At 62.3% G+C, this 56,904-nt stretch carries 54 protein-coding genes (2 of these 54 running past the window's edge); 39 read left to right on the top strand and 15 right to left on the bottom strand.

Features of this window, described 5'->3' with window-relative positions; translation table 11 throughout:
* The 3 genes from ACT6QG_RS09635 to ACT6QG_RS09625 form a co-directional block, all read right to left on the bottom strand.
* Positions 1–713, bottom strand: the 5' portion of a protein-coding gene (locus ACT6QG_RS09635; protein ID WP_444977329.1) for a M16 family metallopeptidase. Its footprint begins 553 nt before the window's first position; only the first 713 of its 1,266 coding nucleotides appear in the window; the start codon lies at positions 711–713; the stop codon falls past the left edge of the window.
* Between the two features lie 13 nt (positions 714–726).
* Positions 727–2,139 (bottom strand): threonine synthase, encoded by a 1,413-nt coding sequence (gene thrC, locus ACT6QG_RS09630; RefSeq protein WP_444977328.1) that lies wholly within the window; start codon positions 2,137–2,139, stop codon positions 727–729.
* A gap of 139 nt (positions 2,140–2,278) precedes the next feature.
* Positions 2,279–3,010 carry a cytochrome c biogenesis CcdA family protein gene (locus ACT6QG_RS09625; RefSeq protein WP_444977327.1) on the bottom strand — a complete coding sequence of 244 codons (732 nt, stop codon included), beginning with the start codon at positions 3,008–3,010 and terminating at the stop codon, positions 2,279–2,281.
* 246 nt (positions 3,011–3,256) lie between these two features.
* Here ACT6QG_RS09625 and ACT6QG_RS09620 point away from each other — a divergent pair, with 246 nt between their 5' ends.
* From ACT6QG_RS09620 to ACT6QG_RS09565, 12 genes are all read left to right on the top strand, one after another.
* Entirely contained in the window at positions 3,257–4,270 is a 1,014-nt protein-coding gene (locus tag ACT6QG_RS09620; RefSeq protein ID WP_444977326.1) for a P1 family peptidase, read from the top strand.
* Between the two features lie 142 nt (positions 4,271–4,412).
* On the top strand, positions 4,413–4,970 hold the full coding sequence (locus ACT6QG_RS09615; protein ID WP_444977325.1) for a hypothetical protein: 558 nt from the start codon (positions 4,413–4,415) through the stop codon (positions 4,968–4,970).
* Positions 4,971–5,183: 213 nt separating this feature from the next.
* Positions 5,184–6,893 carry a carbamoyltransferase C-terminal domain-containing protein gene (locus ACT6QG_RS09610; RefSeq protein ID WP_444977324.1) on the top strand — a complete coding sequence of 570 codons (1,710 nt, stop codon included), beginning with the start codon at positions 5,184–5,186 and terminating at the stop codon, positions 6,891–6,893.
* 251 nt (positions 6,894–7,144) lie between these two features.
* Positions 7,145–7,642 (top strand): invasion associated locus B family protein, encoded by a 498-nt coding sequence (locus tag ACT6QG_RS09605; protein WP_444977323.1) that lies wholly within the window; start codon positions 7,145–7,147, stop codon positions 7,640–7,642.
* 501 nt (positions 7,643–8,143) lie between these two features.
* The gene (locus tag ACT6QG_RS09600) at positions 8,144–9,373 is read left to right on the top strand and encodes a DUF937 domain-containing protein (RefSeq protein WP_444977322.1); all 1,230 of its coding nucleotides are present in this window, start codon (positions 8,144–8,146) and stop codon (positions 9,371–9,373) included.
* 187 nt (positions 9,374–9,560) lie between these two features.
* A complete protein-coding gene (locus ACT6QG_RS09595) occupies positions 9,561–10,589 on the top strand; it encodes a cysteine synthase A (RefSeq protein ID WP_493240034.1) in 1,029 nt (342 codons plus the stop codon).
* A gap of 39 nt (positions 10,590–10,628) precedes the next feature.
* Complete coding sequence (sseA, locus tag ACT6QG_RS09590) at positions 10,629–11,468, top strand: 3-mercaptopyruvate sulfurtransferase (protein WP_444977321.1); 840 nt, start codon at positions 10,629–10,631, stop codon at positions 11,466–11,468.
* Between the two features lie 115 nt (positions 11,469–11,583).
* Positions 11,584–12,861, top strand: coding sequence for a cytochrome P450 (locus tag ACT6QG_RS09585; protein WP_444977320.1), 1,278 nt, complete (start codon positions 11,584–11,586; stop codon positions 12,859–12,861).
* A 117-nt stretch (positions 12,862–12,978) separates the two neighbouring features.
* Entirely contained in the window at positions 12,979–13,884 is a 906-nt protein-coding gene (gene rfbD, locus ACT6QG_RS09580; protein ID WP_444977319.1) for a dTDP-4-dehydrorhamnose reductase, read from the top strand.
* Between the two features lie 148 nt (positions 13,885–14,032).
* Entirely contained in the window at positions 14,033–14,809 is a 777-nt protein-coding gene (locus tag ACT6QG_RS09575) for a ferredoxin--NADP reductase (protein WP_444977318.1), read from the top strand.
* Positions 14,810–15,003: 194 nt separating this feature from the next.
* The gene (locus ACT6QG_RS09570) at positions 15,004–15,912 is read left to right on the top strand and encodes an amino acid ABC transporter substrate-binding protein (RefSeq protein ID WP_444977317.1); all 909 of its coding nucleotides are present in this window, start codon (positions 15,004–15,006) and stop codon (positions 15,910–15,912) included.
* Between the two features lie 29 nt (positions 15,913–15,941).
* The gene (locus ACT6QG_RS09565) at positions 15,942–16,925 is read left to right on the top strand and encodes a zinc transporter ZntB (RefSeq protein ID WP_444977316.1); all 984 of its coding nucleotides are present in this window, start codon (positions 15,942–15,944) and stop codon (positions 16,923–16,925) included.
* Between the two features lie 75 nt (positions 16,926–17,000).
* Here ACT6QG_RS09565 and ACT6QG_RS09560 read toward each other — a convergent pair whose 3' ends face one another.
* A complete protein-coding gene (locus ACT6QG_RS09560) occupies positions 17,001–17,597 on the bottom strand; it encodes a superoxide dismutase (RefSeq protein ID WP_444977315.1) in 597 nt (198 codons plus the stop codon).
* A 233-nt stretch (positions 17,598–17,830) separates the two neighbouring features.
* Between ACT6QG_RS09560 and ACT6QG_RS09555 the strand changes: the two genes are divergently transcribed.
* The 5 genes from ACT6QG_RS09555 (at position 17,831) to ACT6QG_RS09535 (ending at position 21,444) form a co-directional block, all read left to right on the top strand.
* On the top strand, positions 17,831–18,601 hold the full coding sequence (locus tag ACT6QG_RS09555) for a hypothetical protein (protein ID WP_444977314.1): 771 nt from the start codon (positions 17,831–17,833) through the stop codon (positions 18,599–18,601).
* A 372-nt stretch (positions 18,602–18,973) separates the two neighbouring features.
* Positions 18,974–20,389: a tyrosine-type recombinase/integrase gene (locus ACT6QG_RS09550; protein ID WP_279718432.1), complete on the top strand. Its 1,416-nt coding sequence runs from the start codon at positions 18,974–18,976 to the stop codon at positions 20,387–20,389.
* On the top strand, positions 20,382–20,684 hold the full coding sequence (locus ACT6QG_RS09545; RefSeq protein WP_183753958.1) for a helix-turn-helix domain-containing protein: 303 nt from the start codon (positions 20,382–20,384) through the stop codon (positions 20,682–20,684). Before ACT6QG_RS09550 ends, ACT6QG_RS09545 begins: the two co-directional genes overlap by 8 nt.
* Before the next feature lie 12 nt (positions 20,685–20,696).
* Positions 20,697–21,065 (top strand): type II toxin-antitoxin system RelE/ParE family toxin, encoded by a 369-nt coding sequence (locus ACT6QG_RS09540; protein WP_444977313.1) that lies wholly within the window; start codon positions 20,697–20,699, stop codon positions 21,063–21,065.
* 22 nt (positions 21,066–21,087) lie between these two features.
* The gene (locus ACT6QG_RS09535) at positions 21,088–21,444 is read left to right on the top strand and encodes an XRE family transcriptional regulator (RefSeq protein ID WP_444977312.1); all 357 of its coding nucleotides are present in this window, start codon (positions 21,088–21,090) and stop codon (positions 21,442–21,444) included.
* A gap of 28 nt (positions 21,445–21,472) precedes the next feature.
* Here the strand turns inward: ACT6QG_RS09535 and ACT6QG_RS09530 are convergent, their stop codons facing one another.
* Both ACT6QG_RS09530 and ACT6QG_RS09525 read right to left on the bottom strand, forming a co-directional pair.
* Positions 21,473–23,299 carry a UvrD-helicase domain-containing protein gene (locus ACT6QG_RS09530; RefSeq protein WP_183753964.1) on the bottom strand — a complete coding sequence of 609 codons (1,827 nt, stop codon included), beginning with the start codon at positions 23,297–23,299 and terminating at the stop codon, positions 21,473–21,475.
* A gap of 12 nt (positions 23,300–23,311) precedes the next feature.
* Positions 23,312–25,156 (bottom strand): ATP-dependent nuclease, encoded by a 1,845-nt coding sequence (locus ACT6QG_RS09525; RefSeq protein WP_444977311.1) that lies wholly within the window; start codon positions 25,154–25,156, stop codon positions 23,312–23,314.
* 503 nt (positions 25,157–25,659) lie between these two features.
* Here ACT6QG_RS09525 and ACT6QG_RS09520 point away from each other — a divergent pair.
* The 16 genes from ACT6QG_RS09520 to ACT6QG_RS09445 all read left to right on the top strand — a co-directional run bounded on the left by ACT6QG_RS09520 (position 25,660) and on the right by ACT6QG_RS09445 (position 40,032).
* A complete protein-coding gene (locus ACT6QG_RS09520; protein ID WP_444977310.1) occupies positions 25,660–26,622 on the top strand; it encodes an ArdC family protein in 963 nt (320 codons plus the stop codon).
* The gene (locus ACT6QG_RS09515) at positions 26,619–26,990 is read left to right on the top strand and encodes a DUF2958 domain-containing protein (RefSeq protein ID WP_183755041.1); all 372 of its coding nucleotides are present in this window, start codon (positions 26,619–26,621) and stop codon (positions 26,988–26,990) included. The genes ACT6QG_RS09520 and ACT6QG_RS09515 overlap by 4 nt, the downstream gene beginning before the upstream one ends.
* Positions 26,990–27,730 carry a hypothetical protein gene (locus ACT6QG_RS09510; protein WP_183755039.1) on the top strand — a complete coding sequence of 247 codons (741 nt, stop codon included), beginning with the start codon at positions 26,990–26,992 and terminating at the stop codon, positions 27,728–27,730. Before ACT6QG_RS09515 ends, ACT6QG_RS09510 begins: the two co-directional genes overlap by 1 nt.
* Positions 27,727–28,158, top strand: a complete 432-nt coding sequence (locus tag ACT6QG_RS09505; protein ID WP_183755037.1) for a hypothetical protein — start codon at positions 27,727–27,729, stop codon at positions 28,156–28,158. Before ACT6QG_RS09510 ends, ACT6QG_RS09505 begins: the two co-directional genes overlap by 4 nt.
* Entirely contained in the window at positions 28,145–28,486 is a 342-nt protein-coding gene (locus ACT6QG_RS09500; RefSeq protein ID WP_183755035.1) for a hypothetical protein, read from the top strand. Before ACT6QG_RS09505 ends, ACT6QG_RS09500 begins: the two co-directional genes overlap by 14 nt.
* A gap of 104 nt (positions 28,487–28,590) precedes the next feature.
* Complete coding sequence (locus ACT6QG_RS09495; protein ID WP_444977309.1) at positions 28,591–30,750, top strand: ParB/RepB/Spo0J family partition protein; 2,160 nt, start codon at positions 28,591–28,593, stop codon at positions 30,748–30,750.
* Positions 30,751–30,862: 112 nt separating this feature from the next.
* A complete protein-coding gene (locus ACT6QG_RS09490) occupies positions 30,863–31,294 on the top strand; it encodes a CopG family transcriptional regulator (RefSeq protein ID WP_444977308.1) in 432 nt (143 codons plus the stop codon).
* Positions 31,295–31,485: 191 nt separating this feature from the next.
* Positions 31,486–32,490: a P-type conjugative transfer ATPase TrbB gene (gene trbB / locus ACT6QG_RS09485; RefSeq protein WP_183754230.1), complete on the top strand. Its 1,005-nt coding sequence runs from the start codon at positions 31,486–31,488 to the stop codon at positions 32,488–32,490.
* Positions 32,491–32,678: 188 nt separating this feature from the next.
* A complete protein-coding gene (locus ACT6QG_RS09480; RefSeq protein ID WP_246375047.1) occupies positions 32,679–32,951 on the top strand; it encodes a TrbC/VirB2 family type IV secretion system protein in 273 nt (90 codons plus the stop codon).
* Positions 32,948–33,229 (top strand): VirB3 family type IV secretion system protein, encoded by a 282-nt coding sequence (locus ACT6QG_RS09475; protein WP_183754278.1) that lies wholly within the window; start codon positions 32,948–32,950, stop codon positions 33,227–33,229. The genes ACT6QG_RS09480 and ACT6QG_RS09475 overlap by 4 nt, the downstream gene beginning before the upstream one ends.
* A gap of 10 nt (positions 33,230–33,239) precedes the next feature.
* A complete protein-coding gene (trbE, locus tag ACT6QG_RS09470) occupies positions 33,240–35,690 on the top strand; it encodes a conjugal transfer protein TrbE (RefSeq protein ID WP_183754228.1) in 2,451 nt (816 codons plus the stop codon).
* A gap of 3 nt (positions 35,691–35,693) precedes the next feature.
* Positions 35,694–36,458 (top strand): P-type conjugative transfer protein TrbJ, encoded by a 765-nt coding sequence (gene trbJ, locus ACT6QG_RS09465; protein WP_183754226.1) that lies wholly within the window; start codon positions 35,694–35,696, stop codon positions 36,456–36,458.
* A 21-nt stretch (positions 36,459–36,479) separates the two neighbouring features.
* Entirely contained in the window at positions 36,480–36,767 is a 288-nt protein-coding gene (trbK-alt, locus tag ACT6QG_RS09460) for a putative entry exclusion protein TrbK-alt (protein ID WP_183754224.1), read from the top strand.
* A 6-nt stretch (positions 36,768–36,773) separates the two neighbouring features.
* Entirely contained in the window at positions 36,774–38,150 is a 1,377-nt protein-coding gene (gene trbL / locus ACT6QG_RS09455) for a P-type conjugative transfer protein TrbL (protein ID WP_183754222.1), read from the top strand.
* Positions 38,147–38,836, top strand: coding sequence for a conjugal transfer protein TrbF (gene trbF, locus ACT6QG_RS09450; RefSeq protein ID WP_183754220.1), 690 nt, complete (start codon positions 38,147–38,149; stop codon positions 38,834–38,836). Before trbL ends, trbF begins: the two co-directional genes overlap by 4 nt.
* Positions 38,833–40,032, top strand: coding sequence for a TrbG/VirB9 family P-type conjugative transfer protein (locus ACT6QG_RS09445; protein ID WP_444977307.1), 1,200 nt, complete (start codon positions 38,833–38,835; stop codon positions 40,030–40,032). Before trbF ends, ACT6QG_RS09445 begins: the two co-directional genes overlap by 4 nt.
* A 580-nt stretch (positions 40,033–40,612) precedes the next feature.
* Here ACT6QG_RS09445 and ACT6QG_RS09440 read toward each other — a convergent pair.
* The 3 genes from ACT6QG_RS09440 to ACT6QG_RS09430 are packed head-to-tail and all read right to left on the bottom strand — an operon-like array spanning position 40,613 to position 43,487.
* On the bottom strand, positions 40,613–40,795 hold the full coding sequence (locus ACT6QG_RS09440) for a hypothetical protein (RefSeq protein WP_183754208.1): 183 nt from the start codon (positions 40,793–40,795) through the stop codon (positions 40,613–40,615).
* Positions 40,796–40,806: 11 nt separating this feature from the next.
* The gene (locus ACT6QG_RS09435; RefSeq protein WP_211694087.1) at positions 40,807–42,393 is read right to left on the bottom strand and encodes a DHA2 family efflux MFS transporter permease subunit; all 1,587 of its coding nucleotides are present in this window, start codon (positions 42,391–42,393) and stop codon (positions 40,807–40,809) included.
* The gene (locus ACT6QG_RS09430) at positions 42,390–43,487 is read right to left on the bottom strand and encodes an HlyD family secretion protein (protein ID WP_183754206.1); all 1,098 of its coding nucleotides are present in this window, start codon (positions 43,485–43,487) and stop codon (positions 42,390–42,392) included. Before ACT6QG_RS09430 ends, ACT6QG_RS09435 begins: the two co-directional genes overlap by 4 nt.
* Before the next feature lie 90 nt (positions 43,488–43,577).
* Between ACT6QG_RS09430 and ACT6QG_RS09425 the strand changes: the two genes are divergently transcribed.
* Together ACT6QG_RS09425 and ACT6QG_RS09420 are read left to right on the top strand one after the other, a co-directional pair.
* Complete coding sequence (locus ACT6QG_RS09425; RefSeq protein ID WP_183754204.1) at positions 43,578–44,225, top strand: TetR/AcrR family transcriptional regulator; 648 nt, start codon at positions 43,578–43,580, stop codon at positions 44,223–44,225.
* Between the two features lie 126 nt (positions 44,226–44,351).
* Positions 44,352–44,999, top strand: coding sequence for a TetR/AcrR family transcriptional regulator (locus ACT6QG_RS09420; RefSeq protein WP_183754202.1), 648 nt, complete (start codon positions 44,352–44,354; stop codon positions 44,997–44,999).
* Between the two features lie 25 nt (positions 45,000–45,024).
* Here ACT6QG_RS09420 and ACT6QG_RS09415 read toward each other — a convergent pair whose 3' ends face one another.
* Both ACT6QG_RS09415 and ACT6QG_RS09410 read right to left on the bottom strand, forming a co-directional pair.
* Positions 45,025–46,149, bottom strand: coding sequence for a LysR family transcriptional regulator (locus tag ACT6QG_RS09415; protein WP_210281726.1), 1,125 nt, complete (start codon positions 46,147–46,149; stop codon positions 45,025–45,027).
* Between the two features lie 43 nt (positions 46,150–46,192).
* Positions 46,193–46,840 carry a TetR/AcrR family transcriptional regulator gene (locus tag ACT6QG_RS09410; RefSeq protein ID WP_211694092.1) on the bottom strand — a complete coding sequence of 216 codons (648 nt, stop codon included), beginning with the start codon at positions 46,838–46,840 and terminating at the stop codon, positions 46,193–46,195.
* A 95-nt stretch (positions 46,841–46,935) separates the two neighbouring features.
* On the opposite strand from ACT6QG_RS09410, the gene ACT6QG_RS09405 reads away from it, so the two are divergent.
* From ACT6QG_RS09405 to ACT6QG_RS09395, 3 genes are all read left to right on the top strand, one after another.
* Entirely contained in the window at positions 46,936–47,982 is a 1,047-nt protein-coding gene (locus tag ACT6QG_RS09405) for an HlyD family secretion protein (RefSeq protein ID WP_424945365.1), read from the top strand.
* On the top strand, positions 47,979–49,592 hold the full coding sequence (locus tag ACT6QG_RS09400) for a DHA2 family efflux MFS transporter permease subunit (RefSeq protein ID WP_210281724.1): 1,614 nt from the start codon (positions 47,979–47,981) through the stop codon (positions 49,590–49,592). Before ACT6QG_RS09405 ends, ACT6QG_RS09400 begins: the two co-directional genes overlap by 4 nt.
* 82 nt (positions 49,593–49,674) lie before the next feature.
* Entirely contained in the window at positions 49,675–50,901 is a 1,227-nt protein-coding gene (locus ACT6QG_RS09395; RefSeq protein WP_183754198.1) for an adenylate/guanylate cyclase domain-containing protein, read from the top strand.
* Positions 50,902–51,731: 830 nt separating this feature from the next.
* Here ACT6QG_RS09395 and ACT6QG_RS09390 read toward each other — a convergent pair.
* Positions 51,732–52,142 (bottom strand): HesB/IscA family protein, encoded by a 411-nt coding sequence (locus ACT6QG_RS09390; RefSeq protein WP_444977306.1) that lies wholly within the window; start codon positions 52,140–52,142, stop codon positions 51,732–51,734.
* 514 nt (positions 52,143–52,656) lie between these two features.
* Between ACT6QG_RS09390 and ACT6QG_RS09385 the strand changes: the two genes are divergently transcribed.
* Positions 52,657–56,004 carry a sensor domain-containing protein gene (locus ACT6QG_RS09385; protein ID WP_444977305.1) on the top strand — a complete coding sequence of 1,116 codons (3,348 nt, stop codon included), beginning with the start codon at positions 52,657–52,659 and terminating at the stop codon, positions 56,002–56,004.
* Positions 56,005–56,147: 143 nt separating this feature from the next.
* Here ACT6QG_RS09385 and ACT6QG_RS09380 read toward each other — a convergent pair whose 3' ends face one another.
* The 3 genes in view from ACT6QG_RS09380 to ACT6QG_RS09370 are tightly spaced (at most 46 nt apart) and all read right to left on the bottom strand, a layout consistent with a single transcriptional unit that may run on beyond the window.
* Positions 56,148–56,519: an SUF system Fe-S cluster assembly protein gene (locus tag ACT6QG_RS09380; protein ID WP_444977304.1), complete on the bottom strand. Its 372-nt coding sequence runs from the start codon at positions 56,517–56,519 to the stop codon at positions 56,148–56,150.
* Positions 56,516–56,668 carry a hypothetical protein gene (locus ACT6QG_RS09375; RefSeq protein ID WP_444977303.1) on the bottom strand — a complete coding sequence of 51 codons (153 nt, stop codon included), beginning with the start codon at positions 56,666–56,668 and terminating at the stop codon, positions 56,516–56,518. The genes ACT6QG_RS09380 and ACT6QG_RS09375 overlap by 4 nt, the downstream gene beginning before the upstream one ends.
* A 46-nt stretch (positions 56,669–56,714) precedes the next feature.
* On the bottom strand, positions 56,715–56,904 hold the 3' portion of the coding sequence (locus tag ACT6QG_RS09370) for a cysteine desulfurase family protein (protein ID WP_444977302.1). 1,004 nt of this gene lie beyond the right edge of the window; the window shows 190 of its 1,194 coding nt (coding positions 1,005–1,194); its start codon lies beyond the right edge, outside the window; it ends in the stop codon at positions 56,715–56,717.

Genomic DNA, 56,904 nt, shown 5'->3' with positions numbered 1-56,904 from the left:
ACATGCACCTGTTCCAGATCCCGCGCCTCAAGCCGCACCCCGCCCTCATAGCGGGCCTGCGGCAGCTTCGGCTTGGCTTCCGGCGAAATGGATTTCAGCCGGGCGGAGGCCTCTTCCAGAAAGCTGTCATGATCCACCGCCCCGGCAGCGGCGACCACCATATCCGGCCCGCGATAGGTGCGCGCCATATAGGCGGCCAGCGGATCACGTCCGAAACCACGCACCGTCTGCGGGGTGCCGAGAATGGAGCGGCCAATGGCCTGCCCCGCATAGGCCTGCTCCTGAAACAGATCGAACACCAGATCGTCCGGGGTATCCAGCACCGAGCCGATCTCCTGCACGATCACATTCTTCTCCCGCTCCAACTCCTCGGGGGCGAAGGCCGGTTCGGTGAGAATGTCGCTCAGAATGTCGAGGCCGAGCGTCACATCCTCGCCCAGCACCCGCACATTGTAGGAGGTCTGCTCCACCGAGGTGGCGGCATTGATGTCGCCCCCCACCTGCTCGATCTCCTCCGCGATGCGGCGGGCGGAACGCCGGCGGGTGCCCTTGAAGGCCATATGCTCCAGCAGATGAGAGATGCCGTGCTCATCCTCGCGCTCATCCCGCGCCCCCGCGCCGGACCAGATGCCCAGCGAGGCGGTGCCGAGATGCGGCATGGAATCAGTGACGACAGTGATGCCGTTGTCGAGGGTCGAGACCTTGACGCTCATGATATGTATCGCCTCAGGCCGCGCCACCCTTGCTGATGCGCGCACGCTCGCGGATGAAGCCCTGCACCGCCTCAAGACTGTTCGGCAGCACGCTCACGCGCTCATCGCGCTTGAGCAGGTCGGCCATATGGGGCGGCAGTGGCGGGCGAATGCCGGTGGCGGCCTCAACCGCATCGGGGAACTTGGCCGGGTGCGCGGTGGAGAGCACCACCTGCGGCACGGCAGCGGGATGTTCCACCTCATCGGCCACATCCAGGGCGACAGCGGTGTGCGGGTCCACCAGATAGCCGGCCTTCTTCCACATGCTGGCGATGGTGGCCTGGGTCTCCAGCTCATCGGCACGGCCGGCGGAGAATTCCGCCGCAATGGCGGCATGGGCCTCCTGCGGCAGGGTGAAGGTGCCGGACTGCGCCAGCGAGGCCATAAGATTGCGCACCGTGCAGGCATGCCGGTCCACCGCCTCGAACAGCAGGCGCTCGAAATTGGACGAGACCTGAATATCCATGGAGGGGGAGGAGGAAGGCAGCACGCCGCGCACCTCATAGTGCCCCGTTTCCAGCGTGCGGGCCAGAATGTCGTTCACATTGGTGGCAATGGTCAGGTCGTGCACCGGCAGGCCCATCTTCTTGGCCACCCAGCCGGCGAGAATGTCGCCGAAATTGCCCGTGGGCACGACGAAGGACACCTCGCGATGCGGCGCGCCAAGCGCCGTGGCCGCGTAGAAATAATAGACCACCTGCGCGACGATGCGCGCCCAGTTGATGGAATTCACGCCCGCCAGCGCCATCTCGTCACGGAAGGCATGGGCGTTGAACATGGCTTTCACCATGGCCTGGCAATCATCGAAGGTGCCTTCCACCGCAATGGCGTGGACATTGGGAGAGGCCACAGTGGTCATCTGCCGGCGCTGCACCTCGGAAACGCGGCCGTGCGGATAGAGAATGAACACATCCACCGCATCCGACCCCTTGAAGGCCTCGATGGCAGCGCTGCCGGTATCGCCCGATGTGGCGCCGACAATGGTGGCGCGGGCGTTCCGCTTGGCCAGTACATGATCCATCATGCGGGCCAGAAGCTGCATCGCCACATCCTTGAAGGCGAGCGTCGGGCCGTGGAACAGCTCCAGCACGAAGCGGTTCGGGGCCACCTGCACCATCGGCGCGGTCGCCGGATGGCGGAAGGTGGCGTAAGCGTCCGAGATCATCAGGTCCAGCGCCTCGGAATCGATCGCCCCGGCCACGAAGGGCGAGATGACCGCGCGGGCCACATCCGCATAGGGCTTGCCGGCAAGGGCCGCGATTTCGGCATGGGAGAAAGCCGGCCAGTTCTCTGGCACATAGAGACCGCCATCACGGGCAAGGCCCGCCAGCAGCGCATCAGAAAAGGACAGGATCGGAGCTTCACCGCGAGTAGAAACGTAACGCACTGGTCCTCACCCTTGAATTCTGTATGGCACAAATGAGCCGCCAACCTAACGACAAGCGGCCCGAGGCGAAAGCCATCTGTGTGGACGGGGCAAAAAAGCAGGGCCAATTGCCATGTCCCGCTCACCCGCCCCTATTCCGCTACCCTATGGTGGCGAAGAAGGGAAATGTCTCAAGCAGCCAGAAGGCGGCATTCGCGATCCAGCCGGACATGAAGGCGATGCCGGTGAGCACGAGAAGCCCCCCCATCACCTTTTCCACGACAGGCAGCGCCTTGCGCATGCGGGAAAGGCTGCCCAGAAACGGGCGTACGGCCACAGCGGCCAGAACGAAGGGCACCCCTAGGCCGGCCGAATAGACCGCCAGCAGAAGCGCGCCCTTGGAAACGGTCGCTTCCGAACCGGCCACCGCCAGAATCGCCCCCAGCACCGGCCCCAGACAGGGGGTCCAGCCAAAGGCGAAGGCCAGCCCCATCACGAAAGCGCCCCATGGGCCGGCGGGCTGGCGCACATCCGCCCGCGCCGTGCGATGCAGGAGCGGAATGCGGAAGACACCCAGAAAATTCAGCCCCATCACCATGATGGCAGCGCCGGCAATGATGGAGAGCAGGTCCATATGGGCGCGCAGCAGCCCCCCAATGGCCGATGCCCCTGCCCCCAGCAGCACGAAGACCACCGTGAAGCCGCACACGAACAGCAGCGCGCCGACAATTGCCCGCATGCCCACTTCCGGCACGGGCTCATCCCCCGCCAGATCATCCAGCGTGCTGCCCCCCAGATAGATGAGATAGGGCGGCACCAGCGGCAGAACGCAGGGGGAGATGAAACTCACAAGGCCGGCCAGAAAGGCGGCGGGTAATGTGACGTCAGCCATGAAAACCCTGAATGCAGACTGTGATCCCGGCCAGAGGCCGCGCGCGCCCGCACATCTGCCGGGCACACCTTGCGCCCTTCATGGGCCGGAGTATCGCGCAGGGCAAGCCGCACATCGCCGCGCCCGGCCATGACGGCCCCATCGGGCCGATTACCCATGGCCACATGCGCCCGTGCCCGGCACGGCATCACCGCTGGACGCGCCCGGCCCGCGCACCGTACAACAGGATGACCCGGAGGGGCTGACATGCGCAATCTCATTACTGATATTCCCGGCATTCGCGTGGGCAATGCAACAGATCTGGTCACCGGCACCGGCGTGACGGTGGTGCTGTGCGATGCCCCGACCATCGCCGCCGTGGATGTGCGCGGCGGCGGCCCGGGCACCCGCGAAACCGATGCGCTGGACCCGGCAGCGACCGTGGAAACAGTCGATGCCATCACCCTTTCCGGCGGCTCGGCCTTCGGGCTTGATGCGGCATCCGGGGTCATGGCGGCGCTGGCGCAGGCCGGGCGCGGCTTTGCGGTGGGTGATGCGCGCGTGCCCATCGTGCCCGGCGCGGTGCTTTTTGATCTGCTGAACGGCGGCAACAAGGCATGGGGCGCGGTGCCGCCCTATCGCCAGCTGGGCATCGAGGCGCTGGCGGCGGCGGATGTGGATTTTGCCCTCGGTTCGGTGGGAGCGGGCACAGGCGCCACCACCGCCACGGTGAAGGGCGGGCTGGGTTCAGCCTCCATCACCTTGCCCTCCGGCCATGTGGTGGGGGCGGTCGTGGCGGTGAATGCGGTGGGCAGCCCCCTGTTCGGCGCCGGCCCCCATCTGCGCGCCGCGCCCTATGAGCGGGACCGGGAGTTCGGCGGGCTGGGCCTGCCTCCATCCTTCCCCGATGAAGCCCTGCAACCGGACCTGAAGGGCGAGGTGACCCGCTTTGCCACCACCATCGCCGTTGTTGCCTGTGATGCGGTGCTGACCCCGGCGCAGACCCGCCGCCTCGCCATCATGGCACAGGACGGGCTGGCCCTTTCGCTCTTCCCCATTCACACGCCACTGGATGGCGACTGTGTCTTCGCCCTTGCGACGGGCCGCAAGCCGCTGGAACGCCCACTGCCGGATCTGGCCCGCATCGGCTCGGCGGCCTCCACCGTTCTTGCCCGCGCGGTGGCCCGCGGGGTATTTGCCGCAACGGCCCTGCCCTATGAGGGCGCCCAGCCGAGCTGGCATGACCGATTCGAGGATGCAGCGCCCATGCTGCACCCATGAGTTCTCCCGGTTATCTGAAGTCCCTCCCGGTTATCTCCCCGTGTTTCCATCCTCCGCCTGGATGGACCCATATGTTGAGTCATGGCATTTCCCCCATGCGGCCCCCTCCCGGCCGCGCCCGGAAATGCACCAAGGAAAGCCGATGACCCTGCCCCCGGACCAGCCCGCCCCGACACCCCGCCGCAGCCCAAGGCCGGGAGGTGCGGGCAAGGGGCGCAAGAGCGCGGCGGCGCAGGCCGGCATTCGCCTCGGCGGGCCGCTGGCATGGATTTTCTGGTGCGCCTGCGGCATCACCGCCCTGCCGCTGGCGGGGCTGTTCTCGCTGATCATGGTGAATGGGTTCGGCGGCCTGTGGTGGGCCTTGCAGGAAACCTTTGCCGGCGAGACCCTCTCGGCACAGGTGCTGCGCCTTGGCGTCATCCCCCATATCGCGCTGTTCCTGTGGGGGGCGAGCTTTGTGTTCATGACCGTGATGCGCACGCGGCATGCGCTGCGTCTGGCTCCACTGTTCCTGTTCGCGTGGATCCTGATCTCCACATGGTGCCAGTTCGCCATCCGCGACCTGATGTCCACCACCGGCATCGGCCTTGGCGATTTCACCGCCCTGCTGCCCGGCATCCTGCTCCAGCTCGCCGGCGCTGCGGCCCTGTATGGCTATTTTCGCGAGAGTGAGCGGCCCCGCGCCTATTACAGCCGCTGAACATATCCCCATAGATGCAGATCAAGGATATACAGGCCGCCAACATCTAGGTAGTTAGATGGTTCCGGTCCCTCTCGGTGAAACGCTTTCCTGCCCCGGCCTCCCCCCGCCTGGGCTCATCACGCCAAGAAGGGCTTGCATGGCTGAACGGCAGAAGCCAAAAGTCTCAACCGCACCATGAATGCAGCCCCCTGTTTTCACTAGGAGTTCTGGATGACCATCCTCGGCATATCTGATTCCCATAATGCCGCCGCCGCTGCCCTGCTGCCGGATGGTTCATTGCGCGCGCTTCAGGAAGAGCGGCCGCGGCGCATCAAGAACTTCCACAACATTCCCACCATGGCCATCGAGTGGCTGCTGAAGGAACTCAGCATCAAGCCCGCCGATGTGGAATGCGTGGCGCTCGCCGGCATGCCCAGCGTGCCGCTGGACCGCGCCGGCTGGATCGAGATGTTCCGCAATGCCGGAAGCTGGAAGGGCCAGCTGCGCACGGAACTTGGCAAGACCCCCCTGCGCAGCGTGGTGGAAAGCAAGCGCCTTCAGGAGCGTGAGGCCGCCTATACGGCGCTTGGCTTCCGCCCGGAAGCGCTCAAGCGCTATGACCACCACACCTGCCACGCCGCGACCGCCTATTATGGCCAGGCCGAGCGCAAGGAGCCGGTTCTGGTGCTCACCGTGGATGGCGGCGGCGATGGCAAGTCCGCAACCGTCAGCATCGGGCAGGACAACAAGCTGCGCCAGCTGCATGAAGTGCCCTATGCCGATTCATTCGGCACGCTCTATGCCGTGGTGACCTACATGCTCGGCATGGTTCCGCTGGAGCATGAATACAAGATCATGGGCATGGCGCCCTATGCCGCCCCTGCCGGCTCCCGCCGGATTGCCGACAAGCTGCACGAACTGTTCCACTGGGTGAATGACAAGAGCCCCGTATGGACCCGCGCCTCGGGCGTGCCGCATACGCTGCATATCAAGCCCAAGCTGGAAGAGCTGTTCTATGAGCAGCGCTTCGACAATATCATGGGCGGCGTGCAGCTCTTCACCGAGGAACTGCTGTGCGAGTTCGTCCGGCGCGCCATTGCCGAAACCGGCATCCACCGTCTGGCCCTTTCCGGCGGCGTCTTCATGAATGTGAAGGCCAACAAGCGCATCATGGAAATGGACGAGGTGGAAAGCCTGTTCATCTTCCCCTCCTGCGGGGATGAGACCAACGCCATCGGCGCGGCATGGCTGGCGCAGGCGGAACGCCATGGCGCTGAAACCATCCGGCCCATCGGCCCCTTCTATCTCGGCCCGGAATGGTCCGAGGCGGAAATCGAGGCCGATCTGGCGGAAGACAAGGCCAATGGCTCCATCATCGTGACCCGCCCGGAGAACATCAACCAGGCGGTCGCGGATCTGCTGGCGCAGGGCCATGTGGTGGGGCGCTTTGCCGGGCGCGAGGAATTCGGCGCCCGCTCGCTGGGCAACCGGGCTATTCTGGGTGACCCGCGCGATGCCGAGATCATCCGCGAAATCAATGAGATGGTGAAGAGCCGCGACTTCTGGATGCCCTTCGCCTCCTCCGTGGCGGCGGAATATGCCGATGTGTATCTGAAGAATCCGAAGTCTGTCGCCGCGCCCTACATGATCCTGTCCTTCGACACGACAGAGGCCGGCGGCAAGCTGCTGAAGGCCGGCATCCACCCCTATGACCGCACCTGCCGCCCGCAGGTGGTGACCAAGGAAATCAACCCGGATTACTGGGACCTCATCCACCGTTTCGCCGAACATTCCGGTGTGGGCGCGGTGCTGAACACATCCCTCAACCTGCATGGCCTGCCGCTGGTTCATTTCCCGCGGGATGCCGTGCATGTGCTGAAAAATTCCGGGCTCAACTGGGTGGCGATCGGGCCATACCTTGTCACCAAGCCGGCCAGCTGAACGCATTCAGCACGGGAATGCGGCCAATGGCGTGCATGACGGGCCTATTTTCCGGGCCCGCCGCATTCTTGACGCGAAACGCTGAGCATTAAGGCTCTGGTTGATAAAATGCGTTACAGCGGAGGGGAAGCAGGCCCTATGCCTTCCCCGAACCGTTTCTGGAGTTGTGATTGATGGTCGTGTCGTCCCCAGGTCACCATCCGTCAAAGGCCGTACCATCGCGCACCCCCATGCGCCGGAGCGGACGTTTCATGCGTCCGCTTCTGGCTGCCGGCCTCATGATTGGCGGCCTTCTCGCCGCCTCTCTTCCCGCCGCGGCCCAGGGTGCGGTCAAATCCACCCATGGCGACTGGCAGATCCGCTGTGACACGCCGCCCGGCGCGCAGGCCGAGCAGTGTGTGCTGCTGCAATCGGTTCTGGCGGAAGACAGGCCGAATGTCGGCCTCACGGTCATCGTGCTGAAAACAGCGGACGAGAAGAGCCGCCTGCTGCGCGTTCTGGCCCCGCTGGGTGTTCTTCTGCCCGCAGGCCTCGGCCTCAAGATCGACAATGACGATGTTGGCCGCGCCGGTTTCGTGCGCTGCCTGCCGAATGGCTGTGTGGCAGAGGTGGTGATGGATGACACCCTGCTGAACCGCCTGAAGAGCGGCAAGCAGGCCACCTTCATCATCTTCCAGACCCCAGAGGAAGGCATTGGCGTTCCCCTGAGCCTCAACGGGTTCCAGAAGGGGCTTGAAGCCCTGAAGTGAGCCACGGCCCCAGCCGGCCCGGCCCTCTTTCAGAACACAAACACCACACAGACACCAGAAAGCCCGCCCTCCGGCGGGCTTTTGCCTGTTTCGGGCACGCATATCGCAGGTTGCACCCCTGCATGAAAAGGCATTGCCTTTGCGCGGCGCACTAGTATCATGATGCCTATGGCCGGACTTCAGGCCCCCGCATCTTGCTCCATCCCTTGCCGATTGGCTTGCGGCGGGGCGGCGGGGAGTGATGAATTCACATGCAATCATGCCGGCATATGTGTTTGCGAAAGATGGCCGGTGAACGCTGATGCAACCTGAACAGGAAAGCGGATGGGTATCTTGAGCTCAAGACGCCCCTCTTCCTGAAAAACCGTGTATCATCAAGGCAGCCATGCGAGACGACGGCGGATCATCATGATGGACCGGTCCGGCACGCAGGAACAGGGCCGCCGGACAACAGCAGCCATGGATATGTCTGGCGCAGGGGCCAGCAAGCGGAGAAGGCCGATGGATCAATTTGTCGATATGCTGCGCAACGCACAGGACGGCAAGGGACTTGAGAATCTGGCGCGGATCTGTGGGCTCTCCATGCAGCAGGCGCAGGCGACGGCGGAAGCCGTGATGCCCGCGCTCCTCGATGCTTTCCGGGATATGACACGCTCGCCCGATTCGATGGCCGCCCTCACCAATCTCATGCTTGGCGCGCCCTATGCGGCGCTGTATGGCGCACAGCCTTCCGCCACGCCCTATCCGGCTTCAGCCCCGCAGGCAGCACCGGCGCCCCAGAATTTCGGCATGCCCGGCTTTCCCCCCGCACAGCCCCGGAACATGCCCGGCGAGCAGCCCCTGCCCCTCACCCAGGGCGGCATGAACGCGCTCAACACCATTTTTGGCTCCCCCGAAGTCAGCAAGGCTGTGGCCAATCAGGTCGCCGCCTCCACCGGCCTGAGCGCCGCCGTGGTGAAGCAGGCCATGCCCGCACTGGCCGGGCTGTTTGTTGGCACGCTGGCCAAGACCCTCGCCGCCTCCGGCTCCCTTCAGCAGATGGCAGCGGCGATGCTCAGCCGCATGCCGGTGGGAGAACCGCAGCAGCGCATGGCGCCCATTTCCTCCGGCAATCCGTGGATGGATGCCTTTCTGGCGTTTTCCTCCACGGCCAGCAATGCCGCGCCATATGGTGGGGCAGGCAACCCATGGCAGAATGTGGGGCAGGCCTGGGGTGGGTCCAATCCATGGATGGACGCCTTTTCCCAGAGCATGAGACTGGCCGCCCCGCCCGCGCCCCAGCAGCCCGCCACCACAGGCTGGCAGGATGTCGTCAACGCCATGACACAGACCATGGCGCAAACGGGGGCGGCACCCTATGGCCATATGCCCCAGCCCCCGGCCCCGCCGCCCGCGCCGGCAGCGCCCCCCACCATGGCCGCCCCGGCGGCAGCACCCCAGCCCCCGGCACAGGGGCAGACATCCGCCCCCTCCTCCAATCCGTTCGCGGATATGCAGGATCTGTTCGCCCAGATGCTGGTGCAGGGTTTCCAGCACGGCCTGCAACAGGGGCTCCAGCCCTCCTCATCCGGCGCCAGAACCGCCGATGGCCAGAGCCTGCCCCTGTCGCCGATGGATTTCTGGCTGGAACTGGTGAAACAAGCGCAGGAAGCCAACCAGAAAACCATATCGGTCAATCAGCCGCGCCCTTCCGGCAAGCATGAAAAGTCCGGCAAGAAATCGGACAAGTAAGCCCGCGGCACGGCTTTCCGACAGTCTCGCTTCCGACACACCCGGATACCCCTTCCTGCGGCATCCGGCGTGCGGGCTGTGCCGGATTATATTAACAACAAGAATTCGTATATCTGCATATTGATACGGAACTGTATGTGATATAGTCTTGCCTGCAGAATTTGACCGCGTGAAGGTTTATCCCATCATGATCCGTAATGGCCTTGTGGAATCGATTGGTCACACGCCGCTGATCCGTCTGAAGCGCGCTTCCGAGGAAACCGGTTGCGAGATTCTCGGAAAGGCGGAGTTCATGAATCCCGGCCAGTCGGTGAAGGATCGTGCAGCTCTCGGCATCATTCAGGATGCGATTGCGCGCGGCGCCCTGCGGCCCGGCGGCGTGATCGTGGAGGGAACGGCGGGCAATACCGGCATCGGGCTTGCGCTGGTGGCCGCGCCCTTCGGCTTCCGCACGGTGATTGTCATTCCCGAAACCCAGTCCCAGGAAAAAAAGGACATGCTGAAGCTTGCCGGCGCAACGCTGGTGGAGGTTCCGGCGGTGCCCTACTCCAACCCCAACAATTATGTGAAGGTTTCCGGCCGCCTTGCCGAGGCGCTGGCGAAAACCGAGCCGAACGGGGCCATCTGGGCCAACCAGTTTGACAATATCGCCAACCGGCAGGCCCATATCGACACCACCGGCCCGGAAATCTTCGAGCAGACCGATGGCAAGGTGGATGGCTTCATTTGCGCGGTCGGCACGGGCGGCACCCTTGCCGGCACCGGCATCGCCCTGAAGGAGCGCAACAGCGCCATCCAGATCGGCCTCGCCGACCCGCCCGGCGCGGCGCTCTACTCCTACTACACCAGCGGCGAGCTGAAGGCCGAGGGCAGCTCCATCACGGAGGGAATCGGACAGGGCCGCATCACCGCCAATCTGGAGGATGCGCCTGTCGATATCGCCTTCCAGATTCCCGATACGGAATCCGTGCCCCTGATCTTCGATCTGCTGGAGCATGAAGGGCTGTGCGTCGGCACCTCTTCCGGCGTCAATATTGCCGGAGCCATCCGCCTCGCGCGGGAAATGGGGCCGGGGCACACCATTGTCACCATTCTGGCGGATTATGGCACGCGCTATCAGTCCAAGCTGTTCAACCCGGCCTTCCTGCGCAGCCAGAACCTGCCGGTTCCCGGCTGGCTGGAGCGCAAGGTCGAGTTGCCGAACGTTCTGGTCTAGACATCCATCACCCTTGCACTGCGCCTCTGGGGGCTTCACATGAGCAGGTCCGATATTTTCGTTTCCACCGCATGGCTGGCCGAACAGCTTGGTGCAGCTGACCTTGTAGTGGTGGACGCCTCCTGGCACATGCCCGCGACCGGGCGCAGTGGTGCGAAGGAATTTGAAGAGCAGCACATTCCCGGTGCTGTCTTCTTCGATCTGGATGCCATTTCCGACCATTCCACCAATCTGCCCCACATGCTGCCGACAGCGGACTCTTTCGCGGCGGCTGTCGGCGCGCTGGGCATCAGCGATGATGCGCGCATCGTGGTCTATGACAGTGTGGGCCTGTTCTCGGCCCCGCGTGTGTGGTGGACCTTCAAGACCTATGGCGCGCGGAATGTGCATATTCTGGAAGGCGGCCTGCCGCGCTGGCTAGCGGAAGGCCGAGCGGTGGAAAGCGGCAAGGCCACCCGCCCGGCCGCGCGGTTCAATGCCCGTCTGGATGCAGCCCGCGTGGCGGATATCGAGCAGGTGGCACGGATCAGCACTGATCATTCCGCCCAGATTCTCGATGCCCGCGCTGCTGCCCGTTTCCGTGGCGAGGAGCCCGAGCCCCGCCCCGGCCTGCGCGCCGGCCATATTCCGGGGACGCTGAACCTGCCCTTCAATGAAGTGGTGGAAAACGGCCAGCTTGCCGCGCCTGAGAAGATAAAGGCGGCACTGGAACAGGCGGGTGTGGACCTTGCACGCCCCGTCGTCACCTCCTGCGGCTCGGGTGTCACCGCATCCGTCCTCTGGCTTGCGCTGGAAAGCATCGGCAAGCCGCCTCAGGCGCTTTATGATGGCTCCTGGACCGAATGGGGCTCCAGCGACAAGCCCATCGCCATCGGCTGAAACGCGGGATGAGAACGGCCGGGCATACGCCCGGGCCGTTTCCCGGCGTGAAGGAGATGCAGCCATATCTGTTCTGACACGCCTTGGCGCACGGGCGCTGGGTCACATGCCGGCCATGGCGCGCCTCTATGCGCATATGGCGGGCGATCCGCTGTCCATGCTGGGCCCAGCCCCGCTGAAGCAGGAAACGGTTCTTCTCCGCCTGCCTTCCCACCCCCTCCTTCTGGTCAACCAGCCTGAACAGGCCGCCCGGCTGATGGCGCCGGGGGCAACGCGCCCCAGCCCGGTCCTCACCGATCTTCTGCGGCCGCTGACGGGGGCATGGACCGGGGAAACCCGCCTGCCTGCACCAGCGGATGACGAACGCCTTCTTCCGCGCCTGAAGACGGAAACCGCACGCAATTTTCACACCTGCCTGCGCCAGTGGCTGGCCCGTGGGGACAACCCCGTCCGGCTGGGTCAGGACAGCTATGCCCTGGTGCTGGAGAGTCTTGCCTCCGCCCTGCTGGATGCGCCTCTTCCGCCGGATCTCGGCCGGCGCTTCAGCGCCCTGCAGGCCCGCGCCATGCAGCAGGCGCAGATCCTCCCCCTCCTGCTGGTGCCGAACGATGCGGACGCCCGAGCGGGGATGATCCGCCGGCTGGGCCTGGAGCGCACCGCAGCGGAATTGCGGGCGCTGGCGCAGGCTCATGTCTCACCCCTTCCCGGCCTGCCCGCGGAACAGGCATGCGACCAGATGATCGCCCTGCTTGTCTTGACGACGGAAGCTGCGGCCTCGACCTTTGGCTGGCTGACCTATGAGCTGGCCAGGGACCAGCTGTTGCAGGAAGGGGCGGCCCTTGCCCTGGGTGGCGCACCGATGCTGGGGGGAGAAGCGGACCGGCGCTTCGAGGGGCATCCGGCAGAGGCGGTCATTCAGGCCCTGATCCATGAAACCCTGCGCCTGCATCCCCCTTACGGGATTTTCCTGCGTGACAGGCCGGCCGGTTCCATCCCCGCCCTCGCGGATGTGCCGGAACAGGCCCATATCGCCATCTCCCCGCGCATCTTGCATCGGCACCGCAGTTTCTGGACGAAGCCGGACATGTTTGCGCCGGAGCGCTGGCTGGAGGGCGGTGATGAAGAGCACAAGGAAGGGCAGGCACCGGCCGTTACACGCGCGGCCTTCATGCCTTTCGGCCCTTCGGCACACCCCTATCCCCTCACCGCTCCTGCCGGCGAGCGGATCACGCTCGAACTGGTCGGGCAGCTTGTATGTGAGCTGCTGTCCTCAACCCGTCTTCTGCTGGAAGGTGGACAGGAGCCGCGCGCCCTTGCCCATCTCTCCTGCCGGCCTGAGCCGGATATCATCGTGAAGGTGCTGCCCCGCCCCGGCCTTGCCGCCCCGCTTTGAAGGGGAGCCTCAGCCCATCCATGCGCTGGCGTCAGGGCGGCTGCGCACAAATCTGTTTCCCTCTCCCCTGCCCTGTCGGGTAAAGGGGAGCAAAGCTTTCTGCGGGAGCCGACCTTTATGCACATTCTTCTCTTGGGCGCTGGCGGACAGGTGGGTCAGGAAGTCAACGCACTGGCCACCCGGCAAGGCCACAAGGTCACGGCCTGCGACCGGGCGGCCCTCGACATCACGGACCCGGTGGCGGTCGCCCGCGCGCTTGAAAAGAACCAGCCAGATGTGCTCATCAATGCCGCCGCCTATACCGCCGTGGACAAGGCGGAGAGCGAGCCGGAACTGGCCGCCCGCATCAATGCGCTCGCGCCCGGGCTGATTGCCGAGCGCTGCGCCCATGCCCGCATCCCCTTCATCCATATCTCCACCGATTATGTGTTCGATGGCACCAAGGCGACAGCCTATGTCGAGAGCGATCCGGTCAAGCCGCTTGGCGTTTATGGACGCACCAAGGCGGCCGGTGAGGCGGCCATACGCGCGGCGATGGAGCGGCATATCATCCTGCGCACCGCCTGGGTCTATGGCGCCTATGGCAACAATCTCCTCAAGACCATGCTGCGCCTTGCCGGCGAGCGGGACCGGCTGACCATCGTTGCCGACCAGCGCGGCTGCCCCACCGCAACGCAGGATATCGCCATCGCCCTTCTGGCGGCGGCCCATGCGGCGGCACGCGGGGATGCGCGCTGGGGCACCTATCATTTCGCGGGAACCGGCGACACCACATGGCATGGCTTTGCCAGCGCCATCATTGAGGCGGCGGCACCGCATACCGGACGCCACCCGGAAGTTGCCGCCATCACCACGGCGGATTACCCCACCCCGGCCAGACGCCCGCAGAATTCCGTTCTGGCCAGTGACCTGTTCGAGCGCAGCTTCGGGGTGCGGGCGGCGCCATGGCAGCAGCGCACCGTGGAGGTCGTGAGCGCGCTTGTGGCCCCGAACGCCTCCGCACCAGATGCTGTGCGCCCCTGAAAGCATGAAAAAGCCGACAGGACAGGCTGTCGCACTTCCAATACACCAAAAACATAGTGTAGAGTGAAATCAGAGTTTACACAAGTTCCACATGTTGATTGGGCGACCCTCGCGCCGCCCTGCCCCCCAGCTTCCAGCGGACCGAGAGATGAGTAAGAACTTCAACGAAGAAACCGTGAAAAGCGTCCATCACTGGACAGACAACCTCTTCTCCTTCACCTGCACGCGTGACACCGGCTTCCGCTTCCTGAACGGACAGTTCGCGATGATCGGGCTGATGGTGGATGGTCGCCCGCTGCTGCGCGCCTATTCTCTGGCCAGCGCGAACTATGAAGAGGATCTGGAGTTCTTCTCCATCAAGGTGCCGAACGGCCCGCTCACCTCGCGGCTCCAGCACCTGAAGGTGGGGGACAAGATCCTGGTTGGCCGCAAGCCCACCGGTACCCTCATCCAGGACAATCTGCTGCCCGGCAAGCGCCTCTATCTGCTGGCCACCGGCACCGGCCTTGCCCCCTTCCTCTCCGTCACCAAGGATCCGGACGCCTATGAGCGCTTCGAGAAGGTGATTCTGGTGCATGGCACCCGCACCGTGGCGGAGCTGGCCTATGAGGACTTCTTCACCCGCGAGCTGCCGGAAAATGAATATATCGGCGATGAGGTGAAGCAGAAGCTCATCTATTATCCAACAGTGACGCGCGAACCCTTCCGCAACCAAGGCCGCATCACCGCCCTCATCAATTCCGGAAAGCTGTTTGAGGATATCGGCCTGCCGGAAATCTCGCCGGAGGAAGACCGCCTGATGCTGTGCGGCAGCCCGGCCATGCTGAAGGATCTGGTGGAACTGCTGGAGGCCCGCGGCTTCAAGGAAGGCAGCCAGTCCGATCCCGGTCACTATGTGATCGAAAAGGCATTTGCCGAGCGCTGAACGCGCACCGGCAGATGAACAGGAAGCGGTGATGCCGTCGGGTTTCACCGCTTTTTTGTGTCCGGATCCAGACTTTGCGGAATGAATACAGTGTGGATGTGGCCAACGTGCCCGGACAATGGCAGCATGCACTGCGGAATCACACAATATCTTCTGGCGCTGGCATCATGCCCGCCAGCCGCAGGGGGGAATTCATGGCCATGAGCCTGTCTGAAACCGGCCGCATACCGCCAGTCACCACATCTTGCGCCCGGGGCACTGCCCTGCTCATGTTCGCCCTTTTCGCCCTTGTCCTTGGCTGCATCTCCCTGCCCGCCCATGCCGGCACGCTGGAGCGGGTGGCGGAGACCGGGAAATTCCGCATCGGCTACCGCTATCACGCCCCGCCCTATTCCTATGTGAATGAGGAGGGGAAGGTCTCCGGCTATATTGTCGATCTGTGCCGGGAAGTGGCGCGCAATGTGCAGAATGCGCTGAAGCTGCCAAAGCTGGATATCGTCTATGTGGAGGTCGCCCCCGAAGACCGGGCCAAGGTGGTGGTGGATGGCCGCGTGGATGTGCTGTGCGATCCCTTCTCCATGACCATGTCGCGACGGGCTTCGATGGACTTCTCCCTGCCCACCTTTCTGGACGGCGCGAGCGTGGTGACCCGCGGCGCGGCGGTGAAGGGCATAGAGGATCTTCAGGGCAAGAAGATCGGCGTCCTGAAGGACACGACCACCGAGGACACCCTGCGCGCGACCCTGAACGAGATGATGGTGCCGGCCACTGTCGTCACGGTGAATGATCATCCCGAAGGGCTGCGCCTGCTGGCGGAGGGCAAGCTGGATGCCTATTTCGGCGACCGGGGCATCCTCAACTATCTCATCACCCACAGCCCCTATAGCCGCCAGCTCAACCTTTCAGACCAGTATTTCACCTTCGAGACCTATGCCCTGCCCGTGGCGCGGGGCGACACCGCCTTCCGCCTGCTGGTGGACAGCACGCTGGCCGATCTGTATCGCTCGGACCGGATCCGCAACATCTACGCCACCACCTTTGGCGAGTTCCCGCCAGACCAGTTTCTGAACGCCCTCTTCATCATCAATGGCGTGCCGAAATAGGCCCTGTCTCCACGCGCGTGAGTGCAGCCATGAACAGTTATGATGCCGAGGGCCTCATCTGCGCCTGGGCCTTTGATGGCAAGGGCGCGGGTACGCGCATCGGCTGGCCGGACATTCTCGCCGGCCCTGCGCCCGCTGAGGGGTTTCGCTGGCTGCATTTCAACCATATCGAAAATGCGCCCCAGCAATGGCTCAAGACCCAAAGCGGACTGGACCCTTCCGCCCTTGAGGCGGTTGAGGAGCCGGAAGCACGGCCGCGCTGTGTGTTCTACGCGGATGGGGCGTTTCTATCCCTGCGCGGCATCAACCTGCACCGCAATGCCCTGCCCGAAGAGCTGATCACCGTTCATGTCTGGGTCGATACCCGTCAGGTCATCACCGTGCGGCACGAACCGCTTTCCGCGCTGGCGGATTTCGAGGACATGCTGGCCCGCGGCCGCTGCCCGCGCACGCAGGGAGAGTTTGTGGCCGAGCTGGCCATGCGGCTGGTGGACCGGCTGGATGCCGTTGTCACCAGCCTCATCGATCAGGCCGACGAGCTGGAAGATGACGTGCCCAAGGCCCAGAGCTCCGAGCTTCTGCCGCGGATTTCCGTCTTGCGCCGGGTCGCCATCAAGCTGCGCCGACATATCGCGCCCCAGCGCGAGGCGCTCAACCATTTTTCTCTGGAAGATGATGACTGGCTCGGCCCAAAGGACCGCAACCGCCTGCGCGATGCCGCGGACCGGGTGACCCGCTTTGCCGAGGAGCTGGACAGTGTGCGCGAGCGCGCCGCCGTCATCCGCGACCAGATGGTCGACCGCCGCGCCGAGCAGATGAACCAGTCCATGCTGGTTCTGGCCGTGGTGACGGTGGTGTTTGCCCCGCTCACGCTGATCTCCGGCATGTTCGGCATGAATGTGGGCGGCATTCCGGGCGAGCATGATGGCGAGGGCTTCTGGGTCGTCAGCGTCATTCTGGTGCTTCTGGGCCTGTTTTTCCTCTGGGCCTTCCGCCGCCTGCGCTGGATCTGATCCGCACCCGCAAAAGAAAGCGCCCTGCCTCACGACAAGGCAGGGCGCTCAAGAGACAGGTCGCGTCTGATGTGATCAGACAGCCTTGCTGTACAGCTCGGCCACATAGTCCCAGTTCACGAGGTTTTCCACGAAAGCCTTCATGTAATCGGGGCGACGGTTGCGGTAATCGATGTAGTAGGAGTGCTCCCACACGTCCACGCCCAGAATGGGAGTGGCGCCATGCACCAGCGGGTTCTCGCCATTCGCGGTCTTGGAAACCTCGAGTTTGCCATCCTTCACGGAAAGCCAGGCCCAGCCGGAACCGAACTGGCCGACGCCGGCGGCGATGAAATCTTCCTTGAACTTCTCGACCGAACCGAAGTCCTCGATGATCTTCTTCTCAAGCTCACCGGGAATGGCGCCGCCACCATTGGGCTTCATCCAGTTCCAGAAATGCAGGTGGTTATAGTGCTGGCCTGCATTGTTGAAGAGCCCGGCATTCTTGCCGAAGGAGCCCTTCACGATCTCTTCCAGGGATTTTCCTTCAAATTCAGTTCCCTTTAGGAGATTGTTGCCATTATTGACATAGGCAAGGTGATGCTTGTCGTGGTGATACTCAAGCGTTTCCCGCGACATGTACGGGTTCAGGGCATCATAGGCATAAGGCAGGTCGGGCAGCGTAAAGGACATGACACTTCTCCGCTCAACGTTCCGGCGTCAGGCCCGGTTGGGGTGCGAGGTCCGGGCCGGAACAGGTCCAGACGACAAGGCGCAATACCCCTCGTTTCCGAGCTTTGAACTAGATAGGGCGGAGTGTGCCTCCAAACAACCATGATGTCACCGATTTATGGGGGCAGCGCGGCCTGACGACCCACTGGGCGAACCATCCGGTTCCGCATCAGAATTTGTAACGGAGTAACGAGATGTGGTGGTTTCTTGTCCTGCTGGGCTTGTTGATCGCGTTGGCGGGCCTCGCTGTCATCGCTCTTGGCATCTCCATCTTCGTATCCACCTTCGGCAATACGCTCATCACCACCGGCGCTGTTGCGGCCTCTGGCGGCTTCGTCATCATGGCCATGGGGCTGGTGTTGCGCCAGCTTGAGCGCTTTTCCCAGCGCCTGGAAGCGATTATCGGCCGCTCCTCCATCGCGTCACCGGCCCCGCAGCCGGAACAGGGCGCCTCTTCCGAACCCTCTCTGGCCGGGGAGCCCGCCGCCCCTTCCTATCCTTCCGCCCCTGCGCCGCGCCCCGCCGCGCACCACCGCGAGGAACCGGTGGAAGAATCCCGCTCCATGCCCAATCTCCCGCCACCGGTGCGCCACCCCGCCCCCGTGCAGGAGGAGCATGACTTTTCGCGCGAATCCGAGCTGCATCTGGCTCCCGACGCACCCTCCTATGACAGCGCACCGAGGGACGAAGAGGCGGAGAGGGACAGGCGTCCGGCCCGCGCCCTCGAACTTCCGCCCCTGCGTCGCGCCTCGGAGGCCAAGATGGCACCCGAGACGGAAGAGGCCGGAGAGGATGCAGAAAATGCCGAGGATGGCCCCTACATTATCAAATCCGGCATCGTGGCGGGCATGGCCTATACACTGTATTCGGATGGCTCGATTCAGGCCGAGCTGCCGGATGGGATCGTGCGCTTCGATTCACTGAACGAGCTGCGCGACCATGTCGCCAGAGCGCAGGAGCGCTGACCCCCGCCGGGGATCAGCCCCCTCAGCGCGCACAGATGCAACGGCCTGCCCTGAAAAGATGGCGGGCCGTTTGCTTTTGGGCATTCAGGCCTGAACGGAATGCGCTGCAAACCTGCCCGGATAGCAGGCCGGAAAGCGGGATGGTGCGGACGGCGGGGATCGAACCCGCACGCCCGGAGGCGAGGGATTTTAAGCGACGCCTTATGGCCTATCCTTTGTTTATCCGGGGGTATCCGATTTCCCGATAACCGACTGTAGGCACTAGCTTTTTTCAGTTATCGATACATCCTTGCCTAACCGGATGCACGCTACGGCTGGCTTTCGCGGTGCTCCTATTCTGCACCTGAAATCCGGCCTCAACGGAGGTTAGGAATGCCCAAGATCAAACTCACCAAGACGGCGGTGGACGCCGCAAACCCGCAGGAACGCGATTACGAACTCCGCGATACGACGATACCCGGCTTTCTCGTGAAGGTCACGCCCGCCGGCCGGAAAACCTTCATGATCGCGTATGTCACCAACAGCGGCCAGCGCCGGAAGCCCGCGATCGGCCGCTACGGCGAGATCACCGTCGAACAGGCGCGCGGCATCGCACAGGACTGGCTCGCCGAAGTCCGGCGCGGAGGAGACCCCAGCGCCGAGCGGACGGCGAGCCGTCAGGCCCCGACGGTCAAGGAACTCTTCGATCGCTTCATCACCGACTATTCCGAAGGCCGCAACAAGCCCTCGACCGTCAAGTCGAATCGGGACCGGGCCAAGCGCCACCTCATTCCGAAGCTCGGGCATCTGAAGGTGCCGGAAGTGACGCGCGCCGACATCGCCGATCTCATGAAGAAGATGGCGAAATCGCCCGTCAGCGCGAACCGGATGCTCGCGATGTGCCGGAAGATGTTCAACGTCGCCGAGGTCTGGGGGCTACGTCCGGACGGTTCCAATCCTTGCCGCCATGTCCCGAAATATCCCGAACGCGGCAAGACCCGCCTCATCACGGATGCGGAAATGCGCAAGCTCTTCGAGTATCTCGATCGCGCTGACGCGGAAGGGCTGGAGCATCCCTTCATCCTTCTCGCGATCAGGCTTCAGTTCGAGTTCGCCGCGCGCATGTCGGAGATCGTCGAGCTTGAATGGTCGTGGATCGATTTCGACAACCGCCGTGTCGTCTGGCCGGACAGCAAGACCGGCGGAATGTCGAAGCCTATGAGTGCCGAAGCGCTGCGCCTCTTCGAGACCGCGCCTCGACTCGAAAGCTCGCCCTTCGTCTGCCCTTCGATCTTCGATCCGGAAAAGCCAATGTCTTCCTATACCTACTACCAGGGCTGGAAGCGCATCTTGAAGCGCGCGGGGCTTCCTCATGTCGGTACGCATGGCATCCGTCATCGCTCCGCGACCGACATCGCCAACTCCGGCGTGCCGGTAAAGGTCGGCATGGCGCTCACCGCTCATAAGACGGTGACGATGTTCATGCGCTACGTCCACACCGAGGACGATCCCGTCAGGGCTGCGGCGGAAGCCGTCACGCAGCGCCGTATGACCGTCATCGGTGCCGAGCATCAGCCGCCCGCACCACCGCCGGCTCCCGTCATGGAGCTGCCCTCCATCGCCCCGGTGGTGGCCACCGCTCCGGCCACCCTTGGTCCGGACGGCAAGCCGCTCGGCTTCGAGGATGGCAAATACACCTCGCGCACGCGCCTCGGGAACTATCGTCCGTTCCGTCACCGTAGCGGCGAGAACAGGACCGCACCGTCCGGCAGCAAGCGAGCCGAGGCGCAGGAGGCAAGCCATGCGTGAGGAAGCCAAAGCCCAACGCCGCTGGCCGACGCCCGATATCCTGCGACGCGCCCAGTTCGTCGCAGATGCCGGCCCGATCCGGTTCGTCGATACCGAAGCCGCAGCGCGATACCTCGCGCTGTCGGCGCACACCCTCGAATGCTACCGCTCCCTCGGGGGCGGTCCCGCCTACCATAAGTTCGGCAAGTGGGTCCGCTACGCCGTGGACGATCTCGACGCCTGGGCCGCGAGCTGCCGCCGATCGACAGCAGCCTCGCCAGAGGCGCCGCGCGTCCTTTCCATTGACCGGACATAGCTTGGAGGCTATATGGAGTGGGAAGTCCAATTCCATGGAGCCTTCGAGGCCGAGGTTCTGGCCTTTGAGCGCGAGGTCCGTATCGCATTGATCGCAGCCACCCGGCTACTGTCGGACTACGGACCTCAACTTGGTCGGCCCCATGCCGACACGCTCAAAGGCTCGAAACACGCCAACATGAAGGAACTGGGATTCGAAGCGGCCGACGGCGAATGGCGTGCAGCCTTCGCCTTCGACCCGGAACGGCGAGCCATCGTGCTCGTAGCGGGCGATAAATCCGGCGGGAGCCAGAAGCGCTTCTACCGGCAGCTCATCGCAAAAGCGGATCTCCGATTTTCCGAACATCTGGAAAGCCTGAAATCCGCAAAGAAGGGACGTTGAGATGGCACGGAGCCTGAACGACATGATTGCCGCGCTTCCCGTGGACGAGCAGGAAGCCATCGAAGCGCGTTATCAGGAATTGAAGCAGGAAGTGGAGAGCCTTCGCGAGCTTCGCCAGATCGCGGGCAAGGCGCAGGAGGACATCGCCACAGCCCTCAATATCAAACAGCCTTCCGTCTCCAAGATCGAGAAGCAGGCGGATATGTATCTGTCCACCTTGCGCGGTTATGTCGAGGCCATCGGCGGCGAGCTGGAGTTGACCGTGAAACTGCCTTCCCGGCCTGTGCTGCATCTGCGCAGTCTCGGGGACATAGAGGGACAAACCGGGGCCACGGTCGGAAAGAGGCGTAAACGATCCGCGATTGGAGGACGCGCATGACCGAGCCGCAGCCTGCTGAAAGCTACGTTTAGGCTTCGTCTTCTAACAGAAGCACACAAACATCATCACGCGGAGTCAGAATCGTCGTCCGGCTCTTCGCGCGAGTTACGCTCACACGGAAATTCTGGCGAGCCTGCGTCATAGCCCCGTCGCGAATATTTCCGGTGACTATCCGATCCGGATTGGCGACGATCTCGCGCTTGGCGCGCCTCGGCCATCCTTCAAATATGATTACCTCATCGAATTGCTTACCTTTGGCCTTGTGCATGTTCATCACGATGACGCCAGTTTCCGGTTTGTGGGCCGTAGCGAAATGTTCCTGAACGAAAGCTCGGCGCGTGATTTCCAGGGCGTTGCGATAACTTCCGGCATCGCGCCAGTCTTGCATGAGTCCTTGCCGAAGCTGGGTCCCGCGTTCCAATAGGCGAACGTTTCGGACCTGGGTAGCGACCTCTTTCAGCCGCGAGCAAGCGCTCCCTTCAAGAGCCGCGCGAACGGCGCGCCAGTCTTTATCCGGGTCTCCGGTCAATACCAATGCAATAGCCGCCTGATGGACCGTCGCGGTCGCCTTCAGCACGCTGTTTCCTGGCGGCGGCTTTCCTGCCGCCGCACTTGCATTCCATTTAGCCAGGGCGGCGCGCAACCGGGCCGCTTCCTCCAGGTCGCCTTTGTTGGGGGTTGAGCCACCGCGGCCGTGATAGTAGCTGCAGAGCAATTCAACGAGGTCATCGAACGCCCCGGCCTGTCGACCCTGCTGCAGGAGAAAGGCGACGATCTCGGCAGCCAGAATTGGCCCCTCCATATCAACGGCGGCGCTGTGACCGATCGGCGGGACATTGCCGAACGGCTCACGGAGCGTATCCGAGACCAATCGCGTCATCTTCTTGGTCGGCACGAGGATCGCCAGTGACCAATCCCGTTTTTCTCCATCGATCAGCCGCTTCCGTCCCTGAAGCACTTGCGTCGTGAGCGTTGTAAACGCTTGGTTGGGATTTGACTCGAAAACCTCGAAATGCACGCCCTCATAATTCGACTTCCGAAACTGGCCGGCGAGGATGTCGTTTCCGAAGAGTGCGATCTCCGTGCCCTTACTGCGGTGGTTGTCGCCAGCGAGATCATGTTCAGACGGGTGGAATGTTGCTCTGAAGTGGTTCAACCGTTCAGGATCGGCACCTATAAAATCGAAAATCCGCTGTTCCGGGTCGGCGAGCGCAATGAGTGTGCTCCCCATCCCAAGTGCCTCGACCACACGCCACTGCTCCGCGCTCGTGTCCTGAAACTCATCCAGGACGATGAACGGATACATCGTAGAAATCAGCGTCCGAACCTTCTGCGATCCATGGAGAATGTCGCCGACCTTGGTCGCGAAGAGGTCAAAGCAGACCTTTCCCTCGTCGCGTGCCAAGCGCTCCCGCTCGGCTTCTTCTCGCTCTTTTTTCTCGGCTTTCTCCTCATCCGTCAGCTTCGAGGCAGCTTTATACCCACTACGCAAGCCTGATAGCGCTATCGCCTCGTTCGGTGGCGTGAGGATCGTCATGCGGCGTGGGAAGCCGACCAGATACCCGTGCGTTTTCAGAATGCGCCAGAAGAAGGCGTGATAAGTATCGACCTCGATCACCGCCTTTTCCTTACGGGTGATCTGCTTCTCCTCATCGATCGCCTCAAGCACGCGCGAGACGGTCGCGCGGGCAAAGCTCAGAAACAGTATCCGCTGGCCCGGCTTGAGCGCTTCCCGTCCGATCTTAGCTGCTTTTAGAATGGAGACAGTGGTCTTGCCCGAGCCCGGACCGCCCGTGACAAGCTGATGGCCTTCTGCCTCTAAGACGCCCTTCTGTGCCTCGGTGAGATCGACCACGATCGCCTTCCTCTACCCCAGAATGTCCGCGAAAACGTTCTCTTCTTCCGGCTCCGGCGGTGGAGCCGACGCCGCGGCGAGCGGGTCGCATAGGTTCTTCAATTCAAGGCAAGCGTCGCGCAAGAACTGAGGGATCTCCACCTCGTTACATTGCGCCAGAAAATCGGCGATCCCCCAATTTCCCTTCGACCAGCCGAAATACTCCTTCAAAGCTGCCTGCGCCTGCGCTTTTGGATCGGGGTACTTCGCCGCAAGGTGCGGCGGCCAGTCGAGCACGTCGGCAAAACGTTCCAGGGCAGCCGGCGTCGTATTTTTGAGGATCAGGTCCTCGATGCCCTTCTCTGCGTGCATGAACAACCGCTCGACCTGGGCCTCGATCGCCGCCTGTGCCACGGCCGTCTGCTTATCGCAGATGGCGAACGTCCGCTTGCCGAGCCCCTTGTAGAGCGCTGCCAGATCGGCGATCTGGCTCTCGGTTCCAGCGTCGATCACGCAAATGCCCAATGCCTCCACCGAGGCGTAGGTCGCCGGGTTCAATTCGGCAAGCCGTCGTGCTGCAACCGGGAAGGATGCGGCTTCGGTCGCCCCTTCGGCTATAAGTACGCGGCGCGACAGCAGCCCCTCGCAAAAGCGTGTTCGAAACTCTTGACGATAACGCTTGTGCTTGACGCTTTCCGGGAGCGCAATCTTTGACTGCATCAACTCGCCATCGTCGGAGCGCGACAGGATCACCGTCTCGTTAAGCGTGAACTCTTCCAGCACATACGGCGAATGCGAGGTGAAGATCGACTGCGCCGACAGCTTGCGGAGCTCGTGGACGATCCGCTTTTGTGCATAGGGCGGAATCGCCGTTTCTGCCTCTTCCATCGCAAAAATGACGTTCTGCTTATCTTCAGCAATTTGCGACAGCAGGGCCAGCACCAGCATGTTGATCGTGCCCGTACCCTGACGGAAAAAAGGAGCCGCGTGATCGCCTCCACCCGTCGCAATAAATGCCGTCACGATCTTGCGCAGATGCTCGCGCGTCAAATTCGAGACTTTGAGATGCGGCTGCGCGCCCCATTCGCGGGGAACGTACTTCTTCAGCGCCTTGTTGATGCTTTCCAGCACGCCGGAAATCCCGAGTTCTGGCTTGCTCGCCACGTCAAAACCCGCCAGCGTCTTTATCGTCTCCTCCCACATCTGGGGACGGATCTCCTTCAGACGCAGGATGATGTCGAGCAAGCTGCCGTGTTCCAGACTCAGCGCCCGCGATCCTGTCCGCAGTGAACGCAGGAAAAGGAAGCCGCAATGCTGCTTGTCCTTCTTCGAGAAGGGCGTTGGCGTTGCCTCTTCGGCGATGCTACGGGTGAAATACGTGTTGCCGGAGAAATCGTCCTCATCTGGATCGTATTCTCCGATGAACGTCACTCGGAGCGCCGCAACGATATTCGCTGCATCGACCCCGGCTGGCTCCGCTTCGTCGTAAAAGTCACCGGTGTCCGTTGCGAGCCATTCGATCTGCCCACCAAAGCGGGCTTGCTGCTCCAGTGACAGGTCAATGATCGTCACCTCGATGGTGATTTTTGGTCCCTCCGCCGGTTCCGCTTCAGCGCCCTCCGCCGGCACAATCGGAAGATCTTCATCTTCGGCGACTACCAACGGCGGCTCAGCCAAATAGCGTCCCTGATAGAAATCGTGCTCGTCGACCGGCGGACGCCGGTTCAATCTGTCGGGGCCAAGCACTAGGTCGATGGCTTCAAGCACCGAAGACTTGCCGGTGTTGTTGTCTCCGATAAGCACCGCATGATCCGGAAAAACCAAACGCGCCGAGCGGATGCCCCTGAAATTCTCGATTGCGACAGAGTATATTTTCATTGCCCACCCTGTAAGTCAGATCCCCAAGATCTTTCTATTCGTCTACGTGTCTAATAGCGGAAAAGCTTTGCAAGAGTCTCATCAGCTTATTGGAAAATAACAAAATATTCTTAAAACGTCGTTTTGCTTTGCGAAGCGAGAGGGAACGAGGGAAAGCAGGCTACGAGGAGAAAACGACGGCCACCTTCCTCGATGGCACTGATGGCTTGCAAGACGACCGAACAAACGCTGCGGGTCTGAGGCTAGTGTGGCGCCGGGCGCTGTCAATGAAGATGGGTGAGCTACAAGTTTCTCTGCTACCGAAACCCTTATCTACGGCTTACGCATTTGCTGTTTTCCGCCGGGGGAAAGTCTTCCCCCTGGCCGGCGCCACGGTCGCCGGCACACCCCCTTCTGCGGGGAGACCCCGCAACGCCCCCTTAGAGTGAGAGTGCGGACGGGTTTTGCCGTGACGGGTTGAGGGCCGGAGGAGAGTCTTCTGGCGCCCGTCGCGGAGAACCGCGATGTCCAGACATGATCGCAGCGTTCGCACCGGCTCGGACCGGACGAACCTTTATGACGAAATCACCACCAAAATCATCGCCGAACTGGAGGCCGGCCGGGTGCCATGGGTGCAGCCTTGGGGTACATCGACCGCCAAGGCGCCGCTCGGCCTACCGAAAAACGCCGCCACCTCCCGCAGCTACAGCGGCATCAACGTGCTCATCCTTTGGGGCGCGGTCATCGAGCACGGCTTTCCCTGCCAGGGCTGGCTTACATTCCGGCAGGCGCTTTCGCTCGGCGGCCATGTCCGCAAGGGCGAGCACGGCACCACGGTCGTCTATGCCGACCGTTTTACGCCGGAAGACGAGAAGCGCCGCGCCCGCGAAGCCGGCGAGGAAGCGCATGCCATCCCGTTCCTGAAGCGCTTTACGGTCTTCAACGTGGTGCAATGCGACGGGCTGCCCGACGACATCGCCATGGTCACGCCGCCGCCACCGCCCGGCTTGATCGAGCCGAGGGTCGAGGCGCTCATCAAGGCGACCGGCGTCGATTTCCGCATCGGCGGCAACAGGGCCTTCTACGCTCCGTCCCAGGACTATGTGAGGGTCCCGCCGCCCCAGGCGTATTTCGAGCCCATCAACTGGCACCGGACGGCTCTGCACGAACTCGGTCACGCCAGCGGCCATCACAGCCGGCTGAACCGTGACCTGACCGGCTCGTTCGGCTCGAAGAAATATGCCTTCGAAGAGCTGATTGCCGAGCAGATTTCGGCCTTTAGCTGCGCCGCTCTCGGCATCGTGCCTACGGTGCGCCACGCCGATTACATCGGCAGTTGGCTGGAGGTCATGCGCGAGGATTCCCGCGCCATCGTGCGCGCGGCCTCGCAGGCAAGCAAGGCGGCCGACTGGCTGCTGTCCTTCCTGCCGGAAGACGAGCAGCGGCCTGCCACGCCCGAGACCGCTATCGACAGGAGGGCAGCATGATCCTCCTGACCGACGAGCTGCGCGCGCAGCTTCTCGCCAATGGCCGCCAGCGCGACACCGATCATGTGCCGGTCGTCAAGTTCTTCAACCCGCTCGGCGCCGGCGTCTGGCTGGCGACCGAGCTCGATGCCGACGGCGACATCCTCTTTGGCTTGGCCGATCTCGGCGAGCCGGAGCTTGGCTATTTCTCGCTCGAGGAGATGGCCTTGGCGCGTCTGCCGTTCGGACTCGGCATCGAGCGCGACATTCTTTTTTCCGGCGACTTTCCGATTTCGGTCTGGGCCGAGGCTGCACGGGAGGCCGGCAGCATCCGCCGCGCCGAGCGGATCATCTATGCCGCGGCGCGTGCCCGGCGGGACGGCGTCTGATGCGCTTCCGCCGCTGGCATAGGCCCGAACCCTATGGTGACACGTCGCGCAAGCGTGCGGCGTTTCTCCGCAAGCAGCGCCTCGAACGCGATGCGCTGCCGCTCTTCGCCGAAGAGATCGCCGCCGGCCAGCGCGGCGTCGACGAGGAAATGGCCCGCCGCGCCGTATGGTGGGACGAGGCCGAACGCGAGCGCCGCATTCAGCGCGCCGTGTGGTGGCGAAAGGGCCGCACCCAGCTCTTCACGCTGCCCGACAGGCTGCGCGCTCGTGTCCGCGAGATCTGGCGGACCTGCCCTTATCCGGCCGACCCGGCGAGCTTTGCCGATTTCCTGCACCAGATTGCGGTTGGCAAGCTCGATCCCTGGCGCCCGCCGTGGCAGTTCCATCCCGCGCGGACCGCGCGGATCACCCGCGATCCGTCGACGTTCAGCGAAGCCTTCCGCCGGATCGGCGGCCGCAAGGCCGGCATCGGTCCGAGCGCGCCGGACGTGGACGAATTGCTTTACTGCGGCAATCTCGGTTCCGGCATCCTGTTTCTCCGGTCGTGGCTGCGCCCCGTCGAAACGTGCGGCAATGTCCACATCGCCGCGTGCCATCACGCCAATGCCGTCGAGCGGCTCGAAATCGAGGTGCGCGGCGCGTGCTCGGATGCCGAGCTGGCGCTGATTGAGCGCCTGGCGCAGGCGACCGAGACGCGCCCCGTCATGGTCCAACGTGTCGTCATGGGAGGCCAGCCATGACTGGACCAAGGCAACATGGCCATAACGGCGGGCCGCCGCTCGACGAGCCCGTCGACGGGCGCTCCGGCCAGTGCAAACACTGCATCCATTGGGACGCGCCGCCGGAAAACGAACAGCGCGCTTATGAATGGTTCCGCCTCGGCCTTTCTCGCCGGCGCGTCAAGCGCCCGTCTGGCACTTGTGATCGCGTTCTTCTGCCCGGTCGCAAAAGCTCCGTGTTCTCGGCCACTTCGGCCGAGTTCGGATGCCCGAACTTCGAGGCGAAGCCGCTGCCCGTCCGCTCGACCGGGGGCGGCTTCGTCACGATCTGGAGGAACGGCCGCGTCGCCTGGCAGGGGCCGGAGGAGAACATTCCGCCGCGCTTCCTTCAGGACGTGCTCGATCTCGGCCCACCTGACGACGGAGGGCCGCGCGATGATGCCTCCTGATCGTGTGCGCTCGCTGCTGGCGCGCATGGAGGACGCGCTTGCGGATACGCGGCGCAATCTCGGACTTGCCGAACGCGCACTCAGCAATCGCGCCGAGGGCGAGACGATTCGCCTCCGCCCGAAATCTCGGCGCTACCACCGGCGGATGAGCCGGTGGACCGGCGCGGACGAGGTGGAATACCGGCGGGTGCTCGATCGCCTCCTGGTGGTCGCGGGGCCGGATCTCGACCGGCTCCGGCGCAAGATTGACCGGCAGGAGGCGGCGATCCTGGCGCTGCGCAGGAAATACCGGGTGAATGCGGGGAGACCGCAGCGCTTCGACTGGTAGCGTCGCACCCGCGGCCCGGTCGAGAGTGAGAGAGGGGCTGGGGATTTCGTGACGGGTTGGAAGGTCGAGAGAGGGTCTCGGCCGCCTGTCACGGAGAAACCACCATGGCCAAAGCTGCCAGGAAGTCGAAAAAGCCTGCCGTTGCGATGATCGTCTTCTCGCGCTCGCGCGACATTCCCTTCAATCGCATCCGCCTCTCGGACAGCAATGTCCGTGAAACCGACGTCGAGGCCGGTCTCGATGATCTCACCCACGACATCGACCGTCGCGAGGACATCGTGCAGGGCATCAATGTTCGCGCCATCCTCGATGCCGACGGCAACGAGACCGGCGATTTCGAGACCCCGGCCGGCGGCCGGCGGTTCCGGGCGATCGCGCGGCTGGTCGAGGCCGGACGCTTTCCCGCCGATGGCCTCGTTCCCTGCCTCGTCAAGAAAGCCGACGCCAAGACCTCGGCCGTCGACGACTCGCTCGCGGAAAACATGCTGCGGCTCGGCCTGCATCCGCTCGACCAGTTCCGGGCGTTCAAGCGCATGTTCGACGACGGCATGACGAAGGAGGAGATCGCCGACGCCTATCGCACCACGCCGCGCTACATCACGCAGCGTATGCGCTTGGCTTCGGTATCGCCGGCTCTACTGGAAGTCTATGCGCGCAACGGCATGCCGCTGGCAATGCTGGAGGCATTCACCGTCAATCCCGACCACGCCCGCCAGGAACAGGTCTGGGAAGCTGCCCAGCGTTCCTACAACGTCCAGCCCTGGCAGGTCCGCCAGCTCCTCACCGAAACCACCGTTCCGACCGATGACAAGCGCGTGCGCTTCGTCGGCGTGGACGCCTATGAGCAGGCCGGCGGCGCGATCCTGCGCGACCTCTTCTCCGAGGACGATGGGGGCTGGCTCGAAGACGTGGCGCTTCTCGACCGCCTAGTCTCGGAGAAGTTGAAGACGATCGCCGATGAAGTGGCAGCCGAGGGCTGGAAGTGGATCGCTGTCGATACCAGCCATCCTTACGGTTATGACAACGGCCTTCGCGAGATCACCGGCAGCTTCGCCGATCTCACCGACGAGGAGCGCGCCGCGCGCGATGCACTCCGCAACGAGTACGACGATCTTGAATCGGAATATTCCGAGCACGACGAGCTGCCCGACGAGATCGATCGGCGGCTGGGCGAGATCGAGGCCGCTCTGGAAGGCTTCGAGAAGCGCCCCGTCATCTATGATCCTGCCGAGATCGCCCGCGCCGGTGTCTTCATCAGCATCGACCGCGACGGCGAGCCTGTCATCGAGCGCGGCTATGTCCGGGCCGAGGACGAGCCGGTGGCCGATGCGGGGGACGGCGAGAACGAAAACACCATCGTCGCCGGCGGAAATGACGGCGACGTGCAGCGCGCCGTCATCACCATCGGCGGCCAGCCGGCCGACCCCGAAGAGGACGATGACGACGACGGGATCAAGCCGCTGCCGGAGCGGCTCGTCATCGAGCTGACCGCCCATCGCACCGTCGCGCTTCAGGAAGCGCTCGCCAACAATCCGCATGTTGCGATGACGGCGCTGCTCCACCGCATGGTGATGGAGCGCTATAACTACTCCGCGCCGACCGGGTGCCTGGAGGTCTCGGTACGCCACAGGTATCTGTATTCGCAGGGCTCCGATCTCGCAGACAGCCTTTCGGCCAAGGTGATCCGCGAGCGCTTCGACGGGTGGAAGGCCGATCTGCCGGCAGACGAAGCGGAACTGTGGGACTGGATCGCTGCGCTTGACGAAGCGAGCCGCATGGCGCTTCTCGCCCATTGCGTCAGCTATGGCGTCAATGCGCTTTACGAGCGCCCGAACATCCACAGCGCTTCCGGCATCTCGCAGCATGGCCTTGATCGTCGCCTTGCCGGAGCCGACCGGATTGCTCGCGCCACCGACTTCGACATGGTGGTCGATGCGGGGTGGCGGCCCACGGTCGAGAACTATCTCGGTCGCGTGACCAAGACCCAGATCCTCGCGGCGGTGCGCGAGGGCGCGGGTGAACGGGCGGCGCAGCTCATCGACCATCTGAAAAAGGGTGACATGGCCAAGGAAGCCGAGCGCCTGCTGGCCGACACCGGCTGGCTGCCCGAACCGTTGCGCCTGGTCGATCTCGACGGCAACGCTGCCCCCGACGCCGATGGCGAGGTCGAGGCTTTGCCCGACTTCCTCGCCAGTGACGGTGACGACGAGGAACCGGCGGCTGAAGACGAAGAAGACCGGCAGCACCTCGTCGCTGCGGAATGATCTCATAGGGACGGCGCAAGCTGTTCCGCAACCGGCGCATGCTTCGCCAGATGCAGGGCGTTGCGCGGCAGGTCTCGCTCGATCCGAATGACGGCATGGAGCTGTAGGCGCCATGACCACTCGCCGGAAGAAGAAGATAAAGACCACGATCTATCTGGACCCCGATGTTGAGAAAACGCTGGCGGATTTCGCCGCCCGCCGCGATCAGTCCCAGTCCATGATTGCGGAGGCGGCCATCGCTTCCTTCCTTTCCCCGGATGATGCCGAACGGCGCGAGGCGATTGTCGCCAAGCGCCTTGACCAGCTTGACCGGCGGATGACCCGCCTTGAACGGGACGTCGGTATTGCTGTTGAGACCCTTGCGGTGTTCATCCGCTTCTGGATCACCACGACGCCCGCCTTGCCGGAGCCGGCCGCTCAGGCAGCGCGGGCAAAATCTGCTGAGCGCTACCAGGCGTTCATCACCGCTCTCGGTCGGCGCCTGGCGCAGGGGCCAAAACTCCGTCAGGAGCTTTCGGAAGATGTGGCCGAATCAGACGGCTGAGCGTCTCGCGCGCAGAATGTGGGAATAGGCGCAGCGCATTCAAGACCACGGCCGCGCCGCCGTTCTCCTGTATTTGCACGCCATGCTACTACTACGACCGAAACTTGTTGAAACGGCCGGAATCAGGGCTCTTTTAATCATCCCCGATCCGGGGATCATCTGTCGCGTCCCCACGAACGAACGGGGACGATATGGCATCTACTCATCAGAGACAGGAAGCAATCCAACGCGGCACCCGGATGCTGCGCACCGCGCTCGGCGCAGATGTGGCGCGGTTTCTCGAAGATCCAGCGATCATCGAGGTGATGCTCAATCCAGACGGACGCATTTGGGTGGATCGCCTTTCGGAAGGATTGGCAGATACAGGCATGGTGATGTCCGCCGCCGATGGCGAACGCATCGTGCGGCTGGTCGCCCATCATGTCGGCGCGGAAGTCCATCCAGGCAATCCTCGCGTCTCCGCCGAACTCCCAGAGAGCGGAGAGCGCTTCGAGGGCTTGCTTCCTCCTGTCGTGGCGGCAGCGACCTTTGCGATCCGCAAGCCCGCCGTCGCGGTGTTCACCCTAGCTGATTACATCGCCAACGGCATCATGACGGTCGAGCAGGCCGACGTGCTGCGCCTCGCCGTTGAGAGGCGGAAAAACATTCTTGTCGTCGGCGGGACCAGCACCGGCAAGACGACGCTCACCAACGCGCTGCTGGCCGAAGTCGCAAAGACCACCGACCGCGTGGTGCTGATCGAGGACACGCGCGAGCTGCAATGCGCTGCACCCAATCTGGTCGCCATGCGGACCAAGGACGGCGTGGCATCGCTGTCCGATCTGGTGAAATCGTCGCTGCGCCTGCGGCCCGACCGCATCCCAGTTGGCGAGGTGCGTGGTTCCGAAGCGCTCGATCTTCTCAAGGCGTGGGGAACCGGACACCCCGGCGGCATTGGCACGATCCACGCCAATTCGGCTATCGGCGCGCTGCGCAGGCTGGAGCAACTCGTGCAGGAAGCCGTTGTCACGGTCCCCCGCGCGCTTATCGCCGACACCATCGACCTGATCGCCGTGCTTTCCGGCCGCGGTTCCGCGCGTCGCCTCGCCGAGATCGCCATTGTCGACGGGATTGATCCCACGACCGGCGATTACCGCACGCTCAACGCGCTGCTCCATTCCGATCCCTATCCACTCTTGAAAGGTAATCTCGCATGAGCCTGCATGTCTCGCCTATCGCGCCGCACGTCGCCGCCCCCATGATCCTCTCCACTGTTCCGACCCGGCCAGAAACACCGGCCGATTTTGTCGAGCCATCCCAACCCGTCCCTCCGGCCAAGCCCAAGCCGTCCGTCCTGCGGGACGCACGCAAGCGCCTCGCCGGTTCTACAGCCCTTGCGACGATCATGTTTATGGCCGCGATCCCGGCGGCTCATGCTTCTGGCTCATCAATGCCGTGGGAGGCGCCGCTTCAGAAAATTCTCGAATCGGTTGAGGGCCCGGTCTCCAAGATCATCGCAGTCATCATCATCATCGTGACGGGCCTGACGCTTGCCTTCGGAGACACTGGAGGCGGCTTCCGCAAGCTGATCCAGATCGTATTTGGTCTGTCGATCGCATTCGCCGCATCGAGTTTCTTCCTATCGTTCTTCTCCTTCGGCGGCGGGGCGCTCGTCTGATGGCTGGCTTCGAACAACTTGATTCCGTGCCGGGTTTCTCGGTTCCGGTCCATCGCGCACTGACCGAGCACATTCTGCTCGGCGGCGCACCGCGAAGTATCGCAATCATGAACGGGACGCTGGCTGGCGCCGTCGGTCTTGGCCTGCGGCTATGGATTGTCGGCATCGCCATCTGGGCAATCGGACATTTCGCTGCGGTATGGGCGGCAAAGCGCGATCCGCTTTTCGTGGAAGTCGGCCGCCGGCATCTGCGCATCCCTGGCCATCTGTTGGTTTGAGAGTATGGCCATGATGAACCTCGCCGAATATCGCCGTACCGCCGCCCGTCTTGCCGACTATCTGCCCTGGGCGGCGCTCGTCGGCGCTGGCGTCGTCCTCAACAAGGACGGCTCGTTCCAGCGCACGGCGCGCTTTCGCGGCCCCGATCTCGATTCCGCCGTCGCGGCCGAACTGGTCGCCGTCGCTGCGCGCCTCAACAACGCCTTCCGCCGGCTCGGCTCCGGCTGGGCGATCTTCGTTGAGGCGCAGCGGAGCGAGGCCGCGACCTATCCCGACTGCCGCTTTCCTGATCCCGCTTCGGCACTTGTCGATTCCGAGCGTAAGGCCGATTTCGAGGAAGAAGGATCACATTTCGTCTCCAGCTACTTCCTCACCATGCTTCACTTGCCGCCGGCCGAGGAAGCGGCGCGCACCGAAGCATGGCTCTATGAGGGGCGGGAGCGCTCCGGCGTCGATCCGCACGAGGCGTTGCGCGCCTTCACCGACCGCACCGATCGTATCCTGGCGCTGCTTGACGGCTTCATGCCCGAATGCGCCTGGCTCGGCGATAGCGAAACGCTGACCTACCTCCATTCGACCATATCGACCAACCGGCACCGTGTCCGCGTGCCGGAGACGCCGATGTACCTCGATGCGCTGCTCGCCGACCAGCCGCTCACCGGCGGGCTGGAGCCGCGCCTGGGCGACCAGCACCTGCGCATCCTCACCATTGTCGGATTCCCGACCGCGACGACGCCCGGCATTCTCGACGAATTGAACCGGCTCGCCTTCGAATATCGCTGGTCGACGCGCGCGATCCTCCTCGACAAGACCGACGCCATCCGCCTCCTGACCAAGATCAGGCGGCAGTGGTTCGCCAAGCGCAAATCGATCGCCGCGATCCTCAAGGAGGTGATGACCAACGAGCAATCCGTGCTCGTGGACACCGACGCCGCGAACAAGGCGCAGGATGCGGATCTCGCGCTTCAGGAGCTCGGCCAGGACTTCGCCGGAGAAGCATACGTCACCGCCACCGTGACCGTCTGGGACGGCGACGCCCGCGTGGCCGACGAGAAGCTGCGGCTGGTCGAGAAGGTGATCCAGGGCCGCGATTTCACCTGCATGCCCGAGACCATCAACGCCGTGGACGCCTGGCTCGGCAGCCTGCCGGGCCACGTCTACGGAAACGTCCGGCAGCCGCCGGTCAACACCCTCAACCTTGCCCACATGATGCCGCTCAGCGCCGTGTGGGCGGGGCCGGAACGGGACGAGCATCTCGGCGCGCCCCCGCTGCTGTATGGCAGGACCGAAGGCTCGACCCCGTTCCGGCTTTCAATTCACGTCGGCGATGTCGGCCACACGCTCGTCGTCGGCCCGACCGGCGCCGGCAAGTCCGTGCTGCTCGCGCTCATGGCCTTGCAGTTCCGCCGCTACAAGCGCTCGCAGGTCTTCGCCTTCGATTACGGGGGCAGCATCCGCGCCTCAGCGCTCGCCATGGGCGGCGACTGGCACGATCTCGGCGGCGACCTGACCGATGGCTCGGAAACCTCGGTTTCCCTCCAGCCGCTCGCCCGCATCCATGAGGTGCCGGAACGCGCCTGGGCGGCCGACTGGATCGTCGCCATCCTGATGCGCGAGGGCGTGCAGATCACACCGGAGGTCAAGGAACACCTCTGGACCGCGCTGACCTCGCTTGCCTCCGCGCCGGTCGGCGAACGCACCATCACCGGCCTTGCTGTGCTCCTCCAGTCGAACGACCTGAAACAGGCGCTGCGCCCATACTGCGTCGGCGGTCCATACGGCCGCCTGCTCGACGCCGAGAGCGAGCATCTCGGCTCGGCGTCCGTACAGGCGTTCGAGATCGAGGGCTTGGTCGGCTCGGGCTCCGCCCCGGCGGTGCTGGCTTATCTCTTCCATCGCATCGGCGACCGGCTCGACGGCCGGCCGACGCTCCTGATCATCGACGAAGGCTGGCTGGCGCTCGACGACGAGGGCTTCTCCGGTCAGCTCCGCGAATGGCTGAAGACGCTGCGCAAGAAGAACGCCAGCGTGATCTTCGCCACCCAGTCGCTCTCCGACATCGATGGCAGCAGCATCGCGCCCGCAATCATCGAAAGCTGCCTGACCCGGTTGCTCCTGCCGAACGAGCGCGCGGTCGAGCCCCAGATCACGGCGATCTATCGGCGCTTCGGTCTGAACGACCGCCAGATCGAGCTGATCGCCCGCGCCACGCCGAAGCGCGACTACTACTGCCAGTCGCGGCGCGGCAACCGGATGTTCGAGCTGGGCCTGTCGGAAGTCGGACTCGCGCTCTGCGCGGCCTCCTCGAAATCCGACCAGACCCTCATCGCCCAGATCGTCGCCGAACACGGCCGCGACGGTTTCCTGCCCGCGTGGCTCGCGGCGCGCGACGTCGCATGGGCCGCGGACCTCATCCCCGATCTCATCAACTTCGACCCCCAGCCCGAACAGGAGAACTAAAACATGCCGCGCACCTCGCCTCGCATCTCCGCCGCCCTGCTTGCCGCCACCGTGCTGTCCGTACCGCTCGCCGTCGCTCCGGTCCTGACCACTCCGGCACACGCCTGGAAGATCGTCTACGATCCGACCAACTACGCCCAGAACGTCCTTCAGGCCGCCCGCGCGCTGGAGCAGATCACCAACCAGATCACGTCGCTCCAGAACGAGGCGCAGATGCTCATCAACCAGGCGAAGAACCTGGCGAGCCTGCCGTTCTCCTCGCTCCAGCAGCTCCAGCAGTCCGTGCAGCGCACGCAGCAGCTCCTGAGCCAGGCGCAGAACATCGCTTTCGACGTCGGTCAGATCGATCAGGCGTTCAAGACGCAATACGGCAACGCCTCGCTGACCGCCTCGGACGCCAAGCTGATCGAGGACGCGAAGACCCGCTGGCAGAACACCGTCGGCGGTCTGCAGGACGCCATGCGCGTCCAAGCCACCGTTGTCGGCAACATCGACACCAACCGCACCCAGATGTCGGCGTTGGTCGGGCAGAGCCAGGGCGCGACCGGCGCACTTCAGGCAACCCAGGCCGGCAACCAGCTCCTCGCCCTTCAGGCGCAGCAGCTCGCCGACCTGACCGCCGTGATCGCCGCGAACGGCCGGGCGCAGGCCCTGACCGACGCGGAGCGCTCCGCCGCGGCCGAACAGGGACGCGAGCAGCGCCGCCGCTTCCTCACGCCCGGCTCCGGCTACCAGCCTGGAAACGCCAAGATGTTCAACGGCAACTGAGACGCAGGAAAGGGGACGACCATGGACGGCAAGATGCTGGCCCGGCTGGGCGCCGTCGTCTTCGTGGCTGTCGCGATCACCGCGACGGCCATCGAGCTGACCCGCAAGGACGAGGTAAAGGCCCCGGAGCCGGCGCGGACCGTCGAGCGCTCGATCGATGCACTTCGTGTCGAACAGCGCCGGTGCCAGCAGCTTGGCGAGGCCGCCGGCAAGGATGCCGGATGCCTGCGCGTCTGGGCCGAGACCCGCGATCGCTTTCTCGGCCGCACGCCGCAGCCGGTCGCGCCCGCGGCGAATGACGAACGGTGAGCGCAGATGGGCAGCACCGGCGTCATCGACAATTTCCTCTCGGTCTTCACGTCCTATATCGACAGCGGCTTTGGCCTGCTCGGCGGCGAGGTCGCCTTCATAGCCTCAACCCTCATCGTGATCGACGTGACGCTTGCGGCCCTGTTCTGGAGCTGGGGCGCCGACGACGACATCATGGCGCGGCTGGTGAAAAAGACGCTTTTCGTCGGGGTCTTTGCCTACCTGATTTCCAATTGGAACAGCCTCGCGAAGATCGTCTTCGACAGCTTCGCCGGGCTCGGCCTGAAGGGCTCCGGAACCAGCTTCAGCACCGCCGATCTGCTGCGCCCCGGCAAGGTGGCGCAGACCGGGCTCGACGCCGGACGGCCGCTGCTCGATTCCATCTCCGACCTCATGGGCTGGATCGCCTTCTTCGAGAATTTCATCCAGATCGCCTGCATGTTCTTCGCCTGGGTGCTGGTCATCCTCGCCTTCTTCATCTTGGCCATCCAGCTCTTCGTCACGCTGATCGAGTTCAAGCTGTCGACGCTGGCCGGCTTCGTCCTGATCCCCTTCGGCCTGTTCGGAAAGACCGCGTTCATGGCCGAGCGGGTGCTCGGCAACGTGATCTCCTCCGGCATCAAGGTCCTGGTTCTCGCCGTCATCATCGGCATCGGCTCGACGCTGTTCTCGCAGTTCACAGCCGGCTTCGGCGGAGCGACGCCGACCATCGACCAGGCCATGGCGATCGTGCTCGCCGCGCTCTCCCTGCTCGGCCTCGGCATATTCGGCCCCGGCATCGCCAACGGCCTCGTCTCCGGCGGACCTCAGCTCGGCGCGGGCGCCGCCGTAGGCACAGGGCTGGCGGTCGGAGGCGCAGCGCTCGCCGCAGGCGGCGGAGCCATGCTGGCCGCCAAGGGCGGTGCGCTCGCTCTGTCCGGAGGCGCAGCCGCCGCGCGTGGCGGCGCTGCCGCAGCCGGCGCAGCCTCCTCGGCTTACACACTCGGCTCCATGGGCCAGTCCGGCATGTCGGGCATCGCCTCCGGTCTCGGCGGCGTGGCGCGCGCCGCCGGTTCGGGCGCTGCCTCGCCGCTGCGTCGCGGTCTCGCCCGCGCCGCTGAAAGCCTCAAGTCGAGCCACACCGGCGGCGTCAAGAGCACTTTCGAAACGACGGGCGGCTCTTCGACCATGGGAACCGTCGGAGGCGGCGGGCAGGCTGCCAACGACGCCTCGGCCGGCGCTGCCGCTGCCGGATCTGTGAATACCCCGCCGGCCTGGGCGCAGCGCATGAAGCGCGGCCAGACGATGAGCCATGGCGTTTCCGCGGCCGCCCACGCGGTCCGCTCCGGCGACAGCCACGGCTCCGGCTCCTCCGTCAATCTCTCCGAAAGCGACCGCTCATGAACCTCTTCCGACGACCCGCCACCCACTACGGCAAGACGCCGCAACCCGAGACCCCCTATCAGAAGGCCGCCCAGATCTGGGATGAGCGTATCGGCTCCGCCCGCGTCCAGGCGCGCAACTGGCGCTATATGGCGTTCGGATGCCTGGCGCTGTCGGCCGGCTTCGCGGCCGCTCTCGTCGTCCAGTCGGCGCGGGGCACCGTCGTTCCCTGGATCGTTCAGGTCGACAAGCTGGGACAGGCCCAGACCGTCGCCGCGGCAACCGCCGACTACCGTCCGACCGATCCGCAGATCGCATGGCATCTCGCCCGCTTCATCGAACAGGTCCGCTCCGTCCCGGCCGATCCGATCATCGTGCGGCAGAACTGGCTGCGCGCCTATGAATGGACGACGGACCGGGGCGCGGCCGCGCTCAACGACTATGCCCGCGTCAACGACCCCTTCACCAAGGTCGGCAAGCAGCAGGTCGCCGTCGAGGTTTCCTCGGTCATCCGCGCCTCGCCGGAGAGCTTCCGGATTGCGTGGATCGAGCGGCGCTATGAGAACGGCCAGCTTTCGACCACCGAGCGCTGGACGGCGATCTTCACCATCGTCGTGCAGCCGCCCCGCGACGCCGAACGGCTCAAGGCCAATCCGCTCGGCATCTACGTCAATGCAATCAACTGGTCGCGGGAGTTGGGACAATGACGCCGCACTTCCGCAATGCCGCAAACCCGGCTTTCCGTAAATCCGTGATCACGGCTTTGCTGGTTTCGACGGCGATGCTCGGCGGCTGCGCCTCGGCGAAGAAGCCGCCCGCAATCACCTACGATTCCGACGTGCCGCCGCTGCCGGCCGTACCTGCCGCCGTGACGGACACGACACCAAAGCCGATCCACATCCCGCCCGCCTGGACGGTGAGCCGCGGCGGCGGCGCGGCCAGCACGCCGACCGCCCGTGTCGAGAACGCCAATCTCGCCGCGCGCGTCGAGCCGCGGCGCGAGGGCTATTACAACGCCATCCAGGTCTATCCGTGGAGCGACGGCGCGCTCTATCAGATCTATGCCTCGCCCGGTCAGATCACCAACATCGCGCTGGAGCCGGGTGAAAGCCTGACCGGCACCGGACCGATCGCCGCCGGCGATACCGCCCGCTGGATCATCGGCGACACCGAGAGCGGCTCCGGCGAGACGCGGCGCGTTCATGTGCTGGTGAAACCGTCGCGCGCGGATATCTCCACCAATCTCGTCATCACCGGCTTGGGTTGGGTCCATAGGAACAGGATCATTCATCGCGACGTGACCGCTGACAACATCATGCTCGCCAGCGAGACCGCAAAGCTCTCCGACTTTGGTGCTGCACAACATCAGGAGACGGGGAGGATCGTATCCGATCTCCTTTATGGTCCCTATATACCGCCTGAGACCGTTGCTGGAGCGGGCTTCTCGGTGGCTACTGATATCTTTGGTATGGGGTTGACGCTTCTCCGTGCGGCAAACAACCAATACGCCTTTCACACTCGTCTAAGCCAAGCGCGCAAGTCCATGCAAGACGGGGAGAACATCGCCGATGTCGTCGGTTTCCAAGGTTACGTTCCTGAGAAGTTGAAACGCATCATCAGAAAGGCGGTCGCATCCGATCCCGCGTGTCGATACTCGACAGCGGGCGCATTCAGGCAGGACCTGAGCCGGCTGGATCCGGTACGTTATTGGCGGCTGGTAAACGAGTCGACCTGGACATGCGAGTATGCCGGTAAAGAGGAAATCATTCGCCTCTATCCCGCGCAGTATGCCACCGTCCTCCACACAGTCGGGGGAAGGACCCGCGCAAAAACCGTGCACGCCAGTCGTCTGGAGGCATCGAACCATATGCTGTCAATCGTTGCGAAGTCGACGCTACAATAGGTCTCCGGTAACCAGCTCAAATCGGCAAGAATGAAATACTGCCTTGACGCCGACGCTGGTGATCAAGGTTGTTCTCATCGCTTCCGGCGGATTGCGGTAGCGCACAATCGGATCACCTCACGGCCAAAGCGCCCATGATGCAATGTCTTCAGGCCCCGCGCCCAATGTGACAGACGCCGACATGCCAGCGTCGAGATGAATGCCTTTGGGAATTTCCGTGAGCAAGATCCTAGCCGATAGCGGCTTCACGGTGACGGCGAGGGTTGCTGCTTGCCCTTTGTAATTGTCGGGGCAGCTTCCTGAGCACAAGCCATCGACAACGCCGCGTATCCTGGCTTCCGGATATCGATCGATGACAACACGGGCTGAGCGCCCAACTCTTACATGATCAAGCTGGGCTTCCCTAAAACTGGCGATAACCAAAACATCGTCGTCGGAGTCTCCGTCGAACGATGCCAGTCTGGACCTAACGTAGGCGGTTTCGGATTTTTGCTCTGAGACGTGAACCGTCAGCCATTGCCATCCCACTGCCCACGCGATCGCCAGCAAGCCGTAAACCGCTACGGCCGACGCAGCGACCTTAGCCCTCCGGCCCATCGCCGCCTTCCGCGTTGTTTCCGCCATTCTCTAATCGGGCCTTTACCTGCTCGACGACCGCCCGAACATCATCGGCAGTAACCCCATCGCGCTTCATGAGAAGCTGAACGATCGGATCGTTCAGTGCTTCTTCAAGCGTGACTTCGCGACGATGCTCCTGAGACATGGCGCACCTCGTCAGTGCGCCCCAGGGGCACCTGATCCCGGCTCGACCTTCTTCAGCAGGAAGCAGAATAGGAATCCTACCAGGAAGGCGACGCCCATCGCGTAGAAGCAGTCGCTGAACGCCATGATATTGCTCTCCCTCCTCATGATGCCATCGATCGCTGCGAGTGCGCGCATCTGCGCCAGCTCCGAGCCCGAACCCAACGAGACAAACCGTTGCGTGAGAGCGGCGATCCTTTCTTGGGTAGCTGGCTCAAGCAGCGAAAGATGCTCGGTGATAATGTTGGAGTGAAAGTGCTCACGCACGGTCAGAATCAATCCGACCATCGAAATCCCTACCGCGCCTCCAAGGTTGCGCATGACGTTGAAAAGTCCCGATGCGGACCCCGCTTGTGCCGGCGGAATGTTCGCGGTCGCGACCCCTGATACTGGCTGCATGATGAACGGCATGCTGATAGCGCGCACGACGTTCGACCAGACCATCTGGCTGTAGGCCGAGTCGGCGGTCATGTGGATGTTCATGAAGCAACTGGCCGCAAACACAAGGCACCCGAAGGCGAGCAGATATCTTGTATCCACCTTTGCGGACAGGCGCAGCACAACCGGAACCATGAAGAGCTGGGGAATGCCCAGCCACATCATGACCTCACCGATCTGAAACGGGCTGTAACCTTGGATCTGCGCGAGATATTTCGGGACGAGGAACACTGTCCCGAAAAGTCCCATACCGAGAATTGTATTTATCCCGGACCCTACCGTGAAATTTCTATCGGCGAATAGCCGCAGATTTACCAGCGGCTCTTTTCGTCTCATTTGCAGTACGACAAAGGCCGTCAGGAAGATCGCCGCGATCCATGCGGTTTTGACGATGAATTCGGAGTCGAACCAGTTCTCCCGATTTCCTTCTTCCAGCATAAGCTCAAACGCCGCCAGCCCGGTTGCCATCAACCCGATGCCGAGCCAGTCACCTTTCCGAAGCAAGTTGAGCTGCATTGGTTCGTCATCAAGGCCCCGCAGAAGCAGCATGAACATCATGACGCCGGGGATAATCTGGATGTAGAAAATATACTGCCAGCCGTAGTTGTCCGTGAGCCATCCACCCAGCGCAGGGCCGACCGAAGGCGCCTGTGTTGCTGTCAGGCCGAAGAGCGCAAAACCGATCATCTGCTTGGCCGGCGGCAACTTCGTCAGAATGATGGTGAACGCGACCGGGATCAGCGCTCCACCAAAAAAGCCCGCCAGCGCCCTGAGCACGATCATTACCTCAAGGTTCCACGCGAAGCCGCCTGCAATCATGAAGGCGACAAACAAGATGACGTTCCCGAGAATGTAGCGCTTGATGCTGAAGACTTGCGACAGCCACCCGGTCAGCGGAATGACGATGATCTCGGCGATCAAATAGGACGTCGATATCCAAGAGCCTTCGTCGATAGAGGCGCCCAGCGCGCCCTGGATGTCAGCGAGCGACGCATTCACAACCTGAATGTTCAGGACGGCCATGAATGCGCCGAGAACCCCGCCGAACACCGCAAGCCAGTTACGGAACGGAACAGCAGACTGCTCTCGCGATGGGTGAGCGCTGGCCGTGATATCGGTCATCGGCTTGATACCTTCAGGTGCTCCGCGTCAGATTGATCCTCGGCGCCTTTGGTGTTGACCTTTGCAATCACCGACATTCCGGGACGCAAGTCGACGACGTGCGCACTCTCACCATCGACGACGACCTTCACCGGGATTCGCTGGACCACTTTCGTGAAATTGCCGGTGGCGTTATCCGGCGGAAGCAGGGCAAATTGTGCGCCTGATGCCGGAGAGAGGCTGTCGATGTGACCGTGAATGACGCGGCCAGGATAAGAATCGATTTCAAGTTCGACGCGTTGCCCGACGTGCATTTCGCCAACCTGCGTCTCCTTGAAGTTCGCAACGACATAGGCGTCCTCGGTCGGAACAAGCGCCAGCATCTGCGTGCCCGGCTGGACATACCGGCCGACCCGAACTTGAAGATTACCCACGGTTCCAGAGATCGGCGCGCGCACGACCGTATTCTCAAGGTCGATTTCAGCAAGTTTGAGAGACGCCTCCGCTTGCGCTAACGCCGCTTCCGCTCCCTTTTCTTGTGCGTCGAGAACCGACACACGATCCTTTTCGGATGTGATGCGCGCCTGGGCCGCGCGCACCGCAGCGATCGCCTTTGTGGCATTACTGCGCGCGAGATCCGCGCTTTGGATGGAAACAGCGTTCGTGCGAACAAGTGCTTCAGCCCGCTCGAGGTCGCGCTTGGCGCGTTCGACCTCGGCCGCTGCCGAATCTGCGTCCGCTTCGGTCTGGCTGATCACTGCGCGTTGTAACTGTAGTTGGCTTCGAGCTGCTTCAATCGCCGCCCGCCGCGCAGAGACATCGGCCCGTGCAAGATCAACCCGAGCTTGGAAATCACGATTGTCGATTCTGAAGAGAACATGTCCGCGTTTCACAACCTGGTTGTCGACGACTTCCACATTCTCGACATATCCCGCCACGCGCGGCGCCAATAGGGTTACGTCTGCACGAACGTAGGCGTTGTCGGTGCTCTCGACAAAACGCCCCTCCGTCCACCAGTACCAACCGTATTTCCCGCCATAAGCGAGTCCTCCCACCACGAGCAGTCCGACGACGACGTTGCGGGCAATCTTCCTTTTCGATTTTTTCTCGGGCATCTATTGCGCTCTCTTGGTACTGGTTGTTACCATGGATAGGTAACGCACAGTACCTTAAGATGCAAGACTGAATTCGATTGTGGAGCACAAATGAGCGAGATCGCGCGGAAAAGCGGGGGGCGTCGGCAGAGACGAGACAGCGAGGAATTGCGCGCTGCTCTGCTCGCAGCGGCGTCGGAGGTGTTCCTTGAGGAGGGATTCCAGAGTGCCAGTATCGAAGCCGTCATTGAGAAGGTTGGCGGCTCCAAGCGGGCAATTTACAGCCATTTCGGCGGAAAGAAGGAACTATTCCTGGCGCTCGTCACGGACGCATCGAGCAAGATCATCGATTCGCTGCCGCGCAGCGATGAGGTAAGCGGCGATTTCGGGTGGACGCTGAAGACGTTTGGCATGGAGGTGAGCCGGGTGCTTATGATGCCGACCACACTTGCCCTGTACCGCGCCGTAATTGCCGAAAGTGCACGGCAACCCGACGTAGCCGAGACCTTTTTCCTCAATGGCCCCGGCCGAGTGGCAAAGCGGTTGGCTGAAGTGTTGAACCAGTTTGAGGCGAGCGGAGTGATTTCGATCGCTGATTGCCAGCGCGCGGCCGAACGCTTTCTCGGCATGTTGCGCGATGACGTTCATCTCCGAGTCGTGCTCGGTCTCCAGCCGCCACCTTCCGAGAATGAATTGGAGCAATCGGTTGATCAGGCGATCGAGATTTTTCTGCGCGGGATCGAGACGCGCGGTTCCTGATCGCAAACAATCCAATGTTCCACAAATTCCTGGCGGTTCAACGGCTGTATATCGCTTCTGCGATGTGGAATTTCCGATTTTTGAAGGTTATGGTAACGCAACGTACCACGCTGGGATTATCGCAGGATGAACAAGGATGCTGGACGGCCGGCGAAACGGCTGTCGTCACACGAGCGGCGCAGCTTGATTTTAGATGCCGCAGCCACCGTTTTCTTTGAACAGGGCTATTCAGCGACCAGCATGGACGCGATCATTGAGCGCGTCGGAGGTTCCAAGCGCAATATCTATAACGAGTTCGGCAGCAAGGAGGGCCTGTTCACGGCGATTGTCTCCGAAGCGGCAGAAAGCGCACTTCGAGCGCTCACCGCCGAGGAAATCGGCGGGCGAAATCTGCGCGAGACCCTCACAGAATTTGCCCAAAAGCTGATCGAAATCTACATGTCGCCAAAACTAATCGGCGTCTATCGGGTGACGATGGCCGAGGCGTTCCGATTCCCGGATCTTGCGAAAGCGTTCTATGATCGCGGTCCTGGCCGTACTGCTCTTCGGCTTGCCGAGGTGTTGGAAGACGCAAAGCAGCGCGGCGAGATTGAAATTGACGATTGCCGCATCGTGGCAGATCATTTCACCGGAATGCTACGCGACAACATTCACCTGCGCGTCGTGCTAGGTCTGCAACCTCCGTTGACTGTGGACGAGAAGAAGAAGGTCGTCGATTCTGCTGTGGCAATTTTCCTCGACGGCATTCTCACCCAACCTAAGCGTCCACAGTGAGTAATGTGCGCAGTCGGCCCTCAAATCAGAGAATCGCCTCAAGAAGCTGGCCCATCGCGTCAATCCAAGAGTGCTGGAAGGCATTGAAATAGACCGCGAACGCGATGAACCGCCGGACTCCGTTCGCGTGGCGCTTTGGCATTTTGCCCGACGAGACCTCATTGACAATGCGAAGCAGGTATTGAAGCGCGGGGTTTGAGTTTCCCGGTGACCAGATCGCCGTCCAAGGGAGCAACTCGGGATCGCCGCAAATGGGGCGAAACCTGATTCCGTCCGCCGTACCACCAATGATGGAACTGCTCGCGAGCGTAATGCCGTATCCCATCGCAACAACATTGAGGAGGCTCTGCCGGCTGACATTGTGAACATCAATTTTTGGTCTGAAGCCAGGCGCCGATAGTTTTCGCACGAGATAATCCCGAACCTCCGGTCCCGCACCTTGCCGCGTCACCAAGAAAGTCTCCTCCTTGAGGTCGGACCAATGCAACTCGTGATGATCAGCTAGACGATGGTCAGCGGGAAGGGCGACATGGACGCTTTCCGACCAAACCCGAAGGGCCTTTTGCCCCGCGAGTTTCGGTTCTCCGGCGATGAAGGAAATATCGAGTTCTCCGGTCGTCACCCGCGCGAGGTCTTGCTCGGCGGTTCCTTCGTGGAATGATACCCGAATATGCGGATAGCGTCGGTGGAACTCCCGAAGCGCAATGTGGAGGGGGCCAGCAGCAAGCGATAATAGAACGCCTACCTGAATCTCCCCACGCTCGCCGCGTCGAACCGACGATGCGAGTTCAATTGCGTGGCTGAGCTGATGCATTCCTACCGATGCCTCTTCGAGGAAAAGTTCGCCTGCGCTGGTTAGCCTTACCCCGCTAGGGCCGCGGTCAAATATGCGAAAGCCGATTCTATGCTCAAGCAACTGCACCCGCCGCACCAAAGTTGATTGTGAGATATTAAGCGCTGACGCCGCGCGCCGGAAACTTTGGTGCTGAGCTGCGGCAAGTGCATACCGTAGGTATTTCAAATCGAGCGATAGATCCGGCATTGCCTCCCCGACATGAGTTTTGATTTGCTTGAGCGGGATAAAGTCGCCCCTATGACGCTCATCGATGCTTTGCTGGATCAGTCGCAGCGAGATTGCGCGCGCGAGCATATTGCTCGCCCGTGCGGGTATCTTTCATGGTATAAATGGGTTTTCAGTGCATCTCCGAGACGGTGCGATCGGCTCGTACGCCTTTGAGGAAGATGCTCACCACCGACGCGACGATAGCTTCGGCATCTTTCGCTTCCGGCGGATCTTGTAGCCCGAGAAGTACCCTCAGATGCAGGTTGTCGCGCAGCATGCCGACGAAGTGTTCGGCCGCCATGCGGCAATCGGGGACGTCAATCTCGCCCCTCGCACGAGCCACCTCAAGGACAGCGGTCAGCCGATCAGACGTGCGTCCGGGTCCTTTCTCGTAGAAGGCCTTTGCAAGCTCCGGAAAACGTGAGGCCTCTGCCATTACGGTACGGAGCACACCGATGAGCGTCGATGACATATATATACCCAGAAGCCGGCGCCCGAATTCCCTTAGCGATCCGTCAAGATCGCGACTGCCGATGTTTTCGACCGCAAGGGCTTCCAGCGCTTCTTCCGCGGCTTCCGAGACGAGTGCCGTGAACAGGCCCTCCTTGCTGCCGAACTCGTTATAGATGTTGCGTTTAGATCCGCCGATCTGCGCGATTATTGCGTCGATGCTCGTGGCTGCGTAGCCTTGCTCGAAAAAGACAGCCGCCGCCGCCTTGAGGATGGTGGCTCTCCGCTGCTCCGAGGCGCGGCGCCTTGCAGTGATTGAACTGGTCACTCTGACTCTCCAACGCAGATTCCAATTGACGGGTACGGTAAGTTACCGTACTGGTCAAGGCAACTGGTAATAGTCCGTACCAAAGGTGATCATTCGTGCAACGACTTCTTAGAATTGTGATCTTGGGCGGTTTGGCCTGCCTAATACTTGCCCTAAGCGTCATGGGTTGGGGCTGGTGGGGGAGTGGGAGATACGAAGAGACCACCGACAACGCCTATCTCAGGGCAGATATCACATCACTCGCTCCGAAAGTGGCGGGCTATATCGTTGATGTGCGCGTCGATGACAACCAACAGGTGAAGGCCGGTGACATCCTGTTTCGCATCGACGACCGTGACTATAAGGCCCGGCTCGCACAGGCAGATGCAAATATTGCGGCTGCGAATGCCGCCTTGGCCAATCTGGAAGCGGAGCGTAGCTTGCAGGACGCGGCCATCGCGCAAGCGAAGGCGCAACTGGCCTCGGCAGTTGCCGCCCAAACTCTCGCGCGGTTGAACTTCGAGCGCTATGAGAGCCTCGCCCGATCACGCACAGCGAGCGAGGCACAATTCGAGCAGGCGCAGGCCGGCAGCGAGCAAGCCAATGCAGCCGTCGATGGTGCGAAGGCGGCCTTGGAGGCGGCCAATAGGAAACTGAATGCACTTGCTGCCCAGAAACAGGCTGCTGAGGCGGCGCTGAAGCAGGCCGAGGCAGCTCGCGATCTCGCCCAAATCGATCTAGACAACACGGTCGTCCGCGCTCCCGTAGCGGGAGTAATCGGCAATCGACAGGCTCGTGTTGGCCGTTTTGTTACTACCGGGACATCGCTGCTCGATATTGTGCCCGTCGACAACATCTGGCTTGTCGCCAATTTCAAGGAAGTCCAACTCGAACACATCCAGCCAGGTCAGAAGGCAAGGATACGGATCGATGGCTACGCACATGCTGAGATAACTGGAACGGTTGTCAGCCTTGCTCCTGGCACAGGTGCATCATTCAGCCTGATACCTTCTGACAACGCAACCGGGAATTTTGTCCGCGTCGTCCAGCGCGTGCCGGTCAAGATCACTCTCGACGGAAATCCGCTGCAGGGACGCCTCGTGCCTGGGCTATCGGCGCGTGTTGCCATTCGTACAACCGGATCGGGAGGCGATGCGCGTTGACCCCCACCCACGCAACTGATCCGGTTGAGGCTGCCTCGGTGAGCCACCCCCTCGGAGCGACATCGGCGGCATTACTCGTTGTCGGTGTCACGCTCTCAGCGCTCACCGAGGCAGTCGCTTCTACAATCTTGTCATTCGGACGCCTGGATATGTTGGGCGACATCCATGCCACGCCCGATGAATTCGCGCGCCTCGACGTCGGCTATACTGCCGTAAAGCTGTGCTTCTTTCTGCTTGCGCCGTGGTTGATGGGTCGGCTTTCCGCGCAAACGTGCCTTCGAGCGGCCACGGGCCTTATGACGCTTGCGTGCGGATGTGCGGCCTTCACGGCCAATCTCGATCTCCTGTTCTTCTTGCGACTCTTGCAAGGAATGTCGGGTGGCCTTCTGCTTGTGAGCGGCCAAACGATGCTGTTGCAGGCATTCCCGCGTACACAACAACCTATCATTCAAGCGCTATTCGCGATGGGAGCCGTCGTCGCGCCCGCGACTCTAGCGCCATCTATGCAGGGCTGGTTCATCGATACCTTGTCGTGGACCTGGATTTTCCTCGCAATCGTACCTGTCGGGTTGGCGGGCGTAGCGATCCTTGCATCGACGAACCTCGGCAAGGATACCGAAGTACACCAGGCGCGTCTCGATTGGATAGGACTCGCGCTTTTCACGATCGCGGCTTTCTGCCTGACCTATGTCTTTAATCAGGGAAGCCGTTGGAACTGGCTCGAAGAGCCTCGCATTGGCCGTCTTTCCGCCATCGGCGGACTTGCGTTCCTACTGTTCCTCCTCCAGCAATTCCGCGCGCAGCGCAATGGCGCTCTGCTTAATTTCGCGATTTTCCGGGATGAAGGATTTGCCTTCGGCTTTCTGGCGAGCTTTGCAGCAGGCGTGGCGCTGTTCGGCAGCGCCTACCTCATACCGTCTTTTGCCGTTTCTGTTCTGGGAATGACCGCGACGGGTGCAGGCATGCTCCTGCTTCCCAGCGGCGGCGTGTTCATCGCAAGCTTGCTGATAACAGCTTTCCTCGTCCGAAGAGGACGCCCGCCGATCATTACGGTCCCGTTCGGCATACTTATTTTCATGGCGACGATGTGGATGCTGTCTGGATCAAATGGTGAGAGCGGCGCACCAGACATGATGCCCGCCATTGTCCTTCGAGGTTTCGGTCTCGGCTTCCTGTTCCTGTCGATCACGTTGATCACGCTCGTAGACCTTCAGCGGCCACTCGTGGCGTATGGCGTCGGCCTGTTTAATGTTGGCCGTCAAACGGGCGGTCTGCTCGGTGTCGCGTTCCTTGAAACGCTTATTGATCATCAGACCGCCCTGAATAAAAGCGTGCTAGGCGCTCACATCGTGCCCGGCAACATCGCCGTGTCTGAGCACATTGCGATGATGACCAAGGCCCTGACGGCTCGCGGCATGGAAGCAGGCGCAGCCGCCCAGTCCGCCATTCAGATGCTCGGTCGCGAAATTGCAACTCAGGCAACGGTGATCGCCTTCAATACCGCATTTCTAACGATCGCGCTGTTCTTCCTCGCGGCCGCGCCCGTGCTCGTTACTGCAAAGATCGTCATTTCAAAGTTCTCGAAAGCCTCCCGTCGGCAGCCATCGTGAACGAAGGCACTGCGACGCGGACTTGAGAGGAGATCCGAAGAGGGCGCCGTAGCTCGCGGCAGCCCAGAACGAAAGAAAAATAATGACCGAAGAGCGGACGACACGAAAATCACCGTCGGAGGTCGCTGGCGATCCCGTTGATCCAACAGTGGCCGTCGAATTAATCGAATGGCTCGCGGGGGATGAATGCTATGATCTTGACGAAGCGACGCTGGCGGAGGGGCTGGGGCAATGCTTGTGCGCCGCTGGATTGCCGCTCGACAGGCTCACGCTCCACTTCCGAACCCTTCATCCCGAGTACCTCGGGCGTAGCGTGGCATGGTCGCCGGGAGAATCCGTTGAGGTGCTCGATAGGGAGCGAGGCATTGAAACTACGCCTGGGTTCTCGGACAGCCCGCTTCGACGCGTCATGAACACGCGCGAGGCGCTGACAGTACGCCTCCACGGTTCCGTCGAGCCTACTTGGGTTCATACGGACCTCTACCGCGGCCGAGGTTTGAAGGAGTTTATTTTTGTGCCGCTATGCGGGGCCGACGGTCTCGTAAGCGCCGCATCTTTCTCCACGACACGAGCCAGCGGCTTTACGTCGAGTGTGCGAGCGGTGCTGGAGCGGATAATACCGGCATTGCGAAACGCCTGCGAACTACGCACGCTCAGAAGGGCAGAACTGACCCTGCTGAACACATATGTCGGAGCGACGACGGCACGACGGGTCATGGCCGGTCACATACGTCGCGGCGAAATCGAAGCCTTCGAGGCTGCATTGCTGCTGTGCGATTTGCGCGGCTTTACGGATCTATCCAACAGATTGCCGGGGTCTCGTGTGCTCGAATTGCTCGATTCGTATTTCGACCGAATCTTGCCGGCGATCACGCGAGAAGGAGGTGAGGTAATCAAGTTCATGGGCGACGCGGTGCTCGCCTTTTTTCATCACGAGAGCAGCGCTGCATCCTGCTCCGCTGCCCTACGGGGCGCTTTGGGCGCCTTGGACAGCTTGGCCCGTTTTACAGCACCCGATGCTGACCTCGATGCTGGCATTGCTCTACATTACGGCGAGGCCGGATACGGCAATATCGGGTCCGGTCACCGGCTGGATTTCACCCTGATCGGTCGGGATGTTAATCTTGTAAGCCGCATTCAGAGTGTGTGCAGCTCGACGGGTTGCCCGCTTTTGATGTCAAAGCGTTTCGCGACGCTTCTCGATTTGAGGACGGTGATCCCGGTCGGTCGTCACGATCTCAGAGGCTTCGCCGAGCAGGTTGAACTTTATTCTGTTCCCGCGGCGTCGCGCTACACGCAAAAGCCGTAGCTCTTCCCATATCCACGCGAACCGACCACCAATGCCAGCACCGTGCAAGCCGCACACACCGGCCCATAGGACGCTGCAATATCCCTCAATGTCCTCTCCGCTGCTTACATGGTGCTTCCACGACCGGCCGGAAAGCCCGTGTAGCAAAAATGTCTCGAAGAGAATGTTCTAAAAAGCTGATTTTTTTGGAGAAAACTGGAGCGAGCGAAGGAAATTCGAACCCTCGACCCAACCTTGGAAAGTGTTGGTAGATTTTGGTGCGGACGACGGGACTCGAACCCGTACTCTCACAGAGAAGCAGATTTTCGTACCACCTCGACTTTCGCCGCCGCCTTTCGGCGTTCGTGGTCTGGACTGTCCCTTCGCCATGGCCCGAAGGCTTTAGACGCCGCCCGTCCAGTCTCTACACCTTCCCCTCACGGGGCTTGGCTCGGGATTGGCTTAGGGCAGTGCCCGTTAGCTTTCCCCGACTTTGAGCGGTTCTACTCCGCGGATTTCCCCGCGGGCACTCCAATTCTAAAGTCTGCTGCGTCTACCGATTTCGCCACGTCCGCCTTTTGCCGCCGATTCTAACCCTAGCTCTCTGCACCTATGTTGCACCTAGCGCCGAATCGTTCGTTTTCACCCTCGAAAGCCAACGCCTCCTAATGCATTGCTTATCCTATCTTTTCTCGGCCGCGAACTTTTTTGTGGGATGGTAGAAAAAAGACTTTTTAAGTCCCTTGCGTCTACCTGTTCCGCCACGTCCGCACTGGTTTCCTTGTAACGGGATGCACAGGCCGAAGCCAGAGCATCCATGCAAGGTTCCCCCGCTTTGAAAGGCCCCCGCCTCAGGAGGCCGTGCGCGGGCAGGAGGCGGGATCGACCGGGGAAAGCTCCACGGACTCCCCGCAGCCACAGGCCGAAACCTGATTGGGATTATTGAACACGAACTGGGCAGACATCTTGTCGGTCTTGAAGTCCATCTGTGTGCCGAGCAGGAACATCAGGGCCTTGGAATCAATGACCACGCGCACGCCCTTCTGGTCCACCACCGTGTCAAAGGGCGTGATTTCGTCTGTATAGTCCATGGTATAGGCCATGCCGGCGCAACCGCTCTTCGCCACGCCGAGGCGCAGCATCATGCCCTCATCCTCCTGATCGGCGATCAGTTCCTTCAGGCGTTCGGCGGCCTCATCCGTGATGGTCAACACAGGCGGCGCTGTACGACCGGAAGTGCCGGTAACGGAAACCTCGCTCATCACAATCCTCCTGCATGATCCTCACAAACCGGACATGCTCTTATCACATGGGCGACATCTTTGCTCCATACAAGGGCCCCCGAACCCCGCAGGCACAGCAGGTTGTAAAACGCAACTAGTGGTCGCACACCGCGATCGCGACTTGACCCCAACTTATTGCCTCATACCGAAAAAATCGCATTGCAGTCTCTCACCGCTGGTATAGGCTTGGAACACAAAGCTTTTCATTCCTGTTTATGCGGCACATCAATGCGAGCCTGGAGCATCCCCCATACGGTAATCGCTCGTAACCTGATGACACATGCGCGAATATCATGTGCCCCTTCCTCCTTGCAGCTTTCGCATGAAAAGTAGATCGAAGCGCCGTCATATTCTTGGGTCATACATTTTTCGACCCAGGGTTATTATTGTAACTGCTCTGACCTTGTTCGCGGTCCTCATCGCGTCGGCTGTCTATTTTTATCAGGTCACAACTCGCGCTTTACTCCTGGACCAGCAGCAGATGCTGAGTGCGGTGACGGAACTGCAGGGCATATCCATCGCGGATCGTGTCCGGCATCGCAATATGGCTTCAGAGGCGATTGCCAACAATCAAAGACTGCGTGATGAGCTGAGCGCGTGGGCAAGCACCGGCTCCAGCACCGCCCTCGACAATCTCAGGCGGCAACTCGCCACATACAAGGCCATTTTCGGCTTCTATGATCTGCAACTGATCGATACCAAAGGCCAGTGCATCACCGGCAACAAAAAGCCTGCCGAAATGTCGCCCGCCTTGCTTCAGGCTGTGGAAAAGGCCCTTTCCACAGGCAAGCCGGTGCAGACCCCCTTCTGGAAGAGCACGGGGGAGAATTACGTCTCCAGCCTGATCACGCCGATCACCGTGGCGCGGGAAGGACAGCAGCCGGCCCATGTGGCCCTGCTCGTCACGACAACGCTCAAGGAATCGCTCTATGCGGCGCTGGCCTCCGCCCTGCGCAACAACAAGACGGCCGATATCTTCCTGATGCGGCGGGAGCCGGACAATTCCTGGCTCATTTCCACTCCGCAGCGTGATAGCTCCATTCCCCCGCTTACCACCCGTGTGGAAGCCAATACCTATGATTTCGCGGCCGCGCCCGGCATCGCTTCTGAGCCGGCCATCGGGCGGGATCATGATGGCCAGCTCGTGCTGGCCGTGAAGCAGCCGATTTCCGCCTCCGGGCAGAATGGGCCACAGGCCATGCTGGTCGCCAAGATCGACCGCGATGTCGTGCTGGACAATGCGCGCATTCTCACAGCCCTTTCCACGGCTGTGGCCGGCCTCATACTGCTGCTGGCCATTGCGATCAGCGCCGCGATCTATCAGCGCAACCAGAGCCGCACCAATAAACGCCTTCTGGGGCAGGCCAAGGCCCTTGGCCAGGCCGAGGCCCGGTTCCGCGCCACCTTTGAGCAGGCGGCCATCGGCATTGCCCATGTGGCGCTGGACAACACCATATTACGCGCAAACAACACTTTGTGCGCCCTCCTCGGCTACAGCAAGGAGGAAATGGAAGGGGCGGAATCCCTCCAGTTTCTGGCACCTGGATCCCGGGACAGGATCAAGACCGTCAAGCAGGAGCAGATTGAGGGGCGCATGCCCTTCAGCTCCACCGAGGAGTGCTATCTGCGCAAGGATGGATCCTTCATATGGCTGGCCTGCACCACATCCATTGCCCATGCGCCACAAGGCCAGCAGAACTATTTCATCCAGGTTTTCCAGGATATTACGGAACGTCGCAATCAGGAGCAGGCATTGCGCGAAAGTCAGCAACGGTTTGAACTGGCTGTGCGGGGCACAGAGGAGGGTGTGTGGGATCTGGATCGCCAGACCATGAGCCTTTTTCTCTCTCATCACTGCCGGGCCCTGCTGGGCATGGATGAGGAACGCGTTGTCGATCTGCGTTATTTCTGGTCCTTCTGCATTCATCCGGAGGACCGCCATATTTTCCGCAAGGCCTGGCTGAGGCTGCGGCAGGGGCACACGAACCTGTTTGAGTGCGAGCTGCGGCTGCGCAAGGGCGCGGACCATGCAGGGCCGGCGGAATATCGCGAATACCGCATCCGCGGCAGCGCCACCTATGATGAGGATGGTGCCTTGCGCCGCATTGTCGGCATGCTGGGTGATGTGACCGAGCGCAAGCAGATCCGCCGTCGCCTTCAGCTCGCCGCCGCCGTTTTTGCCAATTCCCGCGAGGGTATTGTGGTGACGGACCTGCATGGGCAGGTCTCCGCCGTCAATCCGTCCTTCACCCGGATCACCGGCTATGAGGAACAGGATGTCATTGGCGGCAACATGCGCCAGCTCCAGTCCGGCCGGCAGGACCGGGACTTCTACACCAATATGTGGACGACCATCAAAAAGAAGGGAAGCTGGGAAGGCGAGCTGTGGAACCGGCGCAAGGACGGCGTCATCATTCTTGAGCACCTGTCCATCACCACGGCCTATGACAAGGACGGGCAGCCGCAGAACTATGTCGGCTCCTTCCATGACATCACCGAGATCAAGCGTTCTGAACAGGCGCTTGATCACATGGCGCATTTCGACCTTCTGACCGATCTGCCCAACCGGACGCTTCTGGCCTCGCTGGTGGACCATGCCGCCAGCCGGCAGGATGCGCGCTGCGCCGTTCTGTGCGTGGATCTGGACCGCTTCAAGACCATCAATGAGAGCTTCGGCCATCTGGTCGGCGACCAGGTGCTGCGGATCTCGGCCGAGCGCATGCGCGCCGTTCTTGGCGGCAATGCCACGCTTGGCCGCTATGGCGCGGATGAGTTCGTTGTTCTGCTGGAAGGGCTGAGCGGGCCGGAAATGGCCGCGAATGTCGCCAGCCAGATCATTCGCACGCTCGCCGCCCCCTATGTGCTTGGAGATGGCATAGAAGCCTATATCGGCGCCAGTGTCGGCATCAGCCTGCTGCCGGATGATGCCAACAGTGCGCAGGCCCTTGTCCAGCATGCCAATTCGGCCCTCTCCGAGGCCAAGGCCAATGGACGCGGCACATTCAGCTTCTACACCCAGGCCCTCACGCAGGAGGCCAAGACACGGGTGGAGCTGGAAAGCGATCTGCGGCGCGCCCTGACCCGCAATGAGTTCGTGCTGCACTACCAGCCCTTTGTCGAGCTGGCGCGCGGGCATGTGCGCGGGGTGGAGGCGCTGGTACGCTGGCAGAGCCCCACCAGGGGGCTCATCATGCCGGGCCAGTTCATTCCGCTGGCGGAGGAAACCTCCCTCATCGTCCCGCTGGGAGACTGGGTGCTGGAAGAGGCCTGCCGGCAGATGGCGCAATGGCTGCGGGAGGGGAAGGTCTGCGATTATGTGGCGGTGAATCTCTCACCCCGCCAGTTCAATCGCGACAATCTGTGCGAATGGGTGGCGCAGGTTCTGAAAGATGTCGACCTGCCGCCGGAATGCCTTGAGATCGAGATCACCGAAAGCGTCCTGTTCAACCGCCGGGCGGAAGCGGAGAAGAAGTGCGAGGAACTGCATGCCATGGGCGTGCGGCTGGCGCTGGATGATTTCGGCACCGGCTATTCCTCGCTCGGCTATCTCAAGCGCTTCCCCATCAGCAAGCTGAAGATCGACCGCAGCTTCGTGAAAGACCTGCCGCGCTCCGTGCCGGACAGTGAAATCACCGATGCCATCATTGCGGTGGCGCGCGCGCTGAGCCTTGAGGTTGTGGCCGAGGGGATCGAGACGGAAGCCCAATATGGCTTCCTGAATGCGCATGGCTGCGATCTGGGACAGGGCTTCCTGTTCAGCAAGGCCCTGCCTGTCGATGATCTGGAGCAGCTTGTGCGGAAGGGAGTGCCGCTGGCTTCCGGCAATCTGTGGAGCTCGTGAGCAGCCCTGTTATTGGCGCGCCTGTCCGCAGGCCAGTGGTGAACATGCAGCCTCAGGCAGGCCAAAGGCAAAGCTGAACGCAAAAAGGCCCGCCTGCCCGCCGGGATTGTCCCGGCGGGCAGGCGGGCCTGATCTTTTCGCACTCACCACAAATTGAGCGTGAGCCGGGCTTCCTCGGACATGCGGCTCTGGTCCCATGGCGGATCAAAGGTGATCTCGACGGTTGCGCCGGAAACGCCGGGGACGGAAGCCACCGCATTTTCCACCATGCTGGGAAGCTGTGCAGCGGCCGGGCAGTTCGGGGTTGTCAGCGTCATCTCGACCGCAACGGTGCGATCATCGGCAATATCGACCTTGTAGATGAGACCCAGCTCGTAAATATCCACGGGGATTTCAGGGTCAAACACACTTTTCAGCGCGTCAACGATATCATCGGTGAGCCTTGTCAACTCATCCTGAGGGATCGCGGACTGGATCTGCGGCTGGTTGTTCTCGGTGCCTTGCGCGTTGTTCATGCGGGCCGCTCCTGCGCCTTAGAAAATGTCTTGTATGTGCCGGGCAGCGGGAATTCCGCGCGCACTGCACCGCCAGCCACGACACGGGGGCCGAATCCGGGCGAGCAGGCGTCGCAGATATCAGCGACGATCTCCTGAAGGGCAAGCATCTTTCTTCTCCTTTCCCGCACGGGGTCAAAGCCCGAGGGTCAAGTCTCACACCGTCCGGACAGGACGGCCACGCACACGCGGCACAACCTCGCCAAAGGCTGCCACCGCCAGATCAATATCACGCCCATCGCTCGACCAGCCGAGGGAAAGCCGCACAGCGCCACTGGCATGGGCGGCATCCACCCCCATGGCAGCCAGAACATGGGATGCGCCAACCTTGCCGGATGAACAGGCG

This window comes from Haloleucobacter ellipsoideus, assembly GCF_052491725.1.
Note: the sequence above shows the minus strand (reverse complement) of the source record. Positions and strands in the feature narration are given on the sequence as shown.

Coding starts and splice junctions, on each gene's coding strand:
- ACT6QG_RS09625 (WP_444977327.1), bottom strand. CDS start 3,010: ATGGCTGACGTCACATTACCCGCCGCCTTTCTGGCCGGCCTTGTGAGT.
- ACT6QG_RS09620 (WP_444977326.1), top strand. CDS start 3,257: ATGCGCAATCTCATTACTGATATTCCCGGCATTCGCGTGGGCAATGCA.
- ACT6QG_RS09615 (WP_444977325.1), top strand. CDS start 4,413: ATGACCCTGCCCCCGGACCAGCCCGCCCCGACACCCCGCCGCAGCCCA.
- ACT6QG_RS09610 (WP_444977324.1), top strand. CDS start 5,184: ATGACCATCCTCGGCATATCTGATTCCCATAATGCCGCCGCCGCTGCC.
- ACT6QG_RS09605 (WP_444977323.1), top strand. CDS start 7,145: ATGCGTCCGCTTCTGGCTGCCGGCCTCATGATTGGCGGCCTTCTCGCC.
- ACT6QG_RS09600 (WP_444977322.1), top strand. CDS start 8,144: ATGGATCAATTTGTCGATATGCTGCGCAACGCACAGGACGGCAAGGGA.
- ACT6QG_RS09595 (WP_493240034.1), top strand. CDS start 9,561: ATGATCCGTAATGGCCTTGTGGAATCGATTGGTCACACGCCGCTGATC.
- sseA (WP_444977321.1), top strand. CDS start 10,629: ATGAGCAGGTCCGATATTTTCGTTTCCACCGCATGGCTGGCCGAACAG.
- ACT6QG_RS09585 (WP_444977320.1), top strand. CDS start 11,584: ATGGCGCGCCTCTATGCGCATATGGCGGGCGATCCGCTGTCCATGCTG.
- rfbD (WP_444977319.1), top strand. CDS start 12,979: ATGCACATTCTTCTCTTGGGCGCTGGCGGACAGGTGGGTCAGGAAGTC.
- ACT6QG_RS09575 (WP_444977318.1), top strand. CDS start 14,033: ATGAGTAAGAACTTCAACGAAGAAACCGTGAAAAGCGTCCATCACTGG.
- ACT6QG_RS09570 (WP_444977317.1), top strand. CDS start 15,004: ATGGCCATGAGCCTGTCTGAAACCGGCCGCATACCGCCAGTCACCACA.
- ACT6QG_RS09565 (WP_444977316.1), top strand. CDS start 15,942: ATGAACAGTTATGATGCCGAGGGCCTCATCTGCGCCTGGGCCTTTGAT.
- ACT6QG_RS09560 (WP_444977315.1), bottom strand. CDS start 17,597: ATGTCCTTTACGCTGCCCGACCTGCCTTATGCCTATGATGCCCTGAAC.
- ACT6QG_RS09555 (WP_444977314.1), top strand. CDS start 17,831: ATGTGGTGGTTTCTTGTCCTGCTGGGCTTGTTGATCGCGTTGGCGGGC.
- ACT6QG_RS09550 (WP_279718432.1), top strand. CDS start 18,974: ATGCCCAAGATCAAACTCACCAAGACGGCGGTGGACGCCGCAAACCCG.
- ACT6QG_RS09545 (WP_183753958.1), top strand. CDS start 20,382: ATGCGTGAGGAAGCCAAAGCCCAACGCCGCTGGCCGACGCCCGATATC.
- ACT6QG_RS09540 (WP_444977313.1), top strand. CDS start 20,697: ATGGAGTGGGAAGTCCAATTCCATGGAGCCTTCGAGGCCGAGGTTCTG.
- ACT6QG_RS09535 (WP_444977312.1), top strand. CDS start 21,088: ATGATTGCCGCGCTTCCCGTGGACGAGCAGGAAGCCATCGAAGCGCGT.
- ACT6QG_RS09525 (WP_444977311.1), bottom strand. CDS start 25,156: ATGAAAATATACTCTGTCGCAATCGAGAATTTCAGGGGCATCCGCTCG.
- ACT6QG_RS09520 (WP_444977310.1), top strand. CDS start 25,660: ATGTCCAGACATGATCGCAGCGTTCGCACCGGCTCGGACCGGACGAAC.
- ACT6QG_RS09515 (WP_183755041.1), top strand. CDS start 26,619: ATGATCCTCCTGACCGACGAGCTGCGCGCGCAGCTTCTCGCCAATGGC.
- ACT6QG_RS09510 (WP_183755039.1), top strand. CDS start 26,990: ATGCGCTTCCGCCGCTGGCATAGGCCCGAACCCTATGGTGACACGTCG.
- ACT6QG_RS09505 (WP_183755037.1), top strand. CDS start 27,727: ATGACTGGACCAAGGCAACATGGCCATAACGGCGGGCCGCCGCTCGAC.
- ACT6QG_RS09500 (WP_183755035.1), top strand. CDS start 28,145: ATGATGCCTCCTGATCGTGTGCGCTCGCTGCTGGCGCGCATGGAGGAC.
- ACT6QG_RS09495 (WP_444977309.1), top strand. CDS start 28,591: ATGGCCAAAGCTGCCAGGAAGTCGAAAAAGCCTGCCGTTGCGATGATC.
- ACT6QG_RS09490 (WP_444977308.1), top strand. CDS start 30,863: ATGACCACTCGCCGGAAGAAGAAGATAAAGACCACGATCTATCTGGAC.
- trbB (WP_183754230.1), top strand. CDS start 31,486: ATGGCATCTACTCATCAGAGACAGGAAGCAATCCAACGCGGCACCCGG.
- ACT6QG_RS09480 (WP_246375047.1), top strand. CDS start 32,679: ATGTTTATGGCCGCGATCCCGGCGGCTCATGCTTCTGGCTCATCAATG.
- trbE (WP_183754228.1), top strand. CDS start 33,240: ATGATGAACCTCGCCGAATATCGCCGTACCGCCGCCCGTCTTGCCGAC.
- trbJ (WP_183754226.1), top strand. CDS start 35,694: ATGCCGCGCACCTCGCCTCGCATCTCCGCCGCCCTGCTTGCCGCCACC.
- trbK-alt (WP_183754224.1), top strand. CDS start 36,480: ATGGACGGCAAGATGCTGGCCCGGCTGGGCGCCGTCGTCTTCGTGGCT.
- trbL (WP_183754222.1), top strand. CDS start 36,774: ATGGGCAGCACCGGCGTCATCGACAATTTCCTCTCGGTCTTCACGTCC.
- trbF (WP_183754220.1), top strand. CDS start 38,147: ATGAACCTCTTCCGACGACCCGCCACCCACTACGGCAAGACGCCGCAA.
- ACT6QG_RS09445 (WP_444977307.1), top strand. CDS start 38,833: ATGACGCCGCACTTCCGCAATGCCGCAAACCCGGCTTTCCGTAAATCC.
- ACT6QG_RS09440 (WP_183754208.1), bottom strand. CDS start 40,795: ATGTCTCAGGAGCATCGTCGCGAAGTCACGCTTGAAGAAGCACTGAAC.
- ACT6QG_RS09435 (WP_211694087.1), bottom strand. CDS start 42,393: ATGACCGATATCACGGCCAGCGCTCACCCATCGCGAGAGCAGTCTGCT.
- ACT6QG_RS09430 (WP_183754206.1), bottom strand. CDS start 43,487: ATGCCCGAGAAAAAATCGAAAAGGAAGATTGCCCGCAACGTCGTCGTC.
- ACT6QG_RS09425 (WP_183754204.1), top strand. CDS start 43,578: ATGAGCGAGATCGCGCGGAAAAGCGGGGGGCGTCGGCAGAGACGAGAC.
- ACT6QG_RS09420 (WP_183754202.1), top strand. CDS start 44,352: ATGAACAAGGATGCTGGACGGCCGGCGAAACGGCTGTCGTCACACGAG.
- ACT6QG_RS09415 (WP_210281726.1), bottom strand. CDS start 46,149: ATGCTCGCGCGCGCAATCTCGCTGCGACTGATCCAGCAAAGCATCGAT.
- ACT6QG_RS09395 (WP_183754198.1), top strand. CDS start 49,675: ATGACCGAAGAGCGGACGACACGAAAATCACCGTCGGAGGTCGCTGGC.
- ACT6QG_RS09390 (WP_444977306.1), bottom strand. CDS start 52,142: ATGAGCGAGGTTTCCGTTACCGGCACTTCCGGTCGTACAGCGCCGCCT.
- ACT6QG_RS09380 (WP_444977304.1), bottom strand. CDS start 56,519: ATGAACAACGCGCAAGGCACCGAGAACAACCAGCCGCAGATCCAGTCC.
- ACT6QG_RS09375 (WP_444977303.1), bottom strand. CDS start 56,668: ATGCTTGCCCTTCAGGAGATCGTCGCTGATATCTGCGACGCCTGCTCG.